The organism is Vibrio sp. VP6 (assembly GCF_028823755.1).
GTDB lineage: Bacteria > Pseudomonadota > Gammaproteobacteria > Enterobacterales > Vibrionaceae > Vibrio > Vibrio parahaemolyticus.
The window spans coordinates 1-57,671 of sequence record NZ_JAPEID010000001.1; the positions used below are offsets into that span (position 1 = coordinate 1).

54 protein-coding genes and 1 pseudogene (1 of these 55 running past the window's edge) are annotated in these 57,671 nt (G+C 45.9%); 21 read left to right on the top strand and 34 right to left on the bottom strand.

The genetic code is table 11. The features are described 5' to 3' along the window. Nucleotides 1-26: 26 nt before the first annotated feature. Nucleotides 27-653, bottom strand: a complete 627-nt coding sequence (gene upp, locus OU793_RS00005; protein WP_005457783.1) for a uracil phosphoribosyltransferase — start codon at nucleotides 651-653, stop codon at nucleotides 27-29. Nucleotides 654-833: 180 nt separating this feature from the next. Here upp and purM point away from each other — a divergent pair, with 180 nt between their 5' ends. Further along, nucleotides 834-1,874, top strand: a complete 1,041-nt coding sequence (gene purM / locus OU793_RS00010) for a phosphoribosylformylglycinamidine cyclo-ligase (protein ID WP_005457724.1) — start codon at nucleotides 834-836, stop codon at nucleotides 1,872-1,874. Between the two features lie 129 nt (nucleotides 1,875-2,003). Next, on the top strand, nucleotides 2,004-2,651 hold the full coding sequence (gene purN, locus OU793_RS00015; RefSeq protein WP_140102927.1) for a phosphoribosylglycinamide formyltransferase: 648 nt from the start codon (nucleotides 2,004-2,006) through the stop codon (nucleotides 2,649-2,651). An 80-nt stretch (nucleotides 2,652-2,731) separates the two neighbouring features. Here the strand turns inward: purN and OU793_RS00020 are convergent, their stop codons facing one another. Together OU793_RS00020 and lpcA are read right to left on the bottom strand one after the other, a co-directional pair. Continuing rightward, nucleotides 2,732-3,577, bottom strand: a complete 846-nt coding sequence (locus OU793_RS00020; protein ID WP_159404041.1) for a class II glutamine amidotransferase — start codon at nucleotides 3,575-3,577, stop codon at nucleotides 2,732-2,734. A gap of 52 nt (nucleotides 3,578-3,629) precedes the next feature. Beyond that, entirely contained in the window at nucleotides 3,630-4,205 is a 576-nt protein-coding gene (lpcA, locus tag OU793_RS00025) for a D-sedoheptulose 7-phosphate isomerase (RefSeq protein ID WP_005494304.1), read from the bottom strand. 356 nt (nucleotides 4,206-4,561) lie between these two features. On the opposite strand from lpcA, the gene fadE reads away from it, so the two are divergent. Both fadE and OU793_RS00035 read left to right on the top strand, forming a co-directional pair. Continuing rightward, complete coding sequence (gene fadE, locus OU793_RS00030; protein WP_021453365.1) at nucleotides 4,562-7,006, top strand: acyl-CoA dehydrogenase FadE; 2,445 nt, start codon at nucleotides 4,562-4,564, stop codon at nucleotides 7,004-7,006. Between the two features lie 191 nt (nucleotides 7,007-7,197). Continuing rightward, nucleotides 7,198-8,973 carry a SulP family inorganic anion transporter gene (locus OU793_RS00035; RefSeq protein ID WP_159404040.1) on the top strand — a complete coding sequence of 592 codons (1,776 nt, stop codon included), beginning with the start codon at nucleotides 7,198-7,200 and terminating at the stop codon, nucleotides 8,971-8,973. 65 nt (nucleotides 8,974-9,038) lie between these two features. On the opposite strand, the gene OU793_RS00040 is transcribed toward OU793_RS00035, so the two are convergent. Further along, nucleotides 9,039-10,289, bottom strand: coding sequence for a TIGR03503 family protein (locus tag OU793_RS00040; RefSeq protein ID WP_140102930.1), 1,251 nt, complete (start codon nucleotides 10,287-10,289; stop codon nucleotides 9,039-9,041). Between the two features lie 8 nt (nucleotides 10,290-10,297). Then, nucleotides 10,298-11,020 carry a DNA polymerase III subunit epsilon gene (dnaQ, locus tag OU793_RS00045; protein ID WP_005457782.1) on the bottom strand — a complete coding sequence of 241 codons (723 nt, stop codon included), beginning with the start codon at nucleotides 11,018-11,020 and terminating at the stop codon, nucleotides 10,298-10,300. A 58-nt stretch (nucleotides 11,021-11,078) separates the two neighbouring features. Between dnaQ and rnhA the strand changes: the two genes are divergently transcribed. Then, a complete protein-coding gene (gene rnhA / locus OU793_RS00050) occupies nucleotides 11,079-11,543 on the top strand; it encodes a ribonuclease HI (RefSeq protein WP_005484436.1) in 465 nt (154 codons plus the stop codon). A gap of 4 nt (nucleotides 11,544-11,547) precedes the next feature. Here rnhA and OU793_RS00055 read toward each other — a convergent pair whose 3' ends face one another. Further along, nucleotides 11,548-12,303 carry a class I SAM-dependent methyltransferase gene (locus OU793_RS00055; RefSeq protein WP_005481108.1) on the bottom strand — a complete coding sequence of 252 codons (756 nt, stop codon included), beginning with the start codon at nucleotides 12,301-12,303 and terminating at the stop codon, nucleotides 11,548-11,550. Between the two features lie 38 nt (nucleotides 12,304-12,341). Here OU793_RS00055 and gloB point away from each other — a divergent pair, with 38 nt between their 5' ends. The 3 genes and pseudogenes from gloB to OU793_RS00070 all read left to right on the top strand — a co-directional run bounded on the left by gloB (nucleotide 12,342) and on the right by OU793_RS00070 (nucleotide 15,627). Beyond that, a complete protein-coding gene (gene gloB, locus OU793_RS00060; protein WP_005456739.1) occupies nucleotides 12,342-13,100 on the top strand; it encodes a hydroxyacylglutathione hydrolase in 759 nt (252 codons plus the stop codon). Nucleotides 13,101-13,358: 258 nt separating this feature from the next. Then, nucleotides 13,359-14,944: pseudogene (locus OU793_RS00065) on the top strand (LysM peptidoglycan-binding domain-containing protein). Beyond that, nucleotides 14,941-15,627 carry a YIP1 family protein gene (locus OU793_RS00070; RefSeq protein ID WP_005494291.1) on the top strand — a complete coding sequence of 229 codons (687 nt, stop codon included), beginning with the start codon at nucleotides 14,941-14,943 and terminating at the stop codon, nucleotides 15,625-15,627. Before OU793_RS00065 ends, OU793_RS00070 begins: the two are co-directional and overlap by 4 nt. An 11-nt stretch (nucleotides 15,628-15,638) precedes the next feature. On the opposite strand, the gene OU793_RS00075 is transcribed toward OU793_RS00070, so the two are convergent. The 21 genes from OU793_RS00075 to rpsB form a co-directional block, all read right to left on the bottom strand. After that, complete coding sequence (locus tag OU793_RS00075; RefSeq protein WP_020838642.1) at nucleotides 15,639-16,484, bottom strand: endonuclease/exonuclease/phosphatase family protein; 846 nt, start codon at nucleotides 16,482-16,484, stop codon at nucleotides 15,639-15,641. An 86-nt stretch (nucleotides 16,485-16,570) separates the two neighbouring features. Beyond that, nucleotides 16,571-16,909: a nitrogen regulatory protein P-II gene (gene glnB / locus OU793_RS00080; protein WP_005436810.1), complete on the bottom strand. Its 339-nt coding sequence runs from the start codon at nucleotides 16,907-16,909 to the stop codon at nucleotides 16,571-16,573. Nucleotides 16,910-17,097: 188 nt separating this feature from the next. Beyond that, nucleotides 17,098-17,409, bottom strand: a complete 312-nt coding sequence (locus OU793_RS00085; protein WP_005494285.1) for a cytochrome c — start codon at nucleotides 17,407-17,409, stop codon at nucleotides 17,098-17,100. Between the two features lie 56 nt (nucleotides 17,410-17,465). Continuing rightward, nucleotides 17,466-18,782 carry a tRNA lysidine(34) synthetase TilS gene (gene tilS / locus OU793_RS00090; RefSeq protein ID WP_159404039.1) on the bottom strand — a complete coding sequence of 439 codons (1,317 nt, stop codon included), beginning with the start codon at nucleotides 18,780-18,782 and terminating at the stop codon, nucleotides 17,466-17,468. Between the two features lie 76 nt (nucleotides 18,783-18,858). Beyond that, on the bottom strand, nucleotides 18,859-19,818 hold the full coding sequence (gene accA / locus OU793_RS00095; protein ID WP_005480969.1) for an acetyl-CoA carboxylase carboxyl transferase subunit alpha: 960 nt from the start codon (nucleotides 19,816-19,818) through the stop codon (nucleotides 18,859-18,861). Between the two features lie 47 nt (nucleotides 19,819-19,865). After that, nucleotides 19,866-23,345: a DNA polymerase III subunit alpha gene (gene dnaE, locus OU793_RS00100; RefSeq protein ID WP_159404038.1), complete on the bottom strand. Its 3,480-nt coding sequence runs from the start codon at nucleotides 23,343-23,345 to the stop codon at nucleotides 19,866-19,868. Nucleotides 23,346-23,427: 82 nt separating this feature from the next. Continuing rightward, on the bottom strand, nucleotides 23,428-24,030 hold the full coding sequence (rnhB, locus tag OU793_RS00105; protein ID WP_274647713.1) for a ribonuclease HII: 603 nt from the start codon (nucleotides 24,028-24,030) through the stop codon (nucleotides 23,428-23,430). 9 nt (nucleotides 24,031-24,039) lie between these two features. After that, the gene (gene lpxB, locus OU793_RS00110) at nucleotides 24,040-25,179 is read right to left on the bottom strand and encodes a lipid-A-disaccharide synthase (RefSeq protein ID WP_005456712.1); all 1,140 of its coding nucleotides are present in this window, start codon (nucleotides 25,177-25,179) and stop codon (nucleotides 24,040-24,042) included. Between the two features lie 110 nt (nucleotides 25,180-25,289). Beyond that, complete coding sequence (gene lpxA / locus OU793_RS00115) at nucleotides 25,290-26,078, bottom strand: acyl-ACP--UDP-N-acetylglucosamine O-acyltransferase (RefSeq protein WP_005456706.1); 789 nt, start codon at nucleotides 26,076-26,078, stop codon at nucleotides 25,290-25,292. Nucleotide 26,079: 1 nt separating this feature from the next. Then, on the bottom strand, nucleotides 26,080-26,532 hold the full coding sequence (gene fabZ, locus OU793_RS00120) for a 3-hydroxyacyl-ACP dehydratase FabZ (RefSeq protein WP_005456699.1): 453 nt from the start codon (nucleotides 26,530-26,532) through the stop codon (nucleotides 26,080-26,082). 171 nt (nucleotides 26,533-26,703) lie between these two features. Continuing rightward, entirely contained in the window at nucleotides 26,704-27,735 is a 1,032-nt protein-coding gene (lpxD, locus tag OU793_RS00125; RefSeq protein ID WP_015297139.1) for a UDP-3-O-(3-hydroxymyristoyl)glucosamine N-acyltransferase, read from the bottom strand. A gap of 6 nt (nucleotides 27,736-27,741) precedes the next feature. Further along, on the bottom strand, nucleotides 27,742-28,251 hold the full coding sequence (locus OU793_RS00130) for an OmpH family outer membrane protein (protein ID WP_274647714.1): 510 nt from the start codon (nucleotides 28,249-28,251) through the stop codon (nucleotides 27,742-27,744). A 13-nt stretch (nucleotides 28,252-28,264) separates the two neighbouring features. Then, nucleotides 28,265-30,679, bottom strand: a complete 2,415-nt coding sequence (gene bamA, locus OU793_RS00135) for an outer membrane protein assembly factor BamA (protein WP_005456717.1) — start codon at nucleotides 30,677-30,679, stop codon at nucleotides 28,265-28,267. 44 nt (nucleotides 30,680-30,723) lie between these two features. After that, entirely contained in the window at nucleotides 30,724-32,082 is a 1,359-nt protein-coding gene (gene rseP / locus OU793_RS00140; RefSeq protein ID WP_005456697.1) for a sigma E protease regulator RseP, read from the bottom strand. Further along, complete coding sequence (gene ispC, locus OU793_RS00145; protein WP_005456710.1) at nucleotides 32,082-33,287, bottom strand: 1-deoxy-D-xylulose-5-phosphate reductoisomerase; 1,206 nt, start codon at nucleotides 33,285-33,287, stop codon at nucleotides 32,082-32,084. Before ispC ends, rseP begins: the two co-directional genes overlap by 1 nt. Nucleotides 33,288-33,338: 51 nt before the next feature. Then, the gene (locus OU793_RS00150) at nucleotides 33,339-34,181 is read right to left on the bottom strand and encodes a phosphatidate cytidylyltransferase (protein ID WP_005480977.1); all 843 of its coding nucleotides are present in this window, start codon (nucleotides 34,179-34,181) and stop codon (nucleotides 33,339-33,341) included. 12 nt (nucleotides 34,182-34,193) lie between these two features. After that, entirely contained in the window at nucleotides 34,194-34,949 is a 756-nt protein-coding gene (locus OU793_RS00155) for an isoprenyl transferase (protein WP_005480970.1), read from the bottom strand. Between the two features lie 96 nt (nucleotides 34,950-35,045). Further along, nucleotides 35,046-35,603: a ribosome recycling factor gene (gene frr, locus OU793_RS00160; RefSeq protein WP_005456723.1), complete on the bottom strand. Its 558-nt coding sequence runs from the start codon at nucleotides 35,601-35,603 to the stop codon at nucleotides 35,046-35,048. A gap of 96 nt (nucleotides 35,604-35,699) precedes the next feature. Then, entirely contained in the window at nucleotides 35,700-36,431 is a 732-nt protein-coding gene (gene pyrH, locus OU793_RS00165) for a UMP kinase (RefSeq protein ID WP_005484104.1), read from the bottom strand. A gap of 148 nt (nucleotides 36,432-36,579) precedes the next feature. Next, nucleotides 36,580-37,425 (bottom strand): translation elongation factor Ts, encoded by an 846-nt coding sequence (tsf, locus tag OU793_RS00170; protein WP_005456729.1) that lies wholly within the window; start codon nucleotides 37,423-37,425, stop codon nucleotides 36,580-36,582. A 131-nt stretch (nucleotides 37,426-37,556) separates the two neighbouring features. Next, nucleotides 37,557-38,285 (bottom strand): 30S ribosomal protein S2, encoded by a 729-nt coding sequence (gene rpsB / locus OU793_RS00175; protein WP_005456727.1) that lies wholly within the window; start codon nucleotides 38,283-38,285, stop codon nucleotides 37,557-37,559. A 397-nt stretch (nucleotides 38,286-38,682) separates the two neighbouring features. Here rpsB and map point away from each other — a divergent pair, with 397 nt between their 5' ends. The 3 genes from map to OU793_RS00190 all read left to right on the top strand — a co-directional run bounded on the left by map (nucleotide 38,683) and on the right by OU793_RS00190 (nucleotide 42,825). After that, on the top strand, nucleotides 38,683-39,561 hold the full coding sequence (gene map, locus OU793_RS00180) for a type I methionyl aminopeptidase (RefSeq protein WP_005456732.1): 879 nt from the start codon (nucleotides 38,683-38,685) through the stop codon (nucleotides 39,559-39,561). Between the two features lie 113 nt (nucleotides 39,562-39,674). After that, the gene (gene glnD / locus OU793_RS00185; protein WP_005479040.1) at nucleotides 39,675-42,299 is read left to right on the top strand and encodes a bifunctional uridylyltransferase/uridylyl-removing protein GlnD; all 2,625 of its coding nucleotides are present in this window, start codon (nucleotides 39,675-39,677) and stop codon (nucleotides 42,297-42,299) included. A 142-nt stretch (nucleotides 42,300-42,441) separates the two neighbouring features. Then, entirely contained in the window at nucleotides 42,442-42,825 is a 384-nt protein-coding gene (locus tag OU793_RS00190; protein ID WP_005456756.1) for a DUF3461 family protein, read from the top strand. An 82-nt stretch (nucleotides 42,826-42,907) separates the two neighbouring features. Here the strand turns inward: OU793_RS00190 and truC are convergent, their stop codons facing one another. Next, entirely contained in the window at nucleotides 42,908-43,675 is a 768-nt protein-coding gene (gene truC, locus OU793_RS00195) for a tRNA pseudouridine(65) synthase TruC (protein ID WP_005456757.1), read from the bottom strand. Nucleotides 43,676-43,680: 5 nt separating this feature from the next. Further along, nucleotides 43,681-43,995 (bottom strand): YqcC family protein, encoded by a 315-nt coding sequence (locus OU793_RS00200; RefSeq protein ID WP_023584124.1) that lies wholly within the window; start codon nucleotides 43,993-43,995, stop codon nucleotides 43,681-43,683. Between the two features lie 79 nt (nucleotides 43,996-44,074). On the opposite strand from OU793_RS00200, the gene OU793_RS00205 reads away from it, so the two are divergent. Together OU793_RS00205 and OU793_RS00210 are read left to right on the top strand one after the other, a co-directional pair. Further along, nucleotides 44,075-45,112 carry a DUF3549 family protein gene (locus OU793_RS00205; RefSeq protein WP_140065700.1) on the top strand — a complete coding sequence of 346 codons (1,038 nt, stop codon included), beginning with the start codon at nucleotides 44,075-44,077 and terminating at the stop codon, nucleotides 45,110-45,112. A 13-nt stretch (nucleotides 45,113-45,125) separates the two neighbouring features. Beyond that, a complete protein-coding gene (locus tag OU793_RS00210; RefSeq protein ID WP_005494258.1) occupies nucleotides 45,126-45,425 on the top strand; it encodes a DUF3301 domain-containing protein in 300 nt (99 codons plus the stop codon). Here the strand turns inward: OU793_RS00210 and OU793_RS00215 are convergent. Then, nucleotides 45,385-45,870, bottom strand: coding sequence for a GNAT family N-acetyltransferase (locus OU793_RS00215; RefSeq protein WP_193237424.1), 486 nt, complete (start codon nucleotides 45,868-45,870; stop codon nucleotides 45,385-45,387). The genes OU793_RS00210 and OU793_RS00215 overlap by 41 nt on opposite strands. Nucleotides 45,871-46,765: 895 nt before the next feature. Between OU793_RS00215 and OU793_RS00220 the strand changes: the two genes are divergently transcribed. Both OU793_RS00220 and OU793_RS00225 read left to right on the top strand, forming a co-directional pair. Beyond that, complete coding sequence (locus OU793_RS00220) at nucleotides 46,766-47,053, top strand: hypothetical protein (protein WP_015297146.1); 288 nt, start codon at nucleotides 46,766-46,768, stop codon at nucleotides 47,051-47,053. A 2-nt stretch (nucleotides 47,054-47,055) separates the two neighbouring features. After that, the gene (locus OU793_RS00225; RefSeq protein ID WP_005456606.1) at nucleotides 47,056-47,499 is read left to right on the top strand and encodes a YaiI/YqxD family protein; all 444 of its coding nucleotides are present in this window, start codon (nucleotides 47,056-47,058) and stop codon (nucleotides 47,497-47,499) included. 130 nt (nucleotides 47,500-47,629) lie between these two features. Here the strand turns inward: OU793_RS00225 and OU793_RS00230 are convergent, their stop codons facing one another. The 3 genes from OU793_RS00230 to OU793_RS00240 form a co-directional block, all read right to left on the bottom strand. After that, on the bottom strand, nucleotides 47,630-49,216 hold the full coding sequence (locus tag OU793_RS00230) for an AbgT family transporter (protein ID WP_005484923.1): 1,587 nt from the start codon (nucleotides 49,214-49,216) through the stop codon (nucleotides 47,630-47,632). 494 nt (nucleotides 49,217-49,710) lie between these two features. Then, nucleotides 49,711-49,836: a type B 50S ribosomal protein L36 gene (gene ykgO, locus OU793_RS00235; protein WP_005380299.1), complete on the bottom strand. Its 126-nt coding sequence runs from the start codon at nucleotides 49,834-49,836 to the stop codon at nucleotides 49,711-49,713. A 3-nt stretch (nucleotides 49,837-49,839) separates the two neighbouring features. Next, nucleotides 49,840-50,100, bottom strand: a complete 261-nt coding sequence (locus OU793_RS00240; protein WP_005479047.1) for a type B 50S ribosomal protein L31 — start codon at nucleotides 50,098-50,100, stop codon at nucleotides 49,840-49,842. Between the two features lie 122 nt (nucleotides 50,101-50,222). On the opposite strand from OU793_RS00240, the gene tsaA reads away from it, so the two are divergent. The 5 genes from tsaA to OU793_RS00265 all read left to right on the top strand — a co-directional run bounded on the left by tsaA (nucleotide 50,223) and on the right by OU793_RS00265 (nucleotide 54,086). Next, the gene (tsaA, locus tag OU793_RS00245; RefSeq protein WP_017447760.1) at nucleotides 50,223-50,918 is read left to right on the top strand and encodes a tRNA (N6-threonylcarbamoyladenosine(37)-N6)-methyltransferase TrmO; all 696 of its coding nucleotides are present in this window, start codon (nucleotides 50,223-50,225) and stop codon (nucleotides 50,916-50,918) included. 111 nt (nucleotides 50,919-51,029) lie between these two features. Beyond that, the gene (locus tag OU793_RS00250; RefSeq protein ID WP_005479053.1) at nucleotides 51,030-52,745 is read left to right on the top strand and encodes a proline--tRNA ligase; all 1,716 of its coding nucleotides are present in this window, start codon (nucleotides 51,030-51,032) and stop codon (nucleotides 52,743-52,745) included. 163 nt (nucleotides 52,746-52,908) lie between these two features. After that, nucleotides 52,909-53,577 (top strand): tellurite resistance TerB family protein, encoded by a 669-nt coding sequence (locus tag OU793_RS00255; RefSeq protein WP_015297150.1) that lies wholly within the window; start codon nucleotides 52,909-52,911, stop codon nucleotides 53,575-53,577. A gap of 111 nt (nucleotides 53,578-53,688) precedes the next feature. Then, nucleotides 53,689-53,895: a YaeP family protein gene (locus tag OU793_RS00260; protein WP_005391765.1), complete on the top strand. Its 207-nt coding sequence runs from the start codon at nucleotides 53,689-53,691 to the stop codon at nucleotides 53,893-53,895. Beyond that, nucleotides 53,895-54,086 carry a DUF4250 domain-containing protein gene (locus OU793_RS00265; RefSeq protein WP_005456636.1) on the top strand — a complete coding sequence of 64 codons (192 nt, stop codon included), beginning with the start codon at nucleotides 53,895-53,897 and terminating at the stop codon, nucleotides 54,084-54,086. The genes OU793_RS00260 and OU793_RS00265 overlap by 1 nt, the downstream gene beginning before the upstream one ends. A gap of 86 nt (nucleotides 54,087-54,172) precedes the next feature. Here the strand turns inward: OU793_RS00265 and OU793_RS00270 are convergent, their stop codons facing one another. Continuing rightward, nucleotides 54,173-55,537: a sodium-dependent transporter gene (locus tag OU793_RS00270; RefSeq protein WP_005456537.1), complete on the bottom strand. Its 1,365-nt coding sequence runs from the start codon at nucleotides 55,535-55,537 to the stop codon at nucleotides 54,173-54,175. A 388-nt stretch (nucleotides 55,538-55,925) separates the two neighbouring features. Between OU793_RS00270 and OU793_RS00275 the strand changes: the two genes are divergently transcribed. Next, nucleotides 55,926-57,671 carry the 5' portion of an Ig-like domain-containing protein gene (locus tag OU793_RS00275; protein WP_140102939.1) on the top strand. It continues 801 nt past the right edge of the window, so the window shows 1,746 of its 2,547 coding nt (coding positions 1-1,746); the start codon lies at nucleotides 55,926-55,928; the stop codon falls past the right edge of the window.

The window sequence follows — 57,671 nt, forward strand, 5'->3', positions numbered from 1 at the left end:
GCCTTTGTTTTATTCGGAGTAACTAATTACTTAGTACCGAAAATCTTATCACCTGCATCACCAAGACCAGGAACGATGTAGCCTTTGTCGTTTAGCTTCTCATCGATTGCCGCAGTGTAAAGCTCAACGTCTGGGTGCGCTTTTTCTAGTGCTTCAATACCTTCTGGAGCAGCAACTAGAACAAGAACTTTAATTGACTGACAGCCTTTCTCTTTTAGTAGGTCGATAGTCGCGATCATCGAACCGCCAGTTGCTAGCATTGGGTCAACAACTAGAGCAATACGCTCATCAATGTTAGACGCTAGCTTGTTGAAATAAGGTACTGGCTCAAGTGTTTCTTCATCACGGTAAATACCAACAACACTGATACGAGCGCTTGGCATGTGCTCAAGAACGCCATCCATCATGCCTAGACCTGCACGTAGGATTGGCACTACTGTTACTTTTTTACCTTTGATTTGGTCAACTTCTACCGGACCGTTCCAACCTTCAATGGTTACTTTCTCTGTTTCAAAGTCTGCTGTCGCTTCGTAAGTAAGTAGGCTACCGACTTCTGTCGCTAACTCACGAAAACGCTTTGTGCTGATGTCACCTTCTCTCATTAGACCAATTTTGTGTTTTACAAGAGGGTGCTTTACTTCAACAACTTTCATGTCCATCTCCGGCTATAGTTGGCAATATTTAAACAAACCTTCAGATTATACATGATTTTCACAGGGATTTCAGGATATATCACTAAAGAAAAAAACAGACGCAAACGTTTGCTATCTGTATTTAACCACTGGTAGAATAGCGCCGTTTTCATATCCAACTTAAATACCGAGGACTTCCCTGTGAGTGGTAACAACTCTTCTCTTAGCTATAAAGACGCTGGTGTCGATATTGATGCAGGCAATGCGCTTGTAGATCGTATTAAGGGTGCGGTGAAACGTACTCGTCGCCCTGAAGTGATGGGTGGTATCGGTGGTTTTGGCGCTTTATGCGAATTGCCAACCAAATACAAACAACCTGTACTGGTTTCTGGTACTGACGGTGTAGGCACAAAACTTCGCCTAGCACTGGATATGAACAAGCACGACACTATCGGTATCGACCTAGTGGCAATGTGTGTAAACGACCTAATCGTTCAAGGTGCCGAGCCCCTATTCTTCCTAGACTACTACGCTACAGGCAAACTAGACGTAGACACAGCAGCAGACGTGGTTTCTGGTATTGCTGATGGCTGTGTTCAAGCTGGTTGTGCACTTATCGGTGGTGAAACGGCTGAAATGCCAGGCATGTACGAAGGCGAAGACTACGACGTTGCGGGTTTCTGTGTAGGCGTAGTGGAAAAAGAAGACGTGATTGACGGCACTAAAGTAGCAGCAGGCGACGCACTGATCGCTGTCGGCTCAAGCGGTCCACACTCAAACGGTTACTCACTTATCCGTAAGATTCTAGAAGTTTCTGGCGCAGATAAAAACGAAGAGCTAGCAGGTCGCACTATCGGTGAGCACCTACTAGAACCAACGAAGATTTACATCAAATCTGCACTTAAGATGATCGAGAAACACGATATCCACGCGATTTCTCACATTACGGGTGGTGGTTTCTGGGAAAACATCCCTCGCGTACTGCCTGAAGGCACAAAAGCCGTTATCGACGGTAACAGCTGGGAATGGCCAATCATTTTCAAATGGCTGCAAGAGAAAGGCAACGTTGAAACGCACGAAATGTACCGTACGTTCAACTGTGGTGTTGGTCTAGTCGTTGCACTACCAAAAGACCAAGCAGACGCGGCGGTTGCACTTCTTAAAGAAGAAGGCGAAAACGCATGGGTGATTGGTGAAATTGCTCAAGCAGAAGCAAATGAAGAGCAAGTTGAAATCAACTAACTTGTGAATCACGCTAAAAAATAAAATGAATGAGGACGCCACGTCCTCATTCTGCTATCTGGAACATCGAAAACCATTCTAATAGTAGGTAATTTATAGAACCTACAATATCAAGGCAGTCCCAACATCATGAAAAACATCGTGGTCCTAATTTCAGGTAACGGCAGTAACTTACAAGCCATTTTAGAAGCTTGTGAAAACAGCATGCCTAACGCACACGTTGCAGCAGTATTTTCTAATAAATCTGACGCATACGGCCTAGAACGTGCAAAACAGTTTAATGTTGATGGCCACTTTGTTGACCCAAAAGCGTTCGAGTCACGCGAGGCATTCGATGCCGAGTTGATGCAACAAATTGACAAGTATCAGCCCAATGTTGTCGTTCTTGCAGGGTACATGCGCATTCTTAGCGGTGCATTTGTTTCGCACTATCTCGGTAAGATGATCAACATTCACCCTTCTCTTCTACCTAAATACCCGGGTTTACACACCCACCAGCGCGCGATTGACGCCAAAGACAAAGAGCACGGCACAAGTGTTCACTTTGTCACAGAAGAGTTAGACGGCGGTCCCGTAGTTCTTCAAGCAAAAGTGCCAGTATTTGAAGATGATGATGCAGCAGCACTCGCTGCGCGTGTACAAACTCAAGAGCACACCATTTACCCTATCGTGACTAAGTGGCTCGTTGAAGAGCGTTTAATCATGCAAGATGGCAAAGCTTGGTTAGATGGCAAAGAACTCGGTCCTCATGGCTACGCTGCCTCTGAAGAAGAATAAGTACTTTTTAACGCATCAAAAAAAGGCAGTCGAGTGACTGCCTTTTTGTTATTTGGAAAACTTGATGTCTAGAAACGTCGTTATTCCAACGGTTCGGTCGGAGCTTGATTACCCGGTTTGGGCGCTGCAAATGGCACATCTTTCAAATCAGATGCATTGTTTTGGATCAGTTCACCAAGGTGAAACAAACCATATTCACCAGGCTTCATTCGATGCCAAGTCTCATTGCCGGTTAAAGGCTGAGTTGCAATGACAGAAACAACATCGTTTGGTGTTGTTTCTTCTTGGAAGTTGATCTCCACATCTTCATCTAGCAAAGCGGCCTTGCCAAACGGAGCGCGACGCGTAATCCAATACAAGTGATTAGTACAATACGTCATGACAAACTCGCCGTCGCTGAGCAACATATTGAACACGCCTTTTTCTTTGAGCTGATCGCAACACTTAGCGATGTAGAGAAAAACAGATTCCATGTCCTGAGGAGGCTCTGGATATCTATCTTCCATCTGCTTTAGCAGCCAACAAAACGCGAGCTCACTGTCTGTTTGACCAACAGGACGATGGCGCCCAGTGTACAGGTCTTGGTAATCAGACAGCTGACCATTGTGAGCAAAGGTCCAATACTTGCCCCACAACTCACGTGTGAATGGGTGCGTATTTTCTAAATTCACTCCGCCACGGTTTGCTTGGCGAATATGACTCACAACCGCACGACTTTTGATCGGATAGTTTTGCACCAATTCAGCAATTTGGGACTCACAGCTTGGTTTTGGGTCTTTAAAGGTTCGAAAACCTTTACCTTCATAAAAAGTAATTCCCCAACCATCACGGTGCGGGCCAGTACGACCTCCACGCAGCATCAGCCCTGTAAAGCTGAAACAGATATCCGTTGGAACATTGGCGCTCATGCCGAGCAATTCACACATCGTTTAACGAACTCCTTACCTAAACCACAGTCGAAAAAGTGGCTGCAGAAAATTATTCCATCTCTTTTTCAATCAACTGAATGATGATGTGAATAATCTTAATATGTACTTCTTGAATACGGTCTGCATAACCAAAGTGTGGTACACGAATTTCAACATCAGCAAGACCAGCCATTTTACCGCCATCTTTACCCGTCAGTGCGATGGTCTTCATGCCTTTCGCTTTCGCAGCTTCAATCGCTTTAAGAATATTGCCTGAGTTGCCAGATGTCGACAAACCAAACAGAACATCACCTTTGCGGCCTACCGCTTCAACGTAACGAGAAAAGACAAAGTCGTAACCAAAATCGTTACTGACACAAGAAAGGTGGCTTGGATCTGAAATCGCAATACCAGCGTATCCTGGGCGATTATCACGGTAACGCCCCGTTAGCTCTTCTGCGAAGTGCATTGCGTCACAGTGCGAACCACCGTTACCACACGACAGCACCTTACCATCTTGCTTAAAAGAATCGGCAATCATCTTCGCTGCCGCTTCGATTTGAGCAATGTTATGGTCATCGCTTAAAAATTTGTTGAGCACTTCAGCAGCTTCGTTCAATTCACTTCTAATCAGATCTTGGTACATAAGACGTTCTCTTTATTATTTCGGGCGTAAATGCGCATTCGCTTCGCCTTAGTAAATGGTTCTGATGCCATTTTAGCACCGGACATTTCATAACACTGAGTTTACCCACAAACGAGAATTAGTGTCGATAGTGAACCTCCAGATTTGGATTGGTGACAGTAATAAACTTGTCAACTTGCTTACGAAACCATCACTCAATTCGCAACTTTAGAATTTTAACTCTACTTAGATCACTTTTTACTCAATCTTGTGTTTTACATTTCTTTAATATTTTGATTACACTTACACCAACTGGTTAGACCTCTTACCAAAATACAGACGTACAACATTTATAAAGTCTGAAAAGGAAAAATTATATGGACATCTTGCTCTCTATCGTTGCGATGGCTGTTGTGTTAGGCATTACGCTTTACCACAGAATGTCACTCGTTAAATCCGTCAGCCTACTAACTGCTGCCATGCTAGTGCTGACTATCACAGGCTCAGTTGGCGTTATTGGCTGGGCACTGTATGTGCTTGCAATCGCGGTCTTTGCCGTTTCTGGTATCCGCCAATCGCTTATTAGCCGTAAGGCACTGGCGTTGTTTAAGACTGTGCTACCTGCGATGTCTCAAACTGAAAAAGAAGCTCTCGATGCTGGTACCGTATGGTGGGAAGCTGAGCTATTCAAAGGTAAACCTGAATGGGAAAAATTACACGCAATTCAAGCGCCAAAACTTAGCGCTGAAGAGCAAGCGTTCTTAGACGGCCCAGTAAACGAAGTGTGTGCTATGGTCAGCGACTTCCAAGTAACGCATGAACTCGCGGATTTACCACCTGAAGTTTGGCAGTATCTGAAAGACAACAAATTCTTCGCCATGATCATCAAGAAAAAGTACGGTGGTCTAGAGTTCTCTGCATACGCTCAATCTTTGGTACTGCAAAAGCTGACGGGTGTTTCTGGCGTACTTTCTTCTACCGTTGGTGTGCCTAACTCATTAGGCCCAGGCGAGCTCTTGCAACACTACGGTACAGAAGATCAGAAAAACTATTACTTACCTCGCCTAGCCGAAGGTAAAGAAATCCCATGTTTCGCGCTAACTAGCCCAGAGGCTGGCTCAGACGCAGGCTCAATCCCAGATTACGGCGTCGTTTGTAAAGGAGAATGGGAAGGCAAAGAAGTGTTGGGTATGCGTCTAACGTGGAACAAACGCTACATCACACTTGCACCTGTTGCGACGGTACTTGGCCTTGCATTCAAACTGCGTGACCCAGAAGGCCTGCTTGGTGATAAAGAAGATCTTGGTATCACATGTGCGCTGATCCCAACGGATGTGAAAGGTGTAGAAATCGGCAACCGTCATTTCCCACTAAACGTGCCATTCCAGAACGGTCCAACCCGTGGTAAAGACATTTTCGTTCCTATCGATTTCATCATCGGTGGTGAGAAAATGGCAGGGCAAGGCTGGCGCATGCTGGTGGAATGTCTGTCGGTCGGCCGTGGCATCACGCTACCTTCTAACTCGACGGGTGGTATCAAATCGGCTGCGATGGCAACGGGTGCATACTCTCGCATTCGTCGTCAGTTCAAACAACCAATCGGTCACATGGAAGGCGTTGAAGAGCCATTGGCGCGTCTTGGCGGTAATGCATACGTCATGGATGCGGCCAGCAACCTAACTGTTGCAGGTATCGACCTAGGTGAAAAGCCATCGGTTATTTCTGCAATTGTGAAGTACCACTGTACCCACCGCGGTCAACAAAGCATCATCGACGCGATGGACATTGTCGGCGGTAAAGGCATTTGTTTAGGCCCTTCGAACTTCCTCGCTCGTGGCTACCAAGGCTCTCCAATCGCCGTAACGGTAGAAGGTGCAAACATTCTGACTCGTTCGATGATCATCTTCGGTCAAGGTGCGATTCGTTGTCACCCATACGTGCTTGAAGAAATGAACGCAGCATACTCAGAAGCAAGCGACGCGGTTGAGAAATTCGACAAAGCGTTAGCTGGCCACGTGAGCTTTACCATGAGTAACCTCGTTCGCAGTATTTGGTTTGGTTTAAGCGATGGCCTAGGTTCATCGGCACCGACTAAAGATGCAACGAAACGCTACTACCAACAGCTAAACCGTTACAGTGCCAACCTAGCGCTTCTGTCTGATATCTCAATGGCGGTACTTGGTGGTTCGTTGAAACGTAAAGAGCGCTTATCTGCGCGTTTAGGTGACATTCTCAGTCAGCTATACCTAAGCTCCGCGACGCTAAAACGTTTTGAACAAGATGGTCGTCCAGCTGAAGATTTGGCTTTGGTTCACTGGGGTCTACAAGATAGCTTAAAACAAGCAGAAATCGCCGTTGATGAGTTCCTAGCAAACTTCCCGAACAAAGTCATTGGCCGCACACTTCGCGTTCTGATTATGCCATTCGGTCGTGTACGCAAAGCACCAAGTGACAAGCTAGACAGTAAAGTGGCACGTATTCTACAAACCCCAAGTGCAACACGCTCGCGCATTGGCCGTGGCCAATACCTAGAGCCAACAGAGCACAACCCAGCAGGTAAGATTGAGCTGGCACTGTCTGTGATTCTTCAAGCTGAGCCTGTGTTCGACAAAGTTTGTAAAGCGCAAGGTAAACGTCGTCCATTCCTCCGCTTGGACATGATTGCCCAAGAAGGTCTAGATCAAGGTGTGATCACTCAAGAAGAAGCAGAACTGCTGAGAGAAGCCGAGCAACATCGTCTCGATACCATTAACGTTGACGATTTTGAGCCGGAACTATTGGCAGCAAAGCCTCTTTACCCTCAAATGGATAGCGTTGCTTAAAAGCCAATAAGAAAGACAAAAACGGGAGCTTTGGCTCCCCATCACGCCCCCTCCCTTTCGACGCATCCGATGCTCACTCTCAGACAACCGTTGTAACCACAGCCAAACCAATTGATCGCGATATGAGTGATAAATAGCTCACAGACCTTACCCATTAACGATGTATACTTTACCGTATCTCAACCACATATATGGAAAATCTGTTGGCTAGACTCTTATTCGCTCAGTGGTTCCCAGGTCTCATTCAACTTAAAAACTATCAAAAAGAATGGCTCGTGAATGACTTTAGAGCAGCATTTTCTGTTGTTGCTGTTGCACTACCTGTTGCTATTGCTTATGCGCAGCTAACTGGCGTTTCTGCTATCGTCGGCCTCTACTCATGCGTGCTGCCGATGCTGGTTTACGCTTTAATGGGCACTTCCCGACAACTCATTGTTGGCCCGGACGCCGCAACCTGTGCCGTCATCGCCGCCGTCGTTACCCCAATTGCCGCTGGCGACCCAACCAAACACTGGCAGCTCGTCATGACCATGACAGCCATGACAGGTATTTGGTGTGTACTGGCCAGCCGTTTCAAACTGGGCATTTTTGCTGACTTCCTTTCCCGCCCAATCCTCTTAGGGCTACTCAACGGCGTGGCGTTGACCATCATTGTCGGTCAGTTTGCGAAAGTCGTGGGTTTGAAATACGAACAACGCTATCTACTTGAACGATTATGGGAAGCTCCACAACGCTTGGCAGAACTTCATTGGCCAACCGTTGCGTTAAGTGTAGCGACGGTGGTGGTCTATTTGGTAACCAAACGCTACCGTCCTACTTGGCCTGCAGCAATGCTTGCCATACTGGTTACTACAGCATCGGTTTGGCTACTGCACTTACAAGAAATGGACGTGGCCGTAGTCGGCTTAACTCAAGGTGGTTTCCCTCAATTTCAAGCCCCACAATTTGAGCTTGGCGAAGTGCGTGAGCTCGTCGTGCCAGCGTTAAACTTAGCGATCGTTAGCTTTGTCAGCATGATGCTGACCGCGCGCAGCTTCGCAGCAAAGAACGGCTACGACATTGACGCTAATAAAGAGTTTCAGGCATTGGGTTTTGCCAATATTGCTTCTGCTTTCTCGCAAGGCTTTGCCATCAGCGGCGCAGATTCTCGTACCGCCGTTAACGACGCCAATGGGGGAAAATCGCAATTGGTATCGATTGTGGCAGCCATCACCATTGCTATTATCGCGGTCTTTATTTACGAGCCGTTACAGTTCATCCCTATTGCGTCACTCGGCGTGGTACTCATCATCGCGTCACTGTCACTGCTTGATCTCAAAGCCATATGGATACTGAAAACACGTGACAAAGATGCCTTTTACCTTGCCACCATCACCTTTATTTCCGTGTTAGTAATTGGGGTTATTCCAGGTATCACACTGGCAGTTCTATTAGGCCTATTTCAGTTTTTACGCATCGTCATGCGACCAAGTGACCAACTACTTGGTCTGGATGAAAAAGGCACCATTCGCACCATTGATGAAACCGGAAAAGCGTCTCCAATTCCGGGAATGGTGATTTATCGCTTCAACTCACCGTTGACCTACTTTAATGCGCCGTACTTTAAGCGTCGTTTGCTAGAGCACGCAGAGCAAAACAAAGATGTCAGCTGTGTCGTAGTCGATGCCGTATCAAGCTTTACTCACCTAGATTTGAGTGTCATGGCAACATTGGCCGACATTCACGAAGTGCTCAAGAAAAGAGGAATACGATTAGTCCTCGCAGGAAGAAAACGCCGCTTGCGTCAATGGTGTGAGTTAACGGGAATAAATACCAGTGAAGGCGGGGTTTTGCTGCGTGCCGATATGTACCTTGCGATCAAACTCAGTGGTAGCTACCTCAGTGCTGTCGGTGAAGGGATTGTTCCGACCGTGCAAAAAGAACCCGACTTGGAACAACCACCAAAGCCAATTCCAGAAGTGGCTTAAGCGATAATCTAAGATAAACAAAAAACGGAGCCGATGGGCTCCGTTCTTTCTCTAACTCTTCTGCCTTATTTCTTTGGCACTTCCAATTGCATTTCAGGCATGGCTTGTCGTTTCGCTTTTAACTTGCGCCACACAATCCAAGCCACGATAGCAATCAAAAGCATCACTACGTTGCCGACCGCAATGATGATCATGCTGCGTTTACGCTCAGCTTCGCGCTCTGCAATGATGCGTTTTTCTATCTCAATACGGCGTTGCTCGGCCAGCTCTGCTTCTTTGGCGACGCGGGCAGCTTCTAAATCTACTTCATCAACGACACTGAAGGTTTGTTCTTGAATAGGAAACACCAGTGCACGCTGGGTTGCGAAATCCGTTGCAAAGATTTCTCCGCGCCATGAGTACTTGCCCAGTTCAGGATCATTATCCAAGTTCAAGGTGGTTTTCATACCATCCTGTGACACTTGCCCTTGGCTGTAGGTAATGAAGCCATCAGGTGCATTTTGCTCGACATTTACCGCGATAGAACCGGGAGCAATCATACCTTGCTCACCGCTAACCACCAGCTGATGTGGTTTCTCTGGGCTACGAGATTGAATAAACGTACGTGAGACTGGGTTTGGGTACACCAAAATCACCTGTTCTTGCGCACGCAAAAATACGCCGTTTCCAGAAGTGATTCGTGCGCGGTACTTGCCCGGTTCCACTTCGATAGGTAATTGAACGGTGAAGACGCCATCGCCCGCTTGTTCATCCAGACCGCGACCATCATCAGAAAATTCGCCAATGATCATCGGCACTGGCCGTGCTTCTTTTATCAGTTCGTCTTCATTTTCGACAAACTTAGTAAAGGTAACGCGCAAGTTGACGCGGTCGAGAAAGTCTCGCAGGACAAGCGGCTTATCGTCTGAAGTTAAACGCGCGGTGAACTTGAGCGCTTCTCCGTTATAGAGACGGTTAGGGAATACATCGGTGCTGAGCTTGAGATGTGAAATTAAGCGGATGTTGTTTTTTGGGGTTACTTTCCCCACAGCTTGCCAAGGGCCGGGCATTGGGTTGTCGACTGAAATGATGTCGAGTGATGGTTCTTGATACCAACGAACGTTGTCGTAAGAGCCCCACGCGTAATATTTTTTACCATCTGGACGAACTAACACAACAGGTTGAGAACTTTGTTCACGATAAACCAGAAAAGTAATCTGTTCGATGGTCGGGTCGACACGAAAACGGTTATCCAACAAAGACATGGCGGACTCGCTCGCGGCAAATGCGAAACAACTCCAGATCGCTAAAATAGCGACCGACAAAGCCCTCAACATAGCTTCTCCTATTGGTGCCAAATACAGTCGTTTACCAGTTCTAATCTTTTCTGGTGCGCTTCTAATTCATCGGCAGTTGCACGCAAAACCTTTAGTGCTTTTCTTCCTTCAATGCGGCGAATGGTTTCTACCCCGCCTTCTTGTTTGTTGGCGTTAAATTCTAGACTCGTTTGCCCACCAGTCATCAGTAGGTAAACGTCGGCTAGAATCTCCGCATCGAGCAATGCCCCGTGGAGTGTACGGTGCGAGTTATCAATGCCGTAACGTTCACATAATACGTCGAGGTTGTTGCGCTTGCCCGGGAAGATTTTCTTCGCCATGGCAAGCGTATCCGTCACCTTGCAGTAATCGTCGGTTTTACCAATTGTTGGATCGAGTTTTTCAAACTCATAATCCATGAAGCCAGTATCGAAGGGCGCGTTATGCGCAACCAGTTCTGCGCCTTTGATAAAATCAAGAAACTCTTGGTGGATACTCGCGTATTCCGGTTTATCTACCAAGAATTCATCGGTAATACCGTGTACTTGTATCGCCTCAGGTTGAATTTCACGATCGGGCTTAATGTACACATGGAAATGACGACCAGTCAGCTTACGGTTGATGATCTCCACGGCACCGATTTCGATGATGCGGTGACCTAAGTAGTGCGGACCACCTTCTTGGTTCATACCTGTGGTTTCGGTATCGAGAACGACAATGCGATTATGTTCAGAATTGCTGCTGGTATTCATAAGGTTATGTATGTCAGACTATGCTTTATTAAATGTTTCGGCTAATAGTACCAAAAATATGACCAAACACGTTGAGATTTTCACAGACGGATCTTGTTTAGGAAATCCAGGCCCTGGTGGCTACGGCATCGTCTTACGCTACAAAGACGTAGAAAAGACGCTCTCCAAAGGCTACACCCTCACCACCAACAATCGCATGGAAATGTTAGCCGCTGTTGTCGCCCTGCAAACACTGAAAGAGCCGTGCCGTGTCACGCTGACGACCGATAGTCAGTACGTGCGCCAAGGGATCACGCAGTGGATTCACAACTGGAAAAAACGCGGCTGGAAAACCGCAGATAAAAAGCCCGTGAAGAACGCCGATTTATGGCAAGCACTGGATAAAGAAACGGCACGCCACCAAGTGGATTGGCATTGGGTTAAAGGCCATGCTGGACACAGAGAAAACGAAATCTGTGATGAACTCGCCCGCACAGCAGCAGAAAACCCAACAGAAGAAGATACAGGCTACCAGCCATCTTAATACGCTAGTAGCGCTGGCTCGACACTCTCTTCACACCAAATCCCTCTCGGTTCATCACGCCAAGCGGCGTCAGTTTTTTCTTTAGACGCCAATGTGGTTTGATTGGCTTGAGAGGGTACGTTCGTTTACGAGCGACGATATAGTACAAGCTCCCCGCCGGAGAAGCCCAATCTCCCAAGCTGTTTTCTAACCACGTCCACATGGTGCGATAACGTGTCATAGGAAACAGCGCATAACGATCACAATGAATTACTTGGTAGTTGAGTAACCCCAACCAGTCATTGATTCGGCTCGAAGTAAACATTCGCCCACTCCACGGCAAGTTATTTTTACGCCATGGGAACAAACTCGCCAAACCAGTAAAGCTAATTGGGTTAAAACCCGTAATGATCAAACAGCCATCATCCATCATCACTCTGTCGACTTCTCGCAGCAGACGGTGTGGATCACTCGCATAATCAAGCTGATGGGCAAGTATCACGACATCAAAGCTTTTTTCCAAAAAGGGCAATTCGTAACCATCTGCGATAACATTGTGCAACGGGTTCTGGATATCTACGTTGACTTGGTGTTGAATGTTACAATTACAGCTGGTTAGCTCACAGCTCAACCCGCCCAGTTTGAGCATATGGTAGCCGAACAATTTCGGACACCATTCATCAAGTCGGGTCTGGATTGACTCAAGCACCCAAGGCCCATTGTTCATCGCTGACCAAGTCGATGGGTGCGGTAAAGTTTTGTTGCTGAGTGCTGGTTTCATTAACCACCTGACTTAAAAAGGGTGACGGAGAACGAATCGTGTTAGAGATCAAAAGCATACCCGCATTTAATGATAATTACATCTGGCTGATACAAAATAGCGACAAGCGTTGCGCCGTGGTCGATCCAGGCGATGCACAGCCAGTATTAGATTATTTGCAGGCTAACGAATTAACTTTAGAAGCGATCTTAGTTACACACCACCACAACGATCACATTGGCGGTGTTCCAGATTTAGTTCGTGCATTTCCTCACGTCACCGTTGTCGGCCCGAAAGCGGAGCCAATTCCGACCTTAACAACTCCTATGGAAGAAGGCGATAAGCTTGAGCTGTTCGGCGAAATCTTCTTGGTGCTCGGTTTGCCGGGGCACACGCTCGGTCATATAGGGTATGTAGGCGATAGCAAGCTATTCTGTGGTGACGTGCTATTTTCTGCTGGTTGCGGTCGTATTTTCGAAGGCACACCAGAGCAGATGTTTGAGTCTCTGAGCAAAATTGCAGCGCTTCCAGAAGAAACACAGGTGTTCTGCGCGCATGAATATACAGCGAGTAACGTTGCCTTTGCGCTGGCTGTGGAACCTGATAACGAGCAACTACGTCAATACCGAGACGATGTGAACCGCCTTCGTGCACTAAACATTCCTACCCTTCCAACAACGCTGCGAAAAGAAAAGTGGATTAATCCATTCTTGCGTACCACCAATCCAGACGTTGTTAAGTCTGTCGCGAACCGCATTAAAAATAGCGATCCATGCTCGGTTTTTACTGCTTTGCGTGAGTGGAAGAACGAATTTTAACCATTTTCTGCTTGTAAGTTTGCAAGACCCCAGTATTATCAGGGGCTGATTTTTTGGGAAGCGCCACTGGCGCTTCTCTTACGTTTGGGGTCGATATAAATCAACTTGAATGTCGCTCCCATGCATAATTTTAGAAGCTCTCCGCCTCTATTGAATATTAGTTAGTGTTAAAAGATGTCTATTATCTCACGACTGCCACGCAACTTAGGCTGCGCGACAGGCAGGAGAAGATAAAAAGGCCCTAAATAGGCTGAACCCATGCGTTTGAAGTATAGCTGGGCGTTGGTGTTGTTATTATCTGGCTGTCAATTGACCCAGCCAAATTCGTCCACCACTCCAACTCCAGAAACCAACAAGTCAGAGCAAACTGCTAAGCAGAATGCCACTAAGACTAAATCTAAAAACAAACAATCTTTGGCGAAAGATTCTGCCAAGGATACGCCAAAAGTTCTCTCCCCTCAGGAACAAGAAGATGTGTGGCAACGTATTGCTATGCAGCTTGAAATGGACATCCCAAACAACAAGAAAGTGGATTATTACCGTACGTGGTATTTGAAACACCCAAACCACCTGTACACGGTATCTAAACGTGCAGCGCCATTTCTTTACATGATCACGCAACGTATCGAAGAACGTGGGTTGCCAATGGAGCTTGCTCTTCTACCGGTTGTGGAAAGCTCATTTGACGCTTTCGCTTACTCGCACGGTAGCGCAGCAGGTTTGTGGCAGTTTGTTCCAGGCACCGGGAAAATGATGGGGCTTGAACAAAACTACTGGTATGACGGGCGTCGCGATGTCGCTGCCTCTACCGATGCTGCATTGGATTATCTTGTTCAATTAAATGAACGTTTTGACGGAAACTGGGAACACGCAATCGCAGCCTACAATAGTGGCGGCGGTGTGTATCTAGCGCTATCCGTAAGAACAAAAAATTGGGTAAACCTGTCGACTTTTTCTCTTTAGATCTGCCAAAAGAGACCAGTAGCTACGTGCCAAAACTTCTCGCTCTTGCGGACGTGGTGGCAAACCAAGAAAAGTACGGTATCGACATTCCATCTATCCCAAACAAACCAGTGCTGACGTTGGTCGATCCGAAAGAACAACTGGATCTCGCTATCGCTGCTGATTACGCGGGCATCGGGGTAAAAGAGCTGCAAAGCTACAACCCTGCCTACAACCAATGGTCCACCGCACCAGAAGGGCCTCATCAGCTTCTTATTCCTGTGGAGAAGAAGGATGCGTTCTTAACTCAAGTTGAGAGCAATCGCGGTAAAGGCATGAAAGTCGCGCGTTACAAAGTCAAATCTGGCGACTCGTTGAGTATGTTGGCGAAGAAATACGGTACGACCTCAAAAGTGATTCGTCGTGCTAACGGCCTGTCGAACAACAACATTCGCATTGGCCAGTACTTACTTATTCCGACGTCAACCAAAGACGATTCAAAGTACGCACTTACAGCGCAAAACCGTTTGAACAAAACGCAATCGCAAGCTCGTGGCCAGCTGAAACTGTCACACGTTGTGCAATCGGGTGAAAGTTTGTGGTCTATCGCTCGTGACAACAAGGTATCACACAAATCGCTAGCAAAATGGAACGGCATGGGACCAAAAGATACCCTGCGCGTCGGTCAAAAGCTGGTGATTTGGAAAAAATCAGACCAAGGCGCCGTGATTCGTACCGTGTTCTACAACGTTCGCTCTGGCGACACCATCAGTGGCATCGCAAGCAAATTCAAGGTGAAGAGCAACGACATCGTAAAATGGAACTCGCTGCATAAGCAGAAGTACCTAAAACCGGGTCAAAAACTTAAGCTGTACGTAGATGTAACTAAGGTAAGTGTATGAACCCGTCAAGTAACCCACTCGTAATGTTGTTGGATATATTCCGTTCTCCAACCTCTTGTTTTCTTGCGCTTTATCAGCGTGGTGGTTGGGGATGGCAACCTTTCATCTTTTTGATGCTAAGCCCATTCCTATTTTGGGGCGCGTACTTTTCGAACGTTGATTTTACGTGGTTAAGTGACCAACTCACTGTACAGTTCCAACAAATCGACCCACAGCAGATTGAGCTATTGGAACCAAACACGTTGATGGCAAGTGCGATCATTAATGACGTGTTCAATCGCTTTGCGACGCTTTTGTTGCTTGCGTTTTGGTTCTTCCTTGCGACTAAAGCAAGTAAACAACAATACGGTTATTGGAAATGGTTTGCGGCATCGTGCGCCATTTTGTTTCCAGCGGTATTGGGCGACATTGCAAGCTACGCAAGCTTACTATTGAAACATGGTCAGGTAATGACCTATGCGGCGGATCTCAACAGTCTCAATGGCTTACTGAAGTTGCCACTCACCAACGAATGGTCTCACTTTGCTAGCTCACTGCCACTTCTGTTGCCTTGGTACATTGTTCTAGGTTACGGCGTGGTATTAACGTGGACTGAATTTGAACGCGGACAGGCTCTGGTGATTTCGAGCCTGCCTTGGATCGCGTTTTACGTGATTTGGGCGTTGTACATCGTTATCGCTTAAGCTGACTAACGCTAATCGTTAAGCGTAAACGACACCAGTAATGGATTATGATCGGAAGCGTCGCTCTGCGGCGCTTTCGCATTTTTCAGCGTTAATCCGCGGTAGAACACATGGTCTAGCGGCAAGCCCGTAATAAACTGCGTACGATGATCTGGCGAGAACTGTACTTCTCTCAAATTTGCTTCCCTCAGGGCCTGCTTCATGGCCGTAATCCGATATTCACTCCAACTATTAAAATCACCAGCAAATACGATTGGCCCGCTGTGTTGTTTAAGTAGCGTCTCAAGCGCAGAAAGTTGCGAAGTATATTCTTCCGTTCCAACGGTAAAGTTGATCGCATGCACATTGATAACGGCCAAGCTCTCACCATTACTTAAACGATACTGGCTGTACAACGCCGATTTTGGCAAACGCAACCACGGTTCTTTTGACGTGTACGCGCATGCTTTAATTGGCTGCTTTTGAGCAATACTAATCACGCCAGCTCCGCTGCCTAACGCTTTAAACGCGCTGACTTGGTTGCTGACCCAGCTGCCATCTACCAACCATTGTTTAAAACTGTCTGTCATGCTGGCTTCTTGCAGCAATAACAATTGCTTATCTGCCGAGAACAACTCCAGCTCAGATTGCCAGTTAGCGCGATTTTGCTTGTAGATGTTCCAAACTAAAAGGTTGAGTTCACCGTTATCGTCCAGAGCTTTTGCTCCGCTAAACTCTATACATCGAATATCTTCGGTAATTTCAGAACCAGTTTGTGTGATGATCTGTGGGTGTTCTGGCACGGTAAAGATGACTTGAAAACTCACTACCGTAGCCATGATTAGAAAGGCTAAAGAGAGAACAAAACGCTTAAACATGAGAGCGTACCTGAATGCATGAAATAAAAAAGGAGCCTTATTGGGCTCCCTTTTAGCTTAATCAAAAATGCAATTGTAGTGAAATCTTAAATCGCGTCTTCGTCTTCTTCACCAGTACGGATACGAACCACACGCTCAACATCCGTTACGAAAATTTTACCATCGCCAATCTTACCTGTTTGCGCGGTTTCGATGATGGTTTCTACGCATTTGTCTGCTACATCTTCAGTAACAACAATTTCCAGTTTCACTTTCGGTAGGAAGTCCACCATGTATTCCGCACCGCGGTATAGCTCAGTGTGGCCTTTCTGACGACCAAAACCTTTCACTTCAGAAACGGTCATCCCTGTGATGCCTACTTCAGCAAGTGCTTCTCGAACATCATCCAATTTAAATGGCTTGATAATCGCTTCAATCTTTTTCATGTTCATCCCTTAAGCTTCAATCGTTTGCGCATATTATCGTTTAGCGTCTCATAACATTCAATGTTTGTCTCTGGTTCATCAGCTAAAATCCTGAGCTCAATAAGGTTTATTAACTCGAGATAAAACAAAACCAGAGCAATGCTCTGGTTTGTAGATATAAGATAACGACGTGTTAATGCGCTTTTTACTTACTTCAAACTTGAGTAGTAAGCGGCAAGGTTTGCAATATCGTCATCAGAAAGCAGCGACGCCTGAGCCTGCATTACTGCAGCAAGACCACCGCTACGTTCTTTGTTTTTGTAAGCTTTGATTGAGCTCACGATGTACTGCTCGTTTTGCCCTTTCAAATTTGGGTAGCCTGGAATCGTCGCGTTACCGTCTGCGCCATGACATGCCGCACATACTGCAGCTTTAGCTTGTCCCGCAGCGGCATCACCCGCCAGAGCTTGGCCACTCAACATGGTTAGTGCAGCCACTGCACCGATCATTACTTTCTTCATTGCTTCACCTAATCGTTTTTTATTTGAGATAGTTATGGTCGATATTGTGACATGAATTACAAAGGCTTGCGCCAAATGAGTTCACAGTCTTGGCCACTAAATGTTTGATCCACAAACAAGTCTGCGACTGCAACAACTTGGTCTTTGTACATCAAAATCGGGATCTGACGACGTAACCAGCTTGGCACATTGTATTCTTGGAACAACTTTTTCAGTTTACGACTGCGATTACGTGTTGTGGGGTGTGCCGCCAAACCTTCGGGATTGAAAGTAACCCTCAATAACTCGGGGTGCGATGGCAGCGAAATATTTGGCTGATGAGAACCCGTACTAAGCGTTAACGTTCCCAAACTCTCAGGTAAAACCAGTGGCTCATCGATTTGGATATGGCCTTGCCAACTCGTCACATCGACATGAGGCGTAACCCAGTACAATTTGTTTTGGAAGCGTCGGATCTCTCCTTGTTTGAGTTTAAGCTTTGGATTGGCATCTTGTTGCGCCAATGCCACTTCTTGCCAAATCAAGCGCAATTGAGTTTGACTCGGCATATTGGCATTCAATTTACTCAACCACATACGAATCAAACGCGCTTGAGCTAATTCACTATGGATAGCTAACTCATCAATACTTAAGCTCAAATCCGCCTGTAGAGCACGCGCAAACACCGAACCTAGGAGCTCATCCAATAACGATTCTTGCTGAGCACATAAGCTTGCGCTTCGTTGCACGGCTTGATGAATACTCGGCCAACGCTCAGACAACTCAGGGACGATACGATGACGTAAAAAATTTCGATCGTAGCGCGTGTCTTGGTTACTTTCGTCTTCTACCCATTCCAAACCAATGTTCTTCGCCGTCGCTTCTATCTGCTCGCGCTTGGTGTTAAGTAGCGGACGAACTAATGTGCCACCAGCAAACGGCATACTTTCTGCCATCGAAGATAAGCCCTTAGGTCCACTTCCACGTTTCAACGCGAGTAAAAATGTTTCGACTTGGTCGTCGGCATGCTGACCTGTTAGCAATAAGTCGCCACGATTGATATGACGAGCCAGAGCTTCATAGCGCGCTTCACGTGCCAGCGATTCAATGCTCTCACCACTATTGGTATCTAGGTTCACACGCTCTACCGAGCACGAAATACCTGCTTGTTTCGCCCATACTTGACACTTATCGGCCCAAATGTCCGCATTTTCACTCAAACCATGATGAACATAAACCGCGTGGCAAGAGAGGGAGTTTTCTTCTCGATAACGGCGAAGTAACTCAAGTAACAAGCGCGAGTCCACACCACCACTAAACGCGACAACGACCTTCGTTTGAGGTTGAAAATAGGTGTTCAATACATGAGAAAACTGCTGGTAAAGCGATTCCATAAGCGATCCGATAGGTACAAAAAAGGGTTAGACATATGTCCAACCCTTTCTATTTTATCCGTTATCTCGCGAGATATCAGCAGTAACCATAGTTCATTAGACGTTGGTAACGGCGTTCACGTAGCGATTCTTCATCTAGCTGCTCAAGATCTTCTAGCTGACGAAGTAGCGTCGCTTTCATGTTTTCAGCCATTTTAACGTGATCGCGGTGCGCGCCACCTAGTGGCTCTTCGATGATCTCATCAATTAGCTCAAGTTCTTTAAGGCGAGGAGCAGTTAGACCCATTGCTTCTGCTGCTTGAGGCGCTTTGTCAGAATCACGCCATAGGATTGAAGCACAACCTTCTGGAGAAATTACTGAGTACGTAGAGTACTGAAGCATGTTCACGTAGTCGCCTACACCAATAGCTAGTGCACCGCCTGAACCACCTTCACCTACAACGTTACAGATTACTGGAACTTTAAGGCCAGACATCACTTTTAGGTTTTTCGCGATAGCTTCAGATTGACCACGCTCTTCTGCACCAACACCTGGGTATGCCCCAGCTGTGTCAATGAATGTGATGATTGGCATGTTGAAACGCTCGGCCATTTCCATCAAACGTAGTGCTTTGCGGTAACCTTCTGGCTTTGGCATGCCAAAGTTACGTCGTACTTTTTCTTTTGTCTCACGGCCTTTTTGGTGACCAATGATCATCACAGGACGACCTTCAAGACGTGCAATACCACCGACAATCGCTTTGTCGTCTGCGAATGCGCGGTCACCCGCGAGTTCGTCAAACTCTTCAAATACGTGTTGAACGTAATCAAGCGTGTACGGACGTAGTGGGTGACGAGCCAGTTGAGCTGTTTCCCATGCACCTAGGTCGCTGAAGATCTTCTTCTTAAGTTCTAGGCTCTTCTTCTCAAGCTGTTCGATTTCTTTATCCAGGTCAATTGCAGAATCACCACCATGACGTGATACGTCACGTAGTGCTTCGATTTTCGCTTCTAGTTCTGCAATTGGCTTTTCAAATTCAAGAAAGTTTAGGCTCATCTATGAATCCTTGTTGACTCAGCGTCTGACATATTGCGCTGAATTTTTTAGTTAAATTCGAGTTCTACCTGGCTTTTGCCAAGCAACTGTTTTAAATCGTCTATTAATGTATCACTTGGCGTTACTCGCCATTCGGTGCCCAATGTTAACCGCGCTCTGGCGTCGGCACGCTGGTAGTATACATTGACGGGTACGGTTCCGGCTTTGTGCGGTTCTAAAATACGACTAAACTGCTCAAAGAATTGATCATTGATCTGGTTCGCATCAATTGATACCGACAGACCACGTGCGTATTTTTCGCGCGCGCTGCCGAGATCCATAACTTCACGCGCCGACATTTTAAGGCCACCGTTGAAGTCATCAAAGCTGACCTGTCCCGAAACCACCAAAATTCTGTCTTTTTCGAGAAGTTCAGCATACCGATCAAGTGCATCGGAGAACAGCATTACTTCCATTCGACCACTTCGGTCGTCCAACGTCATGATACCAATGCGAGTACCTCGCTTGGTTGTCATCACTCGCGCAGCAATAACTAAACCTGCTACCGTTACCGATTGATCGCGACGTGTTGGGGTCGCGTCCTTTAGTCGACAACTGGTGTATTTGTTTAGTTCCTTTAAATACGCGTTAATGGGGTGCCCGGTCAAATATAAACCGAGAGTTTCGCGCTCCCCTTCTAGCCAAACCTTTTCTGGCCATGGTGGCACTTGCGTGTATTTATTCTCAACTTCTTCTGGTGCATCGGTCAACACACCAAACATATCGCCTTGGCCAAAGGCCTCTGCTTGGTGATGTTGGCTGGCCGCTTTAACGGCATCGTTCAGTGACGCCATCATCGCCGCTCGATGAGGGCCAAGTCGGTCAAGTGCACCTGCATAAATCAGCTTTTCGATGACGCGTTTGTTAACACGTTTGAGATCGATACGAGCACAGAAATCAAATAGGTCTTTAAAGTGACCACCTTTGTTTCGTGCTTCTAGTATCGCATCGATAGGGCCTTCACCCACACCTTTGATTGCACCGATACCGTATACAATCGCACCGTTTTCATCAACGTTGAAACGGTATAAACCGGAGTTGATGTCTGGCGGCAACACGGTGAGTTTCATGCGGAAACATTCGTCCACCAGACCAACTACTTTTTCGGTGTTATCCATATCGGCTGTCATTACCGCCGCCATGAATTCAGCTGGATAGTGCGTTTTAAGCCACAGCGTTTGGTAAGAAACCAGTGCGTAAGCCGCTGAGTGCGATTTGTTAAAACCGTAACCTGCGAACTTTTCTACCAAGTCGAAGATTTTCATCGCCAACTCGCCATCAACACCGTTCTTCACTGCCCCTTCTTCGAAGGTTGCACGCTGCTTGGCCATTTCTTCCGGCTTTTTCTTACCCATCGCACGACGCAGCATGTCCGCACCACCAAGGGTGTAGCCAGACAAAACCTGCGCAATCTGCATTACCTGTTCTTGATACAGAATGATGCCGTACGTCGGATCGAGGATTTCTTTTAGTGACTCGTGTTGCCACTTTTCATCGGGGTAAGAGATCGCTTCTCGGCCATGTTTACGGTCGATAAAGTTATCTACCATGCCCGATTGCAACGGACCCGGACGGAACAAGGCCACCAATGCGATGATGTCTTCAAAACAGTCAGGCTGAAGTCGTTTGATCAGCTCTTTCATACCACGCGATTCAAGCTGGAATACCGCAGTGGTCTCTGAGTTTTGGAGTAAGCGAAACGAAGCCGGATCTTCCAAAGGTATCGACTCGATACGAACAGGAGGTTTACCTTCCTTCTCCAAGCGCGGGTTAATCAACCCTAATGCCCAGTCGATAATGGTTAGAGTACGTAGGCCCAAGAAGTCAAACTTAACCAGACCAGCAGTTTCTACGTCGTTCTTATCAAACTGAGTTACGGGGAAATGCCCTTCCGCATCCGCATAAATTGGCGCAAAGTCTGTAATCGTGGTTGGTGAAATTACAACACCACCCGCGTGCTTACCGGCGTTACGTGTACAACCTTCTAATAGGCGACACATATCGATGAGTTCTTTAACTTCCTCATCGGCCTCATAAAGCTCAGGCAGAGCAGGCTCGGCTTTAAACGCTTTTTCTAGCGTCATACCTGGATCTGGCGGAACCAGTTTCGAAATACGGTCAACGAAACCAAATGGGTGACCAAGAACACGACCAACGTCACGGATTACCGCTTTCGCCGCCATCGTACCGAATGTGATGATCTGAGATACGGCATCGCGACCGTACATTTCGGCAACGTGATCAATCACTTGGTCACGCTTATCCATACAAAAGTCGACGTCGAAATCGGGCATGGATACACGTTCTGGGTTCAAGAAACGTTCGAAGAGCAAGTCATATTCAAGCGGATCAAGATCGGTGATTTTCAGCGCGTAGGCCACCAAAGAACCGGCACCCGAACCACGACCAGGACCGACTGGAATCGCGTTGTCTTTCGACCACTGGATGAACTCCATTACGATCAAGAAGTAGCCTGGGAACCCCATTTGGTTGATTACGTCGAGTTCGATTTGTAAACGCTCGTCGTATTCTGGACGGCGCTTTTTGCGCTCTTCTTCATTAGGGAATAGGAACTCTAGACGCTCTTCCAAACCTTCTCGCGACTTCATGACCAAGAATTCAGTTTCTTCCATCCCTTCTGTTGGGAAGGCTGGCAAGAAGTATTCACCCAAACGAACGGTCACGTTACAACGCTTGGCGATCTCGACACTGTTTTCTAGCGCTTCTGGAATATCAGCAAACAGCTCACACATTTCCTCTTCAGTGCGAAGGTACTGCTGCGGGCTGTAATTTTTTGGTCGGCGTGGATCTTCTAATGTGTAACCATCATGAATCGCAACACGAATCTCGTGCGCATCGAAAAGGTCTGCACTTAGGAAAACCACTTCGTTTGTCGCGACCACGGGCAAGTCATGTTGCTCAGCGAGATCGATGGCAAAGTGCAAGTACGTCTCTTCATCCGGACGGTCTGTACGAATCAATTCTAGATAGAAACGGTCCGGGAAATGCTGTTTGTAAAACTCTACACAGCTTTCAACCAGTTTACGGTTACCTTTAAGCAGCGCTTTGCCGATATCGCCATTTTTAGCACCAGAGAGAACGATTAAGCCTTCTGACATCTCGGCCAGCCACTCCCTGTCAATCACAGGTTGGTGCTGAACGTGGCCACGTAAATACGCTTTGGAAATCAGTAACGTGAGGTTCTTGTAACCTGCATTGTCGGCAGCAAGTACTGTCAGCTGGGTCAGTTCTTCACCAAATTCATCAGATTGCATTTTGAAATCTGCACCGATGATCGGTTTAACGCCGGAGCCATGCGCTGTGCCATAAAACTTCACCAAACCACATAAGTTGGTGAAGTCAGTCAAAGCCATGGCAGGCATACCAAGCTCGGCGACTTTCTTGACTATCGGTGGAACTTTATTGATACCATCCACCATCGAGAAATCACTGTGAATACGAAGGTGGACGAACTTGGGATCTGACATTAACAGGTACCGTGTAACTCTATTTTGTTTGGGATTCTAACCTAAAGGGGGCTGGGTTTATAACACCAATCCGCCCAATTTATTAATCTAAGCCTAAAGCTTTCTTTACTGGTTTGAAGCTCTTACGGTGCTCGCTTATCACACCATGTTGCTCAATTGCTTCAAAGTGCGCTTTGGTTGGATAACCTTTGTGCTTCGCAAAGCCGAATTGCGGATATTGTTTATCCAGCTCTTCCATCTCTTGGTCACGCACAACTTTAGCAATGATGGAAGCGGCACTGATTTCAGCCACTCGTAAATCGCCTTTCACCACAGCTTGAGAATCCATCGGTAGCTCAGGGCAACGATTACCATCGATCAGCGCTAAATCAGGCTGTACCTTCAATCCCGCAATCGCACGTTGCATGGCAACCATGGTAGCTTGCAGAATATTCAGTTCATCAATCTCTTCGGGAGAGCAACGGCCTACCGCCCACGCTAGCGCTGTTTTCTCGCTCAGCTTCTTAGAGTCATTCAAGCCTTCGATTGGGTTATTGGGATCGAGGATAACTGCAGCGGTGACGACATCTCCAACCAAAGGGCCGCGTCCAACTTCATCGACTCCGGCGATCAATTGGTAACCTTGTGGGTATTCAAACGGAGGGAGCTCTACTTTTGCTTTTGTCGTTTTTGCTTTCGCGACCATGGTACTTCTCTATTTTTCAATCAATTTCAATACTGCATTCGCAGCTTGTTGATCCGCGTCTTTACGAATCCAATGATGCATTTCGGTGAACTTATCAAGCATTGGCTTATTATCACTCTCTAGCAAACGAGAAACTTCATTGAACAAGTTGTCTGGTGTGCAATCGTCTTGAAGATACTCTTTAACCAGTTCGTCATCTGCGAGAATATTGGGTAGTGACACGTACTTAGTTTTCAATAGGCGCTTGGCCAGAAAGGCGGTAAAGGCATTGACGCGATAGCCAACAACCATAGGACGTTTAAGCAACATGCACTCTAACGCTACCGTTCCAGATGCTAGCATTACCGCATCAGAGGCTGTAATAACATTGCGAGCCGTATCATCCACCAATTTGAAATCAAGCTCGGGCGCATGCTCTTTCCACGCTTGCTCAAATTGCTCTCGACGTTTTTGATTAACTAGCGCAACTACAAAGCCCAAACCTGGGTATTTTTGGTGCAGAAGCTTGCACGTCTCAATGAATGGTTGAGAGAGCATCTTGAGCTCACTACCACGGCTACCCGGTAAAACTGCTAACCATTTTTTGTCTTGTTCAAGTCCTAGCAGATCTCGCGCAGGCGCTTGCTCAGATTGCAAAGGAATAGCATCCGCTAAGGTGTGGCCGATAAACTCACAAGGCACGTTAAATTTATCGTAAAACGCCTTTTCAAACGGTAGAAAAGCCAGTACCAGGTTGGTCGCAGCCTCGATTTTGAAGATACGCTTTTGACGCCACGCCCATACTGAAGGGCTCACGTAGTGCACGGTTTTAATGCCTGCTTGCTTTAAATCTAACTCTAGACGCAAGTTAAAATCTGGCGCATCAATACCGACAAAAACATCTGGCGGGTTCTGGGTGAAGTACTTAACAAGCTCAGCTTTTACTTTTAACAAACGAGGTAATCGTCCAAGCACTTCAACTAAACCCATTACAGCTAACTCTTCCATATCAAAAAGAGATTCACAGCCTTGCGCGATCATCTTTGGCCCACCGATGCCAACGAACTCTGCATTCGGGTATCGTTCTTTCACTGCCTTGATAAAGCCTTCCCCTAGCGTGTCACCAGATAACTCGCCAGCAATGATGCCAATACGTAATGGTTTTTCCATATCGATTTCGCCCTATGTACTATGGATAAGGGATTCCTTATCCATAAAACACAAAAAGACCGCAGCCCTAATTGGGCGCGATCTTTTCCACTTATTGATTCATTCGTGAATTAACGAATGATACCACGTTCCGTTGTTTCTAGAATGTCAGAAAAACGCTTCACTGCAGGCCATTCTTGTGCCATTTCTGCAAGAATTGGTTTCACTTCTTCTAGCGTTTTACCAGAGCGGTAAATTTCTTTGTACGCTTTTTGTAGTGCTCGAATTTCTGGTTTCTCAAAACCATTGCGCTTCAAGCCAACTAGGTTCAAACCAAACGGCGTAGCATGGTTACCTTGAGCAAGTACGTAAGCAGGTACGTCCTGAACAACCGCAGAACAACCACCAACGTATGCATAAGCGCCTACCGTACAGAATGGGTGAATAGCAGAAAGTGCCATTACACCAGCGTGATCTTCTACTGTTACATGGCCACCTAGAATCGCATTGTTACCAATGTGAGTATGGTTGCCTACTACGACGTCATGCGCGATGTGCGCATTCACGCACAGTAGGTTGTCGTCGCCAATCACTGTTGTCGCTTTGTCTTGCACAGTACCACGATGAACCTGAACCGCTTCGCGAATCACATTACGGTCACCGATAACCACGGTTGTATCTTCGCCACCATACTTCTTGTCCTGGTTTTCTTCACCAATCACTGCATGTGGGAAAATACGGTTATCTTTACCAATTTTGGTATGGCCTTTGATTACTACGTGAGACATGACTTCAGTACCTTCACCAATCTCCACCGTTGAGGTGATATAGGTAAAAGGACCAACCGTCACGTTAGCGCCAATTTTTGCGCCTTCTTCTACCACCGCAGCTGGGTGGATTTTAGCGGTTTCATGAATCATATTAAAACTCTCGACGAGCACACTTCAGCTCTGCTGAACACACTACTTCGCCGTCTACTTTTGCTACACCGCTAAATGCAGCAATGCCACGACGCTCTTTTAGAAATTCAACTTCAATAACCATTTGGTCACCAGGAACCACAGGTTTACGGAATTTCGCGCCGTCTACACTCGCAAAGTAGTACAACTCGTTTTCTGTCGGTGCACCAAATGATTTAAATGCTAGTAGGCCAGTAGCCTGAGCCATAGCTTCCAGAATCAACACACCTGGGAATACTGGTAGTTGAGGAAAGTGACCTGTGAACTGAGGTTCGTTAACCGACACATTTTTAATTGCGTGAAGGTACTTCGCTTCTTGGAAGTCAATCACTCGGTCGATCAATAAGAATGGGTAGCGATGAGGTAGTAGCTCTTGAATTTCAGAGATGTTCATCGTTTTCTTTTCAGTAGTCAAAGTCGTCTTCCTATATCAATTCTCTTAACCAAGATGGCAAGGCAGCGGCAAAGGCCGCAAACTGGGGAATGCCTGCAAAGTGTATACCAGCTTGATAATAAATCTACTAATAGCGCGTCATTATAGAAGAAAAAGACCCGCATTTCGCGAGTCTTTGTTCAGAATATGGAACTAAGATTCTTCTTTCTGCTCCAGCTGTTTTTCAACAGCTTTCAAGCGTTTGTTCATCTCGTCAATACGGTGAACACGAGTTGCCGTCTTGCGCCATTCTCGGTTCGTCTGTAATGGGATACCTGATGAATAAAGACCCTTTTCTTCGATACTGCGCATTACCATGCCCATACCGGTGATGGCAACACCATCTGCGATAGTGATGTGGCCATTTAGAACCGACGCGCCGCCGATCTGACAGTACTTACCAATTTTAGTACTGCCGGCAACAATAGTACCACCTGGCATCACGGTACCATATCCGATCTGCACGTTATGTGCGATTTGAAGTTGGTTATCAAGAATCACATTGTCTTCAATAATGGTGTCTTCAAGTGCGCCACGGTCAATCGTAGTACATGCACCAATCTCGACGCGGTTACCAATGCGCACAGAACCAAGCTGAGGAATTTTAATCCACTCGCCTTTATCGTTCGCATAACCAAAACCGTCAGAGCCAATGACTGTGCCAGATTGAACCAGACAGTCATCGCCCAATGATACTTCATGATAAATTGTCACATTAGCCCAAAGCTTGGTGTTGTTCCCCAGCTTCGCGTTTTTACCGATAAAGCAACCTGCGCCGATAACAACGTTATCACCCAGTTCAACTCCCGTTTCAATAACCGCGTTTGCGCCAATTGCAACGTTTTCACCCATCTTCACATCGGATGCAATCACTGCACTCGGTGCAATGTCTTCAGCAGGTTTTGGTGTGGTATCCATAGCCTGAACAACACGAGCGAATGCAACATAAGGGTCAGCAACGACAAGTGCATTACCAGCACACTGGTCCTTATGCTCTGCCTTCACCATCACCACTGTTGCTTTACATTCAGATAGATGCTTTGCGTATTTTGGGTTAGACAAGAAAGTCACGTCACCTTCTTGCGCTTTATCCATTGGAGCTACACGGCCAACGACGAGTGACTCGTCACCAAATAGCTCACCCCCGGTAATTGTCGCCAACTCGGCTAATGTCAATTTTTTCATAACTTCTTATTTTAGAGCTTTAATTACATCTTCTGAGATATTGTATTCTGGTTTGCCGTATTGCAGTGCAGAAATATCAATAACTAGGTCGTAACCTTTTTTGTCTGCTACTTTCTTCACAGCATCTTGGATTGTTTTGAATAGCTTCGCTTTCTCTTCTGCTTCACGACGAGCGCTTGCTTTCTCTAGAGCTTGAGCTTTTACTTTGTATTCGCTGTCTAGCTTAGCGATGTCGATACGCAATTTCTCAATTTCTTCCTGACCTAGAAGCTCACCATCACGTTGTAGTTTTTCAATCTTGGTTTTAACTTGCGCTTGAATTGATTTCAGCTCATCAGCTTTGCTCTTAAAGTCTTTCTGCATTTTTTGTAGAACGACTTCACGTTGAGGAAGAGCTTGGAAAACTTGAGCAGTGTTTACGTAAGCGATTTTCTGTGCAGCTTCGGCTGCGTTTGCAAACATTGAAGAGCTCAGTACAAGAAGGCCAATCCCAGCCGCTTTGATCATTTTATTCAAAATATTTTCCTCTTTAGAAAGTTCTACCGATAGTGAATGTGAAGAACTCTTCATCATCGCCATCAAATTTCTTAATTGGTTTCGCTAGTGAGAATACTAGAGGCCCCATTGGAGACATCCACTGCAACGCCGCACCATAAGATGAACGGTAGTTGGTTGGATCTGAGTAATCGTAGTAGTAACGGTCACCATATTCTGCACCAGAGTCGCGATAGTCAAACTCGGTATCCCAAATACTTGCCATATCGAAGAAAATACTGGTTCGAATTTGGTTGCGAACTTCGTCCGACGCAAATGGTGTAGGAACAATCAGCTCGATACTTGCTAGCGCTACGGCGTTACCACCAACAGAATCGTCTGTAGCAGTATCAGCACCATTGTTCGAGCCAGAGTAATCACGATAAACCGCTTTCGGACCTACGCTGTTAGAGCCGAAACCACGTAGTGTCGTAAAGCCACCTGCGTAATAGTTTTCGTAGAATGGGAACAAGTTATCGTTGCCATCCGTCTGACCGTAACCGTTACCATAACCTAAGCGACCACGGAACAAGAGCGTGAACTCATGCTTCTTAGTCAAAGGCACGTACTGACGCACATCGTACTGCATTTTGAAGTATTGAACGTCAGAGCCAGGTACGGTCATCTTGTAGAATGCACGTTGGTGGTTACCCGCTGTCGGGAAATAACCTCGGTTCAGGTTGTTACGAGTCCAAGAGATATTGAAATCAAAGTCGTTGGTGTTTAACGCACCGCTTGAGTCGATATTGTCTGCTTGAGCTTGCAAGAATTGCTCTACCTGCAAGTAAGGTGACAAGTTACCGATCTTGTTGTGGGTATAACCAACGCCGAATTCAAAACGGTTCAGTTCATCAAATGGGAAACCCCATGTCAAACTTGCACCATAACTTTGGTTGGTATAGTCAACGATACCCGCTTCCGATGCTTCAAATTCATCGTAGAAAATCTTACCGCCCAAGCTTACACCATCAAGGTTCCAGTATGGGTCGCGGTAGTCTAAGCTCACGTTCTTTTGATAGTCGTTCATCATCGCGTTAATACCAACGCGGTTACCGCTACCTAAGAAGTTGTCTTGTTGCAGACCAACTTGGAAGCTGACGCCCGATTCGGTACCGTAGCCAACACCAAAGTTTACGCTACCTGAGTTCGCTTCTTTAACCGAGTAAACCAGATCAACTTGATCATCACTACCTGGTACACGAACCGTTTGTACTTCTACGTTTTCAAAATAGCCAAGACGGTTAAGACGTGTCTTACCAGTTTCAATCGACTTGGAGTTTAGCCAGCTGCCTTCCATTTGGCGCATTTCACGACGCAATACTTCATCTTTCGTTGAGTTATTACCAGTAAAACGAATGTCGCGAACGTAAATTCGATTACCTGGATCAACATTCACAACCAAGGAGACTTGTTTGTTTTCATCGTCAAATTCAGGGATGGTGTTTACTTGAGGGTAAGCGTAGCCAGATTCACCAAGCACACGCTTGATGCCTTCTTCCATCGAAGTCACAAGAGAACCGTTGTACGTTTCATTGTCTTCGAATGGAACGAGTCGTTCGAAGGTCGCTTCTTCACCAATCAGGTCACCGCGGAATTTTACATCTTTAACGGTGTACACTTCGCCCTCTTCCAAGCCAAGAGTAATGTATACCCCTTTCTTGTCAGGAGAGATCGCAACTTGTGTAGAATCAACGTTAAATTTCAGGTAGCCGCGGTCAAGATAGAATGACTTCAGCGCTTCGATATCACCAGCAAGCACTTGCTTTTGGTATTTTTCGTCCGCGAGGAAATTCCACCATGGCACATCAACGTTCAAGTTGAAACGAGAAAGAAGTTCTTCATCCGAAAAGACTTCATTACCGATAAAGTTGATTTGCTGAATTTTTGCCGACACGCCTTCCGTGAAGACAAATTTCAAGTCAGAACGGTTACGTGGCAATGGAGTCACAACCGCTTTCACTGTTGCGTTGTACTTACCAACACTGTAGTAAAAATCTTCCAAGCCTTTTTCGATGTTACTTAGCGTAGTACGGTCAAGCGCTTCACCTTCACGAACGCCAGATGCATTCAGGTTTTCTTGTAGCTGCTCGTCCTTGATCGCTTTGTTGCCTGAGAATGAGATGCTTGCGATAGTTGGACGCTCTTTCACTTGAACCATCAACACGCCACCATCACGCAGCACTTTAACATCTTCGAAGTTACCAGATGCGTACAGTGCGCGGATAATCTCTGCAACATCGCCTTGGTCAATGGTATCACCGACACGTACAGGCATTTTTAGCAACGCCGCACCAAGTGCTACACGCTGCAATCCATCGATTTCAATATCTTGAACTACGAAGTTCTCTGCTCCGTTTGCAGATACACTGGTCGCCAGTAAACTTGCAAACAGAATTCGCTTAATCGCCATACTTGTTCTAATTATTCCTTGCTACTGCTTTTGTCTCTGAACTATCACAGACGAGTAAAATCATTAAATAGCGCTAACGCCATGAGCGAGAAGATGATTGCACCACCAATTCTAAAGCCCATTTCCTGTACTTTTTCTGGGACTGGGCGTCGGATAACGGCTTCAATTGCGAAGAACAATAAATGACCACCATCCAACATAGGTAACGGAACGAGGTTAATAATACCTAGATTAACACTAATTAGAGCGAGAAAACCTAAAAAGTAAACTAGACCGTAGTCCGCCGTTGCACCCGCACCTTTTGCAATCGAAATTGGGCCGCTCAGATTGTTAAGACCGACATCACCAACAATCAGTTTTTTCAACATGCTGACGGTCAAACCAATCACTTGGCCTGTCTTATCAACCGCTTTACCAATTGATTCGAATACACCAAACTGCAGCTCGAAGCGATAACTTTCTGGCCATTCTGCGACTTCAGGTGCGATACCTGCAAAGCCAACCACTTGTTTGTTAGCCAGCTCACGACTGTCTGGTGTTAATGTTAGTGATTGCTCAATGCCTCGGCGTAATACCGTCAACTCGATTGGAGTATTTGGATTTGAGCGTACAGCATCAACGACTTGTTTCCAGTCATTGATAGGCTCACCACCAATCGCGATGATTTCATCTTCTGGAAGCACACCTGCTTTCGCGGCTGCACCATCTTCAGAAACTTGCTTAATAACGCGATAGATTTCTGGTGTATATGGAGCAAAGCCAAGTGAATGCATCGCAGATTCGGTTTCTGGATCAAATTTCCAGTCACGAAGGTCCAGCGTTTTCGTCACTTCAGCGCCAACTTCTGAGTCTGACGTCAGTGTTAGCGTCATAGCGTCATCACCAATATGAGAAATTAATCCCATATTAACTGATTCCCAATCCGGAGTTTTGATGCCTGATACTGCTTTTAGTTCCATTCCAGATTCAATTCCTGCCTCAGCAACAATCGAATTGGGCGTAACTTCACCAATTACGGGTTTTACCGCAGGTACACCAATCAGGAAAACCAACCAATAAGCAAAAATAGCAAATAAGAAATTAAAGATAGGGCCAGCTGCAACAATAGACGTTCGTTTCCAAAGCGGCTTTTGATCAAAGGCTAAATGTTTTTCACTTTCTGGCACATCGTCAACACGGCTATCTACCATTTTGACGTATCCACCAAGAGGAATCATTGAAATAGTGTATTCGGTTCCGTCTTGACCAACTTTTCGCCAAATAGACTTACCAAAACCGATGGAAAATCTTTCAACCTTCACGCCACAACGACGAGCAACCCAAAAGTGCCCAAACTCATGCACGGCAACGAGAATGCCCAGTGCAACGATAAAAGAAACGAGATTCCACAAAATACCAGTCATTAGCTACGCTCGCGTATAATTTCTAGGGCGATAGTTCGAGACATTCTATCTAGCTCTAGCAAGCTTTCCAAGCTATTCGCATTCTCAGGTTTGCAGCTTGCGGTGATTTTATGCAAAACCAATTCATTGATGCGAGCTATATCTGTAAAACCAAGGCGATTATTTAGAAACGCATCAACAGCAACTTCATTGGCTGCATTTAGAGCAGTAGTCGCATGTTGCCCTTCGTAACACGCGTCAATCGCAAGCTTCAAACAAGGATAACGAGCAAAGTCTGGTTGCAAGAATGTCAATTCACCTACTTGAGTAAAGTCTAGCGGTTTTACACCGGCATCAACACGAGAAGGATAAGACATTGTCAGCGCAATTGGTGTTGCCATATCTGGCTCTCCCATTTGCGCCAGTACCGAACCATCACGATACTGAACCATTGAATGGATCACGGATTGCGGGTGAATAATCACTTTTAACTGGTCACGAGCCGCATTGAATAGCCATTTTGCTTCAATGTACTCAAGACCTTTATTCATCATAGTCGCAGAATCGACCGAAATCTTTGGCCCCATAGACCAGTTAGGGTGCGCGATTGCCTGTGCTGGCGTTACGCTGTCGAGATCGGCAATGTCAGCGTAACGGAATGGACCGCCAGATCCGGTTAACAGAATACTAGAAATGCCATGCTCATCTAAGTTACAGCGGCCAAGATTGGTTTGAACTTGCTGTGGTAGGCACTGGAAAATAGCATTATGTTCACTGTCTACTGGCAGCAACTCTGCCCCGTATTGTTCAACGGCATCAATAAACAACTGTCCAGACATGACAAGCGCTTCTTTATTCGCCAGCAATACGCGCTTACCCGCTTTAACGGCCGCCATGGTTGGCAACAAACCCGCTGCACCAACGATGGCTGCCATTACGCTATCTACTTCTTCTAATGAAGCCACATGACAAAGTGCATCAACACCACCTAACACTTCTGTATTTGGTGAAATGGTGTGGATTTCTGATTGCAGAGCAACAGCCGCAGCCTTATCCGCCATTACTGCGAATTTAGGCTGCCATTGGCGACAAAGTGCCACCATCTTTTCAACGTTAGTGCCAGCCGCTAGTGCGACCACAGAAAACAGCTCTGGGTTTTGTTCAACCACTTTTAAGGTGCTTGCACCTATTGAGCCTGTTGCACCAAGAATCGTTAACTTTTGCATGATGTAAGACCGTTAGAAAAATTCAGGAGCGATGAAGCCGCTCCCGATAAATTAGAATACGTAGTATAGAAGAGCAAAGACTGGAAATGCAGCAGTCAGGCTATCGATGCGATCTAATACGCCACCGTGGCCTGGAATGATGTTACTGCTGTCTTTGATGCCAGAAACACGCTTAAACATGCTTTCGACTAAATCACCTAATACAGAAATCACGACCGTGATCAACGTAATGATGATCATATGAATTGGGCTCGTGAACTGGATATTGAACCAATCGGCAAACAACCAGCCAACAATCAGTGCCGCGATGATACCGCCAATAAGACCTTCAATCGTTTTGTTTGGGCTAACATGTGGTGCCATCTTGCGCTTGCCTAAACTTTTACCAGCGAAGTAAGCACCGCTGTCTGCAGCCCATACCAAGAAGCAAACGTACATTACGAGCTTTGCACCGTGGTATGGATCTACCGAAATGTCTGAGGCTCTTAGAATGATTACACTCCAAAGAAAAGGGAGTAATGTCAGAAAACCAAAAACATGTCGTAAAACAAGATTGCCTTGCCAAGATTTTGTGGTTTTCGGGTAAGTAATTGCCATCAAGCTCGCAATAATCCACCACACAAAACCAAGCCCTAACACAACATAATGAGGTGTACTCAAATGGTTTAAGCTATGTGCGTCAGGTGAGATAAAGAGAAAACTAAGTCCGGTAACAACGGCTGCCGGAATCAGTGCAGCAATGCGAGAATTGCTTTCTGTAAATTGTGTCCACTCCCAAAAACCTAACAGTGTTATCGCCGTCAACGCGATAATAAAGCCCATTAGGGGTAACTTAAAAATACCTAAAATAACCAGGGGAGCTAAAATTAGTGCTGTTATTATTCTCTGTTTCAAACTAATTAGTCCTTATTGAGCCGTCATCAATGCCTTTACTTGTTCACCAGTACAGCCAAAACGACGCTCACGGTTAATAAACCACGTCACAGCTTCAACTAAGCTGTCTTCGTCAAACTCTGGCCAAAACTCTGGCGTAAAGTACATTTCAGCATAAGCCATTTGCCACAGCATGAAGTTGCTGATGCGGCATTCGCCACTAGTACGGATCAAAAGATCCACCTCTGGTAGGTCTGCCATGGTCAAATGCTCAGTGATTAACTGCTCATTAATATCCTCTACACGAATTTCACCGTTACGAGCTTTCAGCGCTAGTGCTTTAGCCGCTTCTGTGATGTCCCATTTACCACCATAATTGGCCGCAATGTTAATCACCATACCAGTGTTGCTTGCCGTTAGATTTTCCGCTTCTACAATTTTCTTTTGTAGGCGCTCACTAAAGCGGCTTGTGTCACCAATAACACGTAACTGTAAGTTGTTTTTATGTAGCTTTTTTACTTCACTAGACAGGACTGTGATGAACAGTTCCATCAAAAGACCAACTTCTTCCTCCGGACGACGCCAGTTTTCACTACTAAAAGCAAATAATGTCATCGCTTTAATGCCAAGTTTGGAAGCCGCAGCAACGGTCTTACGAACGGCATTAACGCCTTTTTTATGGCCAAATACGCGAGGTTTTCCTTTGGACTTAGCCCAGCGACCATTACCGTCCATGATGATGGCAATATGCTTAGGGAGGGAGTCAGAGAAGGCTTGAGAATTTTGCATAGGGAGTTAATTGAGTTCCATCAGTTGGATAGATTAACACAAAAAAACGCTGCACTGTGAGCACAGCGTTTTCCAACAGTGATGTAGGTGGGAGTATTAAACTTCCATCAACTCTTTTTCTTTTGCAGCAAGAACTTCGTCGATCTTCTTAACTGCTACGTCAGTCAGCTTTTGGATCTCTTCTTGTGCTTTACGATCTTCGTCTTCAGAGATTTCTTTATCTTTTAGAAGCGCTTTTAGATCGTTGTTTGCGTCACGACGGATGTTACGTACTGCAACACGACCACCTTCAGCTTCACCACGAACGATCTTAACTAGGTCTTTACGACGCTCTTCTGTTAGCGGTGGAAGTGGAACGCGAATGATAGTACCAGCAGACATTGGGTTTAGACCAAGGTCAGACATCATGATCGCTTTTTCAACTTTTTGAGTTAGTTCTTTGTCGAAAACTGTGATTGCTAGTGTACGTGCGTCTTCAGCTACAACGTTCGCTACTTGGTTAAGAGGAGTAGCAGCACCGTAGTACTCAACAGAGATACCAGATAGTAGGCTTGGGTGTGCACGACCAGTACGAACTTTAGAAAGGTTGTTCTTTAGCGCTTCAACGCTTTTGTCCATGCGCTCTTGCGCGTCTTTTTTGATTTCGTTAATCACGGTTTCACCTTAAAAATGTCATCTTTCCTGAAGAAAGCTTAAAAGGGTTGAGCAAAGCGAAACGCCATCCAACGTTGTTTGGATGGCGTATTAGAATTATGCGTCAGAGTTGATCAGCGTGCCTTCTGCTTCGCCCATCACCACGCGACGTAGTGCGCCTGGCTTGTTCATGTTAAATACGCGGATAGGCATTTTGTGGTCACGAGCAAGTGTGAACGCAGCCAAATCCATTACTTTAAGCTCTTTATCCAGAACTTCTGCGTAAGATAGCTTATCATACAGCTCTGCGTCTGGGTTTGCTACTGGGTCAGCAGTAAATACGCCATCAACTTTCGTTGCTTTTAGAACTACGTCAGCTTCGATTTCGATACCACGTAGACACGCAGCAGAGTCTGTTGTGAAGAATGGGTTACCAGTACCTGCTGAGAAGATTACAACGCGGCCTTGACGAAGTTCGCGAATTGCATCAGCCCAATTGTAGTCGTCACATACGCCTTTAAGAGGAATTGCAGACATTACGCGCGCATTTACGTATGCACGGTGAAGAGCGTCACGCATCGCAAGGCCGTTCATTACTGTAGCAAGCATACCCATGTGGTCACCCACTACACGGTTCATACCTGCTTCTGCAAGACCAGCGCCACGGAACAGGTTACCGCCACCGATAACTACACCAACCTGAACACCCAGTTCAACAAGTTCTTTAACTTCTTGTGCCATACGATCAAGGATCGCAGGATCAATACCAAAACCGTCTTCACCTTGAAGAGCTTCACCACTCAGTTTTAATAGAATACGTTGATACGCTGGTTTAGGGTTCGTAGTCATGGAGTTTACCTTCCAAAGAGAGTTGTTGATTAACAGTCATGAATAATCACAAGCTTGCTTATGGTTATTCATCACGGCTAATCGTCTACTTCTCATAAAAAGACCGCAGCCAAGGCCACGGTCTAATCTTTGCACAAGTCTCTAAGGATTAACCTTTTTGAGCTAGTGCTACTTCTTCAGCGAAACTTAGGCCTTCTGCTTTCTCGATACCTTCACCAACTTCTAGGCGAACGAATGTAGCAACTGAAGCACCTTTTTCTTTCAGCATTTCACCTACAGTTTTCTTAGGTTCCATGATGAATGCTTGACCAGTTAGAGAGATTTCGCCTGTGAATTTCTTCATGCGGCCAACAACCATCTTCTCAGCGATCTCAGCTGGCTTGCCTTCGTTCATAGCGATTTCAACTTGAACTTCTTTCTCTTTAGCAACTACGTCAGCTGGTACGTCTTCTGGGTTTACGTACTCTGGCTTAGAAGCAGCAACGTGCATTGCTACGTGCTTAAGAGTTTCAGCGTCGCCTTCACCAGCAACAACTACACCGATTTTCTCACCGTGACGGTAAGAAGCGATTGCAGTACCTTCAACGTATTGTACGCGACGGATGTTGATGTTTTCGCCGATTTTAGCAACTAGAGCAACGCGAGCTTCTTCGAATTGCGCTTGTAGCTCTTCAACTGTAGCTTTTGAAGCTAGAGCTGCAGCTGCAACTTCTTGTGCAAACGCAGTGAAGTTACCGTCTTTAGCAACGAAGTCAGTTTGGCAGTTAACTTCAAGAAGAACAGCTGAACCGTTTTCTTCTTTGATGATGATCGCACCTTCAGCTGCAACGTTACCAGCTTTCTTAGCTGCTTTCGCTGCGCCAGATTTACGCATGTTTTCAATTGCTAGTTCGATGTCAGCGTTTGCTTCTACAAGCGCTTTCTTACATTCCATCATGCCAGCGCCAGTGCGCTCGCGAAGTTCTTTAACTAGAGCAGCAGTTACAGTTGCCATTCTCTATTCCTCGTTTGATTCGAAATAAGGTAAAAAACAGGGGCCTACATTGTCGGCCCCCGATGCTAACTATAACTCAGTCTATGCTACAACAAGGTTTCACATAAACTAAGTGTGACACAGAGCCGCTATTATTCAGCTTCTACGAAGCCGTCTTTTTCAGCAACTACTGCAACGTCTTTGTTGCGACCTTCAGTTACTGCAGATGCAGCAGCGTTTAGGTATAGTTGAACTGCGCGGATCGCGTCGTCGTTACCTGGGATGATGTAGTCAACGCCGTCTGGGTTAGAGTTAGTATCTACCACAGCGTATACTGGAATACCTAGGTTGTTAGCTTCTTTGATTGCAATGTGTTCGTGATCAGCGTCGATTACGAATAGAGCGTCTGGTAGGCCGCCCATGTCTTTGATACCACCAAGAGATTTCTCTAGCTTCTCCATTTCACGAGTGCGCATTAGAGCTTCTTTCTTAGTTAGTTTGTCGAAAGTACCGTCTTGAGATTGAATCTCAAGTTCTTTTAGACGCTTGATTGACTGACGAACAGTTTTGTAGTTCGTTAGCATACCGCCCAACCAACGGTTGTTCACGTAGAACTGGTTGCTAGCGATTGCAGCTTCTTTAACAGCTTCAGATGCAGCGCGCTTAGTACCTACGAATAGAACTTTACCTTTTTTCTCGCCAACTTTAGCTAGTTCAGCTAGAGCTTCGTTGAACATTGGTACAGTTTTTTCTAGGTTGATGATGTGAACGCGGTTACGAGCACCAAAGATGAATGGCTTCATTTTTGGGTTCCAGTAACGAGTTTGGTGACCGAAGTGAACACCAGCTTTCAGCATATCGCGCATTGATACAGTTGCCATTTTAAAATCCTCTATGGGGTTAGGCCTCCACATCCCCCATAATTCCGACCAAGCTTCTGCTCAGCACCCCGGAACATGTGACGGAATGTGTGTGATTTAAAGATAAAAAGGTTAATCGGATGAAGCTTGCTTCGCCGCTTAGCTTTTGCAGAGCGAAGAGAACAGTCCTCTATTCCGGCGCGCTTTATATCATATTTTAGCTCAAGATGGCTAGTAAAAATTGTTTCTTATACTTGTCACATTAGCAGGAATGCTACCCTACTCTCGGCCAGATTCTATTACTACACTTCAAGTAAGAATGACTCATATTCTTAACTGGCTTGGGTTAACCGCCAGATGTCTGATAGAATGCGGCCATTCGCACGTTTACGTGCTTACGAATAAGTAGAGAAAGCCAATGTCAATCAAGATTAAAACTGCTGAAGAAATCGAACGCATGCGCATTGCGGGCAAGCTGGCCGCAGAAATTCTAGAAATGATCGAACCACATATTCAGGTGGGAGTTACGACAGACGAACTGAACAAAATCTGTCATGAATACGCTCTAGAAAAAGGCGCATACTCTGCACCGCTTGATTACCATGGTTTCCCTAAGTCGATTTGTACATCTATCAACCATATTGTTTGTCACGGTATTCCTGCTGAAAAAGACGAGATTGGTAGCAACGGCCAAATGAAGCCGGCGGTACTAAAAGATGGCGACATTCTTAACGTTGATATCACTGTGATCATCCCGAACGATGAGAATGCAGACCTAAGTGTACGCCCTCAAGGCTACCACGGTGACACATCTAAAATGTTCCTAGTCGGTGATGTTTCACCAGCCAACAAACGTCTATGCATGGTTGCTCAAGAAGCACTTTATGTCGGTATGCGTACCGTTAAACCAGGTTCAACTGTTGGTGATATCGGTACAGCTATCGAGAAATACATCAAAGAAAACAATAAGAACAACCCTCGCAATAAGTTCTCTATTGTTAAAGACTTCTGTGGTCACGGTATCGGTGATGAGTTCCACGAAGAACCACAAGTGGTTCACTACAAGAACAAAGACCGCCGCGTACTTAAAGAAGGCATGTGTTTCACTATTGAACCAATGATCAACGCAGGTAAATTCGGTTGTACTGTTGACGCACAAGACGACTGGACTGTATACACAGGTGACGGCAAAAACTCAGCGCAATGGGAACACACTATCGTGGTAACCAAAGATGGTTGTGAAGTATTAACGCTACGCAGTGATGATACGATTCCTCGCCTAATGAAAAATGCGTAACCAAGAATGACTTCAATATCCCCGCTCATGCGGGGATATTTTTTATCTCCGCGAGATTTGTTAAATTAGAAAGGTTTGTAGATCTTTACTTTTAGCTTGCACGGATAGCAAATATGCCACTTCAGTCCCCTCTTACGTTTTCCGACGAACAAATCAATATCGGCGAACTAAAACAAGAGTTAGAAAAATTCAGCTCAACCCAAAAACAAGAGTTTCTTAACCATCACCCTGTGACCAGCTTAGTATTGGCTCGCGCAGAGTACATGGACTTGCTGCTGACGCGTTTATGGCAATACTTCGGTTTTAATGACATTTACAACATCTCATTAGTGGCCGTGGGCGGATATGGTCGCGGTGAACTGCATCCGTTGTCCGACATAGACATTCTTGTTCTTTCTAACAACAAACTGCCGACCGCGTTGGAAGCGAAAATCAGTGAATTTATTACCTTACTATGGGACTTAAAACTGGAAGTTGGCCATGCGGTTCGCACTGTCAATGAATGTGCACAAATCGGTCGTGACGATCTAACGGTTGCCACTAACCTACAAGAAGCACGTCTGCTTTGTGGCAGCGAAGACACATTCCAAGCTCTAAAAAAGGTCGTGCTATCCGACTCTTTCTGGCCGAGCGAAACCTTCTACCGCGCAAAAATCCAAGAACAACGCGAACGTCATGCTCGCTACCACGATACGACCTATAACTTAGAGCCCGATATCAAATCGACCCCAGGAGGTCTTCGCGATATTCACACTTTGAGCTGGGTAGCGCGTCGTCACTTTGGCGCCACATCTCTGCTAGAGATGAGCCGTTACGGCTTTCTTACCGATGCGGAATACCGCGAACTGGTGGAGTGTCAGGACTTCTTGTGGCGTGTCCGCTTTGCTCTGCACATTGAACTTCGCCGATACGACAACCGTTTGACCTTCGCACATCAAGCACAAGTGGCCGAAAACCTCGGTTATGTTGGTGAAGGCAATCGCGGCGTCGAGATGATGATGAAAGAGTTTTATCGCACACTTCGTCGCGTCGCAGAATTAAACAAAATGCTGCTCAAATTGTTTGATCAAGCCATCATCAACGGGGGCGCAACGGAAAACGCGGAAATTTTGGATGCAGATTTTCAACGTCGTGGATCGTTAATCGAAGCCAGAAAACCCGCGCTATTCCAAGCCAGACCTGAAACTATTCTTGATATGTTTTTGCATATCGCGAACGACTCAACCATTGAAGGGGTAAGCCCTCCAACCCTGCGCCAACTGCGTACTGCACGTCGCCGCTTAAACAAGTTTTTACACACGATTCCAGCGGCTCGTGAAAAATTCTTAGCGTTATGTCGACACCCAAATGCACTTCATAAAGCATTCAGTTTGATGCACAGACTTGGGGTAATGGCCGCATATTTACCGCAATGGAGCCAGATTGTTGGTCAGATGCAGTTCGACCTGTTCCACGCCTACACGGTTGACGAGCACAGCATTCGCCTACTCAAACACATCAATACCTTTAACAATCCAGACAACCACGCGAAGCATCCGATTTGTTGCGACATATACCCGCGCATGCAAAAGAAAGAACTGCTGATCATTGCAGCAATCTTCCATGATATTGGTAAAGGTCGCGGTGGTGATCACTCAGTGATTGGTGAAGGTGAAGCGTACGATTTCTGTATTGAACACGGGCTGTCGAAGCCAGAAGCTAAGTTAGTGGGCTGGCTGGTGAGGCATCACCTTCTCATGTCAGTCACCGCACAACGACGCGATATTTACGATCCTGACGTCATTACAGAGTTTGCGAAACAAGTTCGTGACGAAGAATCTCTTGAGTATTTAGTGTGTCTCACGGTTGCGGATATTTGCGCAACCAATCCAGAGTTGTGGAATGCTTGGAAACGCACGCTGCTTGCCGAGCTCTTCTACTCAACGCAACGCGCACTGCGTCGCGGATTAGAAAATCCGGTTGATGTGCGTGAGCGTATTCGCCATAACCAACAGATGGCTTCCGCATTGCTGCGCAAAGAAGGGTTTTCTGCGCGCCAAATCGAAGTGTTGTGGCAACGATTCAAAGCCGACTATTTCTTGCGCCATACTCACACTCAAATCGCTTGGCATTGTGCGCATTTGCTGCGTATGGATGATCCAAACAAGCCGCTGGTACTTATCAGCAAAAAGGCTACGCGCGGTGGAACAGAAGTGTTCGTTTACACCAAAGATCAACCAGCGTTGTTTGCTACCGTGGTGGCGGAGCTCGACCGTCGTAACTTTAACGTTCATGACGCACAAATCATGACCAGCAAAGACGGCCACGTGATTGATACCTTCATGGTGCTCGACCAACATGGAGAAGCCATTGACGAATCTCGCCACGCTGCCGTGATTAAACACCTCACTCACGTACTGGAAGCGGGTCGTCCGACGAAGATTAAAACGCGCCGCACCCCAAATAAACTTCAACACTTCAATGTGAAAACCAAAGTCGATTTCTTACCAACAAAAGGGAAGAAACACACCTTGATGGAGTTTGTAGCACTCGATACTCCGGGACTACTAGCCAAAGTCGGACGTACTTTTGCCGATTTGAATATCAACCTTCACGGCGCAAAGATCACGACCATCGGCGAACGTGCAGAGGACTTATTTATTCTCACTAGCGAAGCTGGCGGTAGACTCAGCGAAGAACAACAAAATGAACTGAGAGACAAACTGATCGAGAAGTTATCTGACGCCGTCACTGCCTAATTCGAAACTGCCAAAACATCCGGTTCAGAGTGAGGGCGATCTTGTCCACAAGTTGAGCAATTTGACTAAATATCAGCTATCTAGCTCATACATAGGCTGCTACAGTTATATCAATATCAATTAGATGTAACAGAGGTAGCCTATGTATCCCCACCTCACTGGTTTGGGTATTCATGATCCCAAGCAGATTGAACGTTATTCCCTACGTCAAGAAGCACATAAAGACGTGCTCAAAATCTACTTCCATAAGCAAAAAGGCGAGTTCTTTGCCAAAAGCGTCAAATTCAAATACCCACGCCAAGTAAAAAATGTCTTAGTTGATAGCGGTAGTCATAAATACAAGGAAGTAACGGAAATCAACCGTAACCTTACTTTGGTTATCGACGAACTCAACAAGATCACAAAACCAGCGAAAGTGTCTGAACTGGATGTAAAACAAAAGATTCTTTCTGATCTTCGCCATTTAGAAAAAGTCGTTTCTAGCAAGATCGCCGAGATCGAAGCGGATCTAGAAAAACTCAAATAGCCTTTAAGAATCGGTAAACAACAAAAAGGGTTGGTAAACATGCCAACCCTTTTCTATTTCTCTTCGCTAGAGCACAGCCTCTTTACTTAACGAGCTCTTCGTCCCACTCAAATCGAGTAAACAATTGCTGCCACGTATCGTCGATACTCGCTTTCATCACCAGCTCTTCATTTGTAAACGGATGCACAAAACGCAGCTCCGAAGCATGTAACAGCAAGCGGTGTGAATCAAATTCGTTACGGAACAATTTGTTGTGTTTACCATCACCGTGCGATGTGTCCCCCACAATTGGGTGACGTAGGTGGGCCATGTGACGACGCAATTGGTGCTTGCGACCAGTCTTGGGCTTCATTTCCATCAAACAGTAGCGCGTTGTTGGGAACTTGCCCGTCGAATAAGGCACTTCCACTTTCGCCAGTGGTTTGTAAGCGGTTACTGCCTCTTGAGCTTCTTTCTCTTGGGAGGCGAACTTATCTGCAATTTTGTCTAGTTCGACTTTTAACGCGTAATCTAAAACGCCCTCTTCCTCAATCCAACCACGGACAATCGCGTGATAGGTCTTCTCCATTTTGTGCTCAGCAAACATAGGCATCACTTGAGAAGCCACTTCACTGGAGAGCGCAAACACCAAAACGCCAGAAGTCGGACGATCCAAGCGATGCAACGGAAAGACATGCTGACCAATTTGGTCTCGCAGAGTCTGCATGACAAACTGAGTTTCGTGTTTATCTAGCCAACTGCGATGAACCAACATGCCGGCGGGCTTGTTCACCGCAACAAAATACTCATCTTGATAAACAATCTCCAACTCTACTGGAGCCACGGTTTGTGATGTTTCTTGTTCTGACATTGAAGTTACTTACATAGTTCGTCGATAGTTCGAATCGTGTTCAAAAGCTCTGCGTACTGCGGCTCTTGCTTCCACGCTTCTGCAAAATAAGGTTCAATAGAGAAACCTCTTGGCAAAGGTTGGCTACTTTCTACTAAAGCGTGCATTCGAGCAATAAAAATCCACTGCAACCATTCATGTGGATCAAGCGTATCTATCGCGAAAGGCTCCACACTTTGCAACGCTTCTGGCGACGGCATGGTTTGTTGCCATAGCTCGTGCTTTTGAAGTTGTGCTTCAAGTTGGTACAGTAATTCCACCAGTTTTGTGCTTGTAGTCATTAACTTTTACATCTCGAACCTTGAATTAGCCGAGAATGATACCATTTCTTGTCAAAAGAACGTTAGGACGTCGTATTTAATGGAAAACATTCAAACCCTCACCCAGTTACTGAAAAACAGTCATTGTGAATATCAAATCTTCGACCTTGGCCGACGCATCAAAACGATCGATTCGCAATTGTTCGCCGATGTTGAAAAAGGTCTGTGCCCTTACCCATACCCAATGCAGCGTAAAGCACATTTAGCGATTGCTTATTGGAATGAACAAAAACAACCTTGGATTTGGTTTTTAAAGTTTGAACTGGATGAGCGCGGCTTACTCAAGCAATCTGATATTGGCAACTTCATTAAATACGTAGTTGAAGCCATGGGCACTCGTCTAAGCGAAGAGATGTCTGAAGAGCAACAACAAAAACTCTCCAATAATCCATACACGTTCAAACCTTCTGAAGACAAGATGGCGGTATTCCACAGCCAAGTTCGAGCAAATTTGGATCTACCCACCAGCCAATATTACGAACATACACAGCACTACTTCACAGGCGGTCTAGGCTGGGAAAATTGGCAGACGGTTGGCCTGCAAGGAATCACCGATATCGCCGCACGCCTTGGTAAAGAGCAAAATGCGGTCACTCTGCGTAAAGCTCTCAATCATTTACCTAACGAGCCTCTATACGCACTGCTTGGTGCTCTTGAGCATGTCGACTTACAAGAACGACTAGCGCAGCGTATCGCAGAAAAAGCGCAGCAAGAGATTCACAGCACAGAACCAGATTTGTTCTTGCTATCGGCATTAACTCGAGCGTTAGCAGGCGCTCCAACTGAAATCTCTTTGCCAGTACTAGAAGCGATTTTGCAAAGCCCTCGTTTAAGTCACCAAGAAGTACTGATCGGTATTGCGGGACGAGCATGGCATCTTCTTTCTGATGCAAAAATCGCTGAACAATTTTTGCTACGACTCGCACAAACAGGCCATCAAACCCTGTTTAATCAATTATTTGCCGATTTAGTTATGCTGCCAGAGCTAAGAATGGTATTGCTACCTTTGCTGCACTCTAGCCCATCGGAAGAGCTAGCCACTGCACTCATCAAATTGCAGCAAGCCACAAAGGGATAAGAAAGGATTAAGGATGATAGGAGATCTACTGGCAATACTTGGACTGTGCTTTTTCTGTTTTCTATTTTGGCAACAACGACGTCAATCTGAGTTAGCCAAAGTTGCCATCTCACGAAAATGCGAGCAATTAGATCTTCAGCTCGTTAGCATCGCTTTTGGAGCACACAAACTGAAAACGCCAGACGGAGTCTGGCGTTGGCATACAGTGTATCAATTTGAATTTTCATCTCTTGGCGATGACTGCTATCAAGGCCAATTGACTATGGTTGGATTCAGGCCGCAGAGCTTTCACCTACCGCCACATCGCTTGTAAATTCCATTTCAAAGTAAGGGCCGAATAAGTCCTTACTTTCTCTTGTTTTAACAAATCCCAGTTTTTCCAATACCGCCATTGATGCTTGGTGATTGCTGCTTACATTCGCTTTCACCTTATGTAGTTCCAACTCGCGGCACGCTTTAGGGAAAAACGCTTTTAGCGCTTCTGTCGCTAACCCTTTACCCCAATACGCCTTATCAAAAATAAAACCTAATTCGGGTTCGGAATCGAGATGGGAAATGAATACATGCCCCATATAGTCACGGCTCGTACTCTCAAGTACCGCCATACTATAAATATTTTCGTCATCCAGTATTTTCTCAAACAACTGTTTGGCAGACGCTACTGTATGAGGACCATTCATTTCGGCACGGTTTTTCGCGCAGCAATTAAGCATAACGAATTCTAGTTGCAACGACTCATTGTAGGGTAGAAGAAGCATTCTTCTGGTTACTATGGCCACATCTGTTCCTTGATTACAGCAAACTTAATTAATCCGCATATCACAAGCTAAGCGAAGCTGAGCCTGCCAAGTGACTGCGGGAGATAACGCCTTGTAGAGAAGCCGAAAGTTAAACCAACTGATTGGAAAGGATATTGATCTGGATTGTTTTTTATTAAGTGTTATTAGGATTTTATAAATTTTGTGACATTGACGGTTTTACCATCGAAAATAAGAAAGACCCCGACACGAATGTATCGGGGTCATGGTCTTACTCGCAGCAGTCCGGCTACTAAATAGTGCTCCATGCATCATCCATAATAGTGGTTGATTCCGTCAGCTCAGTCCTTACGTCGCCGTCCTAGCGGTGTCCTTATCATCCTGATAGCTAACATTCCCCGTTAGCGCACATCACTTGTTCCTTGAGCGGTGTCCCTTGCATCTTCCTGATGCTGTCCATAACCTCAATCCTATGAGGGGTCCATTGTCTATCCTTAGTCATCAACATCCTATTGATGATTGCTTCCTTACAATGTCCTGCGCTCCATGCTTGATCAATCATCCTGATTAACCAAATCGTCTTCCTGACGATAACCAAATCCTTGGTGCTTTCCTGTTCCGTGTCTGCTTCCTGCTGACAAGGTTAAATTTACGCTTTTCCTTAGCTTTCACAATCTACCCTAAAACAATTTTTTTTATTCGCAACGGTTAATAATATGTTAAATCATTATTTATCAAAAGCTTACATGGAGACTTTTCTTTAAAACTGATGACGAAATCGTTTTCTCTTACACGCTATGTAAGAGATCTCTCACAACCCACTACCGAAATTGCTATTCGCTAAATCCCACCTCTCAAAGTATGATGACAACTATATCGTTATTAAGGATTGAAAATGTTAACTCAAGACGTCACGAAAGAGCTGGAAGCTGTGATGGAGCAGCTGCAACGAGAAGGGAAAGAGCCAACGGTTGCACTAGTGAAAGCACGTATGAAGACACCAGTCCCAATGCCTGCACTCATTACTGTTATCAAAAGCTGGAAGAGCGCGAATCACGTCCCAAAAGTAGAAGTCACTGCGCCACTATCGAAAGAAGAAGATCGCCTGACGGCACTTGAAAACACAGTCGCAAAATTAACCGCTCGTATTGAAGAGCTAGAAGCAAAACTGGGTGAGAAATAAGAATGAAGTTATGGGTAGATGCAGACGCTTGTCCTAAAGTGATCCGTGAGACCATCGTGCGTGCCGCAGAACGAACCGGCGTAGAGTGTACCTTTGTCGCCAATCACGTTGTACCAGTGCCAAAAAGAGCCAACATTCACTCACTTCAAGTCCCTGCAGGTTTTGATATTGCTGACAACGAAATTGTTCGTCGTGTAGAGCCAAATGATTTGGTCATCACATCCGATATCCCACTTGCCGATGAAGTCATCACTAAAGGCGCTCTAGCGTTGAGCTCTCGTGGCGAGCTTTACACCAAAGACACCATCAAAGCGCGTCTTAATATTCGTGACTTTATGGAAACCATGCGCTCAAGCGGTATTCAAACTGGCGGGCCTGCGGCACTTTCGCAAACCGAACGCCGAGAGTTTGCAAACCATCTGGATAGAATCCTCGCGAAGCGATAAAGGGCTTTCATTCAAACATTGAAATGATCCATCTCTGAAATAAGACTCAGCAGAGTTCGTACTTCAAACATGCAAAAAAGCCTGCGAATATCGCAGGCTTTTTTTGGAGCTGTGTGAGGTGCCCTAAGTATTACGGTGTGTAATACGTTGCAGCGCCCGGGCCGACTGGTAGACCAAATACGAATACCCATAGGTAGAACAGCAGACTCCAACCTACGATAAAGCAGATTGAGTAAGGCAGCATGGTCGCGATCAGCGTACCGATACCTAGATTCTTCATGTAGCGAGTCGCTACCGCCAAAATCAAACCAAAGTAGCTCATCATCGGTGTGATGATGTTCGTGGTTGAATCACCGATACGGTAAGCCGCTTGAATGGTTTCTGGGGCATAACCCACTAGCATTAGCATTGGCACGAAGATAGGAGCTGTCACGGCCCACTGCGCCGATGCAGAACCGATCATCAGGTTAATGAAGCCACACATCAGAATGAATGCGAAGAACAACATAGGGCCAGTCAGACCGATGCTTTGCAGGAAGTCAGCACCTGCAACGGCAAATACTTGGCCAAAGTTCGTCCACTTAAAGAAAGCAACAAACTGCGCAGCGAAGAACACCAACACGATGTACATGCCCATCGAAGACATTGATTTAGACATCGCATCGATAACATCACGGTCGGTTTTCATCGTGCCAACGACTTTACCGTATACAAAGCCAGGGATAGCAAAGAATACGAATATGAAAGCGACGATACTTTTCAGGAATGGGGATCCTGCAACAGTGCCAGCGTCTGAACGTAGGATGCCGTCTTCTGGAACAATCGTCCAAGCCAACAAAGCAGACACAACCAACACAGCAAGACCAGCAACTTTCAGACCTTTCTTCTCAAGGTCAGTTAGGTTGCCCATTTTGTCGTTAGACAAATCTTCAGCCGCTTCTTCCTCGTTGTACTTGCCAAGTTTCGGCTCAACGATTTTCTCTGTAACGAATGCCCCCATACCCGCGATGAAGAACGTCGACACAAACATGAAGTACCAGTTTACTTCTGGTCCAACAGTGTAAGTCGGGTCAATCATTTGAGCTGCTGTCTCAGTAATACCTGAAAGCAGTGGGTCAACTGTACCAATTAGAAGGTTTGCTGAGTAACCGCCCGATACACCAGCAAATGCTGCCGCAAGACCAGCAAGAGGATGACGACCAAGGGAATGGAAAAGCATTGCAGCTAGTGGGATAAGAACCACGTAGCCAAGCTCAGAAGCGGTGTTTGAAATGATACCAGCAAAAACAACCGTAACCGTCACCATACGTTGTGACGCGCCCATTACTAGGCCACGCATTGCTGCTGAAAGTAGGCCCGAGTATTCCGCAATTGCAACACCAAGCATCGCAACCAATACCGTACCTAACGGTGCGAAACCAACAAAGTTTTTCACTAGATTGGTAACAATAAGCTCTAGACCGTCAGCGTTAAGTAAGCTGACCACTTGAATCATGCCGTCTGCAGCACGACCTTTTGCTCCCTCAGGACGAGGATCGACAACCGATACTTCGAAGTAACCAGCTATACCCGACATCACCAAAATGGCTAAACAGAAAATGGCAAATAGTGTGATCGGGTGGGGCAACAGGTTCCCCAAATATTCGACAGTATCCAAAAAGCGCGTAAACAACGGCTTCTTAGGTGAGTTTTGTTTAATTGAAGCAGATGAACTCATCTGTTCCCTCCTTGTTTTTATTCCTGTGCAATTGTGAAAAAAATGTCACAAAGCGAGCGAAGGGTACTTGAGTAAAGAGTCAATTAAAAGCCAAAAACGTTACAAATTGTAAATCAATGGCAAATTTATAACCAGTTATTTGCATAAATGTAGATATTTCATCCATATAAAACAAATTAACCAACATTATAAATTAAACAAAGATATAACCATTAGATATGCAGGAATGCCTAATCCCTATATAAAGTCGAATGCAAAGATAGTGTGTGGTGTAAGCTCAAAGAGCCGAGCAGTCTGGCAAACGTTCAATTTTGACTTGAATAACGATGAAGTCGTGCCAGTAAAAACCATGCCAAGCACGAGCGAATAAACGTTGGCACTTGGCGAGTATTAGGTGGGCGTGTAGATTCATAGCTGCTGAGGCAATCATCCGTTGTCATGGACGAAAATACCTTCAATTTCGCTACACACCCCTTTGCTGTTCGTTTCTACTGTTATTTTTGTACAGCTTTGAACCTCGGATTTGTCTTACAAATAACGTACAAGCGCCCTCTTCTTTTCACTATCTGACAGTCAGGATGACGGCTCTTCGCGCTTTTAAGTGATTTCACAACTTTCATGACTTATTCCTTCTCACTAGTAAATTGACCAAAACGACGGTTGAAGTTAGCAATACGCCCTTCCGCTTGAACCACGCGTTGCTTACCTGTGTAAAACGGATGAGAAGACGACGACACATCCAATGTGAAGTACGGGTATGTTTTTCCGTCTTTCCACTCAATGGTGCGATCGGTTTTCAATGTTGAGCCGACAACAAAGTATTCATCCACACTTGTGTCATGAAACACCACTGGACGATAGTCAGGATGGATTCCTGGTTTCATTTCAATTTCCTTCAAATTAAATTGTTATGTTATAACATTTTAATTAATAATCATTCCCAATAAGAAATGCAAGAGAAATTTGTGATACTTTTTCACTTAAATGAATCTTGAAGAAATTTGCTATGTATTCGATTGAGCCGATTGGCATCATTGAAACCCCTTACAAAGAGAAGTTTGCCGTCCCTCGCCAACCGCGCCTAGTTCCAGCCGCTAAAGCGCGAGTAAAACTGTTAGGCGAGGCAAATAGCCCAGAAGCGGTGCGCGGATTAGAACAGTTCTCTCACGTCTGGTTATTGTTTCTGTTTGACCAAAATTTGGAGGCAGGATGGAAACCAACCGTACGGCCTCCTCGTTTGGGTGGCAATGAGCGTATTGGCGTGTTTGCTTCGCGCTCTACTTTTCGACCAAATGGCATTGGAATGTCGGCAGTCGAAGTGAAAGGCATCACAAAGAAAGGTGATCAAATATATATTGATCTTGGCAGTGTTGATTTGGTCGATGGCACACCGATTGTCGACATCAAACCTTATATTCCTTACTCAGATGCCATTCCTGAAGCGATTGGCGGCTACGCTGGTGAAGAGCCTGAAAAATCGAACGTCACCTTTTCGTCTCAAGCATTGGCGATGCTAGCAAAGCGATCCGATACTCAATATGTACAATCGGTGATCGAACAAGTTCTGGCGCAGGATCCACGTCCTGCATACAAGAAGAACAAACCGGATACCAAGGAATATGCGGTAAATTTGTTCGATCTGAACGTTAAGTTCAGCGTGAATAGCAACTTAATAACGGTTACGGCGATTGAAAGCTTTTGACAAAGCCAATTGGCTGATATTATAGACGGCTAACAATTTTCCCTTCTTGGGACCTTCATACTCCTGTCCATTCTGGCTTGAGTAACTAACTTTAATAAACGGATAAATTTAATGCGTACCAGTAATTATCTTCTTTCTACTCTGAAGGAGACTCCAAACGACGCAGAAGTAGTGAGCCACCAGCTCATGCTACGTGCAGGTATGATCCGTAAGCTGGCTTCAGGTCTTTACACCTGGCTGCCTACTGGTCTACGTGTGCTGCGTAAAGTCGAAAACATCGTTCGTCAAGAAATCGACAATGCAGGTGCAGTCGAAACTTTGATGCCCGTTGTTCAGCCGTTTGAACTTTGGGAAGAGACAGGCCGCAGCGAGAAGATGGGTCCTGAGCTACTTCGCTTTACTGACCGTCATGTTCGTCCGTTTGTACTTAGCCCAACAGCTGAAGAAGTGATCACTAGCCTTGTGCGTAATGAAGTGAGCTCTTACAAACAGCTTCCGCTAAACCTGTACCAAATCCAAACTAAATTCCGTGACGAACGTCGTCCACGTTTCGGCGTAATGCGTGCACGCGAGTTCTGCATGATGGATGCATACAGCTTCGACATCGACAAAGCAGGTCTAGAGAAATCTTACCAAGCAATGCACGATGCTTACTGTAAAGCATTTGACCGTATGGGCCTTGAGTACCGTCCAGTACTTGCGGACTCAGGCGCTATCGGTGGTAGTGGCTCTCAAGAGTTCCACGTACTTGCAGACAGCGGCGAAGACCTAATTGCATTCTCTACTGAGTCTGATTACGCAGCGAACATCGAAAAAGCAGAAGCGTTAGCGCCTGCGGTAGAACGCGCAGAACCAACTCAAGAAATGACACTAGTTGATACTCCAAACGCGAAAACAATCGCGGAATTGGTTGAGCAACACGGTCTACCTATCGAGAAGACGGTTAAAACGCTATTTGTTAAGGCGTCTGACGAAATCGATGCACCAATCATTGCGTTGATCGTTCGTGGTGACCACGAGCTAAACGAAGTGAAAGCAGAAAACCTACCTCAAGTGGCTTCTCCACTAGAGATGGCATCAGAAGAAGAAATTCGTGAACTGATCGGTGCTGGCCCTGGTTCTCTTGGCCCTGTCGGCCTTGAACTGCCATTCATCGTTGACCGCAGCGTAGCAGTCATGAGCGACTTTGGCGCCGGCGCAAACATCGACGGTAAACACTACTTCGGTATTAACTGGGGTCGTGACGTTGAACTGGGTCAAGTAGAAGATCTGCGTAACGTAGTAGAAGGCGATCCAAGCCCATGTGGTAAAGGTACGCTAATGCTGAAACGTGGTATCGAAGTTGGTCATATCTTCCAACTTGGTAACGTTTACTCAGAAGCAATGAACTGTAGTGTTCTTGGCCCTGACGGTAAAAACGTAATCTTAGAGATGGGTTGTTACGGCATCGGTGTATCGCGTGTTGTTGCTTCTGCGATTGAACAGAACCACGACAAATACGGCATCATTTGGCCAGACGCAATTGCACCTTTCCAAGTAGCAATCGTGCCAATGAACATGCACAAATCTGAGCGCGTAAAAGAAGCAGCAGAGAAGCTATACGCGGAACTAACTGCTATGGGCATCGAAGTTCTATTTGATGACCGTAAAGAACGTCCAGGTGTAATGTTCTCTGACATCGAGTTGATCGGTATCCCTCACACTATCGTGATTGGCGATCGCAGCATGGATGAAGGTAACTTCGAATACAAAAACCGTCGTACTGGCGAGAAAACTCCAGTAGCGATGGCGGATATTGTTGAGCACGTTAAATCTCAACTTAAATAAACGCCTAAAAGGTTTCGATTAAATAAAAGGGTTGGCTTCGGTCAACCCTTTTCTATTGTCCTCAGAAATGACACTGACCCTAATTTCTTTACTATTCATTTCGTTAATCTTTGGTTCAGCTTGTTGTTTGTACACTGATCTCAACATTTACAGGAGGTCAGTTATGGATTTAAAAAGTCTTCTAAACCAAGCGCTCAACTCTGATTTACTCAAACAAGGTGCTGACGCCCTAGGTAAGCAAACTCAAAACATCAAATCATCATCCAGCTCTAGCCAGTTCAAAACTCTCGGCGCAGGAGCCATCGGTGGCGGATTGATTGGCATGCTTATGGGCTCAAAGAAAAGCAAAAAGATGGCGAAGAAAATGGGTTCTGGCGCGCTAAAAGTCGGTGGAGCGGCAGCACTCGGTGCACTTGCCTACAAAGTGTATAACGATTGGCAAGCTAAGCAGAGTGATCAAGGCGTCCATGAACCCTTCGATCCACAAGATAGCAAACACAGCGTATTAATTTTAAAAGCCATGATTGGTGCAGCCAAAGCCGATGGTCATGTCGATGATGTGGAAATGGCCCGAATTGAACAAGCCCTTACAGAAATGGGGGCAGATGAACACGTTCGTCAGTTGGTTCAGCAAGAGTTGCATAAGCCACTTGATCCAGTAGAAATTGCGAGCCAAGCGTCGACACCACAGCAAGCTTCTGAGATCTATTTAGCGTCACTCATTGTTGCCGATGAACAAAACTTCATGGAAAAAGCTTACTTACAAGAACTGGCTAAGCAGCTTCAGCTTTCTCCGGAAGTGACGTATCAATTAGAAGCGCAGATGCAGTGATTAAAGCTTGTCCAAGATGCACCTCAACTTGAGCCAAAACAACTCTCAGCTTTGAGTTTCAAATCCGCTATGTGTATATTGAGATAAGTTATCATTTAGTGGAAAGAAAACATGCAAGTATACGGCTGTTGTGAATTAGTTCGTGAGCTTTATGCTCAAATTGGTAGCGGCGATCAAGCCTACATCCCTCAAGCAATTTCTTGTGCAGTAAAAGCGCTAAACGATGTTGCGGCGGATGAATCTTTGCCAAAAGAAGTACGTGAGAAAGCGGCGTTTGCGGCTGCAAACCTACTGATTTCAGATTTTGAGGACAAGTAATGAACTTAGCGAACTTTGAATCGATGGACCCAGTCATGCTGATGAGCATCGTCAACATGAAGCTACGTGACGACTTCGGCGGTGATCTGGATAAGCTGGTTGCTTTTTTTGATATAGACCGCGCGGCGCTTGAAGCAAAATTGGCTACGGCAGGGTTTGATTTCTTACCCGAAGCAGGTCAGTTCCGTTAATCACGACGGCAACCCCCAACGAAATTCATGAAAAAGGGCTTGATGTATACATCAAGCCCTTTTCGTTTATGCTGTATCTTTGCTTGTTAACCGAATGAAGCCCAGATCACCGTCGCAACTAATACAGGGCACACAAACTTCACATACGCAGGCCACAGTTTACCAAACCAGCCTTGTGTGAATTCAGGACAACCCTGCTCAAGCTCTTTAATTTTAGAGTTACGATTCCATACCCAACCACCAAACAAGCAGAACAGTAGTGCCGCAGTCGGCTGTAAATACTGAGTTGCAACCGTCGCAACCATGCCAAACAACGCGCCAAAGTTGTACACAATCACTACGCTGAACAGAGCAATAAGACCACCTAGCACCCAGCTAGTCGCACTGCGCTTAGTATTGAAACGTTCACTCACTAACGCCACCGGACACTCTAACATTGAGATGGAAGACGTCAGCGCCGCAATCGTCAGCAATAAGAAAAACACGATTGAGAACAGTTGGCCAAGTAAACCTAAGCTATCAAACATCAGTGGCAATACGGTAAATACCAAGGTGTCTGAGCTCAATAGAGAACCATCTTCAGCGTAGATTTGGACACCTTTTTGCATCGCAACAAACATCGCTGGCATCACCACTAGCCCTGCAATAAAGGCAACAGCCGTATCGACCAAGGTCACATTCATTGCCATCTTTGGAAGGTTCTCTTTCTTGCTCAAGTAAGAGCCGTAGATCAGCATTGAACAACCACCAATCGTCAGTGAGAAGAAGCCCTGCCCCATTGCAGCAAGAATTAGTTTACGGTCCCATACTTTCTCGAAATCAGGCACCAAGTAATGCTTCAGACCTTCCATCGCGCCGTTTTGCGTCATGATGTAAACAAACAGCAAACCGAATAACACGAACAACGCAGGCATTAGACGTGTTGACCATTTCTCGATGCCTTGTTTAACGCCACCTTGCACGATCAAAATGGTAAGTACATAAAATGTAATCGTACCGAACAAGTTGCGCTCTACACTAAAACCTTTTAACCATTGAGTTGCCGCTTCCATTCCCATGATGTCGGTAACCGCACCTAGCAAAAAGCAGATCAACCAACCGCCAACAATGGAATAAAACGCTAAGACTGCACTTGGTACACTCAAACCAATCCAGCCCACAATACCGCCAAGCTTTTTGCCTGTCGGGTGGTTGGTTAATGCACGCATGCTATCTACTGGGTTGGCTTGACCATGACGACCAATCGCCATTTCAACCACCAGCATAGGAAAAGCAACGATAAGAATCATCACTAAGTAAACCAGCAAGAAGGCTCCACCACCATTACTTGCTGCTTGTGTTGGGAAGCCCCAAATATTACCCAGACCAACCGCAGCGCCGGCGGCGGCTAAGATGAATCCGAGACGAGAGCCAAAATGCTCGCGAGGCTGAGAAGAAGTTTGTTGTGTCATACCACTCACACAAAATATCAATGAACTAGCTAACTAGTACACTATAGCAATATTAACTAATCAACAAGAGCAAGCAGGTCAAATACTCGACAAACGATACAAATGATAGACATTCAGTTTGTAAATTTTTACATACATCTCATATTCATCATGCCGTTATCAAACCGTTATTTGCCATCAAATCGACTGTATCACCACGCAAAAACCACTGATTCATTCATCGTGAAGTGAGCCGAAAAATAATGAGCTCGACTGTAAGAGGCGAATAGTTCCTCGTGATGTTGTGTCGAAAAGCAGAATATTGTGCTTCGCTTTTTCCCCCTTATGTCTATTTATCAGCTAGTTATTACTCTGTTCTCATTTATATCCATGACTCAAGGAGAGGAAAATGAAGGTCACTCTACTTCACGGAGCGGTGGTCGCTGCACTCAGTGTTAGCTATCAAGCTCAAGCCTACAACTGTCAAAGCCTGCCTGATTGGGATAGCACTGCGACCTACACCTCAGGCACTCAAGTGAAAACTCAAGGTGCCGCCTATGAGGCCGCTTATTGGACACAAGGTAACGACCCCGTCACCAACTCAGGCTCATGGGAAGCGTGGAAGGCATTAGGTCAATGCGATGGCGGAAACAGTAATCTGTCGCCAACAGTGTCCTTCTCTTCTCCAACGAACAACGCGCAAATTCCTGAAGGCAGCGCCATTACTCTGTTAGCGAATGCGACCGACGAGGACGGACAGGTCACACAAGTGGAGTTTTTAGCGGGTGACCAAACCGTTGCTATCGTCACCCAAGCGCCATTTGAGGCATCTTGGACCGCAGCCCAAGGCGTTTCTCAACTCACCGCGATTGCGACAGACAATGAAGGCGCAGTAACCTCCACAACGGTTGCTATCGTCGTTCAGCCTCAAGTAGAGCTGCCGCCACCTAGCATTACTCTCACTAGCCCAACAGGTACGGAAACACTGAGTGTGGGGGATAACCTAACCGTTACTGCTCAAGCTGATGACTTTGATGGCGTAGTTACTCAAGTTGAATTCTTCGTTAACAACCAATCCGTCGCCATTGATACCAGTGCACCTTACGAATACCAATGGACAGCGAGTGTTGGTACGCACTCATTTAAAGCTCAAGCAACAGATGACTCTAATCTCTCTACCACGAGTCAAGAAGTGGCGCTGGTCGTCGCGAACTCAGAACCAGGCAATGGTGGGTGTGCTGATGCTGTCCCTTACGTAGCAGGCACGCGTTATGAAGTAGGTGCTCTGGTTTCTAATCTTAACCAAAAATATCGTTGTGACGTTGCGGGTTGGTGTTCGTCCGATGCAACATGGGCCTATGAGCCAGGTGAAGGCCTGTACTGGAAAGATGCTTGGACTGGCCTAGGAGCGTGCTCAACACCACCTCAAGTTACCATTACCGCCCCAACGGATGGACAAGTCGTGCTCGCAGGCAGCAACAACGAAATCACAGCCAACGCAAGCGACTCAGATGGCACGGTTACGCAAGTGGAGTTTTTCGCGAATAACGATCGCTTAGGTGTCGTTACTCAAGCGCCATATTCCGTAACTTGGAACGCCACACTTATTGGCGCTAACCAGCTTAAAGCCGTTGCAACCGATAACGACAACAATACGTCAGAATCTGTTGTGAACGTAAATGTCAGTGATAAAGATTTAGTCATCTCTCTTACTTCGCCTAGCGCAGGTCAAACGGTTGGCTTAGGCAAAAATCTCGCATTAAGCGCCGATGCAACGTCTTTAACTTCAGGCATTAAGCAAGTTGACTTTATGGTCAACGGCGCCGTTGTCGCCACAGATACGACAGCACCTTACTCTGCGAACTGGACACCAGCCGCAATCGGACAGTTTACCGTAAGCGCTCAAGCCGTCGATCTTGCCGGAAGCACCGCATTATCTGACGCAGCAGCGGTGACAGTTGTAGAGCAGACAGAAAAACGTCATAAACTGATTGGTTACTGGCACAACTTCGTGAACGGTGCGGGTTGCCCAATCAGACTGGCAGACATGGCTGATGCTTGGGATGTGATTGATATTGCCTTTGCTGAAAACGACCGAAACAGCGATGGCACAGTGCACTTCAACCTGTATTCTGGCGATATTTACAGTGATTGT

Coding starts and splice junctions, on each gene's coding strand:
- OU793_RS00260 (WP_005391765.1), top strand. CDS start 53,689: ATGCAAGTATACGGCTGTTGTGAATTAGTTCGTGAGCTTTATGCTCAA.
- pyrH (WP_005484104.1), bottom strand. CDS start 36,431: ATGACTACGAACCCTAAACCAGCGTATCAACGTATTCTATTAAAACTG.
- tsaA (WP_017447760.1), top strand. CDS start 50,223: ATGTATTCGATTGAGCCGATTGGCATCATTGAAACCCCTTACAAAGAG.
- OU793_RS00020 (WP_159404041.1), bottom strand. CDS start 3,577: ATGTGTGAATTGCTCGGCATGAGCGCCAATGTTCCAACGGATATCTGT.
- glnB (WP_005436810.1), bottom strand. CDS start 16,909: ATGAAAAAGATTGAAGCGATTATCAAGCCATTTAAATTGGATGATGTT.
- map (WP_005456732.1), top strand. CDS start 38,683: ATGTCAATCAAGATTAAAACTGCTGAAGAAATCGAACGCATGCGCATT.
- OU793_RS00075 (WP_020838642.1), bottom strand. CDS start 16,484: ATGTTTAAGCGTTTTGTTCTCTCTTTAGCCTTTCTAATCATGGCTACG.
- rpsB (WP_005456727.1), bottom strand. CDS start 38,285: ATGGCAACTGTATCAATGCGCGATATGCTGAAAGCTGGTGTTCACTTC.
- rseP (WP_005456697.1), bottom strand. CDS start 32,082: ATGACTGGTATTTTGTGGAATCTCGTTTCTTTTATCGTTGCACTGGGC.
- bamA (WP_005456717.1), bottom strand. CDS start 30,679: ATGGCGATTAAGCGAATTCTGTTTGCAAGTTTACTGGCGACCAGTGTA.
- OU793_RS00255 (WP_015297150.1), top strand. CDS start 52,909: ATGGATTTAAAAAGTCTTCTAAACCAAGCGCTCAACTCTGATTTACTC.
- OU793_RS00040 (WP_140102930.1), bottom strand. CDS start 10,289: ATGTTGAGGGCTTTGTCGGTCGCTATTTTAGCGATCTGGAGTTGTTTC.
- accA (WP_005480969.1), bottom strand. CDS start 19,818: ATGAGCCTAAACTTTCTTGAATTTGAAAAGCCAATTGCAGAACTAGAA.
- OU793_RS00155 (WP_005480970.1), bottom strand. CDS start 34,949: ATGCAAAATTCTCAAGCCTTCTCTGACTCCCTCCCTAAGCATATTGCC.
- OU793_RS00190 (WP_005456756.1), top strand. CDS start 42,442: ATGTATCCCCACCTCACTGGTTTGGGTATTCATGATCCCAAGCAGATT.
- OU793_RS00225 (WP_005456606.1), top strand. CDS start 47,056: ATGAAGTTATGGGTAGATGCAGACGCTTGTCCTAAAGTGATCCGTGAG.
- tilS (WP_159404039.1), bottom strand. CDS start 18,782: ATGGAATCGCTTTACCAGCAGTTTTCTCATGTATTGAACACCTATTTT.
- OU793_RS00240 (WP_005479047.1), bottom strand. CDS start 50,100: ATGAAACCAGGAATCCATCCTGACTATCGTCCAGTGGTGTTTCATGAC.
- ykgO (WP_005380299.1), bottom strand. CDS start 49,836: ATGAAAGTTGTGAAATCACTTAAAAGCGCGAAGAGCCGTCATCCTGAC.
- OU793_RS00215 (WP_193237424.1), bottom strand. CDS start 45,870: ATGCTTCTTCTACCCTACAATGAGTCGTTGCAACTAGAATTCGTTATG.
- OU793_RS00265 (WP_005456636.1), top strand. CDS start 53,895: ATGAACTTAGCGAACTTTGAATCGATGGACCCAGTCATGCTGATGAGC.
- truC (WP_005456757.1), bottom strand. CDS start 43,675: ATGTCAGAACAAGAAACATCACAAACCGTGGCTCCAGTAGAGTTGGAG.
- OU793_RS00055 (WP_005481108.1), bottom strand. CDS start 12,303: ATGAAACCAGCACTCAGCAACAAAACTTTACCGCACCCATCGACTTGG.
- OU793_RS00070 (WP_005494291.1), top strand. CDS start 14,941: ATGAACCCGTCAAGTAACCCACTCGTAATGTTGTTGGATATATTCCGT.
- glnD (WP_005479040.1), top strand. CDS start 39,675: ATGCCACTTCAGTCCCCTCTTACGTTTTCCGACGAACAAATCAATATC.
- lpxA (WP_005456706.1), bottom strand. CDS start 26,078: ATGATTCATGAAACCGCTAAAATCCACCCAGCTGCGGTGGTAGAAGAA.
- rnhB (WP_274647713.1), bottom strand. CDS start 24,030: ATGGTCGCGAAAGCAAAAACGACAAAAGCAAAAGTAGAGCTCCCTCCG.
- OU793_RS00230 (WP_005484923.1), bottom strand. CDS start 49,216: ATGAGTTCATCTGCTTCAATTAAACAAAACTCACCTAAGAAGCCGTTG.
- lpxB (WP_005456712.1), bottom strand. CDS start 25,179: ATGGAAAAACCATTACGTATTGGCATCATTGCTGGCGAGTTATCTGGT.
- OU793_RS00085 (WP_005494285.1), bottom strand. CDS start 17,409: ATGAAGAAAGTAATGATCGGTGCAGTGGCTGCACTAACCATGTTGAGT.
- OU793_RS00210 (WP_005494258.1), top strand. CDS start 45,126: ATGATAGGAGATCTACTGGCAATACTTGGACTGTGCTTTTTCTGTTTT.
- lpcA (WP_005494304.1), bottom strand. CDS start 4,205: ATGTACCAAGATCTGATTAGAAGTGAATTGAACGAAGCTGCTGAAGTG.
- fadE (WP_021453365.1), top strand. CDS start 4,562: ATGGACATCTTGCTCTCTATCGTTGCGATGGCTGTTGTGTTAGGCATT.
- dnaE (WP_159404038.1), bottom strand. CDS start 23,345: ATGTCAGATCCCAAGTTCGTCCACCTTCGTATTCACAGTGATTTCTCG.
- purN (WP_140102927.1), top strand. CDS start 2,004: ATGAAAAACATCGTGGTCCTAATTTCAGGTAACGGCAGTAACTTACAA.
- dnaQ (WP_005457782.1), bottom strand. CDS start 11,020: ATGAATACCAGCAGCAATTCTGAACATAATCGCATTGTCGTTCTCGAT.
- lpxD (WP_015297139.1), bottom strand. CDS start 27,735: ATGAAAAAATTGACATTAGCCGAGTTGGCGACAATTACCGGGGGTGAG.
- upp (WP_005457783.1), bottom strand. CDS start 653: ATGAAAGTTGTTGAAGTAAAGCACCCTCTTGTAAAACACAAAATTGGT.
- OU793_RS00250 (WP_005479053.1), top strand. CDS start 51,030: ATGCGTACCAGTAATTATCTTCTTTCTACTCTGAAGGAGACTCCAAAC.
- tsf (WP_005456729.1), bottom strand. CDS start 37,425: ATGGCAACTGTAACTGCTGCTCTAGTTAAAGAACTTCGCGAGCGCACT.
- OU793_RS00220 (WP_015297146.1), top strand. CDS start 46,766: ATGTTAACTCAAGACGTCACGAAAGAGCTGGAAGCTGTGATGGAGCAG.
- OU793_RS00035 (WP_159404040.1), top strand. CDS start 7,198: ATGGAAAATCTGTTGGCTAGACTCTTATTCGCTCAGTGGTTCCCAGGT.
- rnhA (WP_005484436.1), top strand. CDS start 11,079: ATGACCAAACACGTTGAGATTTTCACAGACGGATCTTGTTTAGGAAAT.
- ispC (WP_005456710.1), bottom strand. CDS start 33,287: ATGCAAAAGTTAACGATTCTTGGTGCAACAGGCTCAATAGGTGCAAGC.
- OU793_RS00200 (WP_023584124.1), bottom strand. CDS start 43,995: ATGACTACAAGCACAAAACTGGTGGAATTACTGTACCAACTTGAAGCA.
- OU793_RS00205 (WP_140065700.1), top strand. CDS start 44,075: ATGGAAAACATTCAAACCCTCACCCAGTTACTGAAAAACAGTCATTGT.
- OU793_RS00270 (WP_005456537.1), bottom strand. CDS start 55,537: ATGACACAACAAACTTCTTCTCAGCCTCGCGAGCATTTTGGCTCTCGT.